We start from the raw sequence: 57,160 nt of genomic DNA on the forward strand, positions 1-57,160 counted from the left end.
ACCGGCGTCCCGTATTTGCGAAAAACAATGCAATACGCGCGGCGCGGCGTCCGTTTAACGTATTAACCTATAAACCGCCCTAACGTAATTTCAATACATGCGGGGCGGCCCAGCCCCGCCGCTCTTGTCCCTTGCATGGCGGAAGAATGCCTGCTTCAAGCCGCCTTTGCTTCTGCTTCATGGAGCGCGAAAGAGCGCCCGTCCGCGTCGAAAATATGCAGGTCTCCGGCGTCCGCCGTCAGCCGCAGTGTCGCTCCGCGCTTGATCTCGACATTGCCCGGCAGCTTGGTCACCAGCGGCAGGTCGGCGCGGCCGATGTCGACATAGACGAGCTGGACCTCGCCGAGCTGCTCGACGTAATCGACCGTCCCTTCGAACAAATAGTCGGCGCCGGTGGCAATCATCAGATCCTCCGGCCTCACCCCGAAGCTCACCGCTGCGCCTTTCGCCGACGCAGGCGTTGCGATCGGCACCGTTGCCTTGCGGCCGCCGACATGGCTGACGACCGTCGGGTTGCCGGTCTTGTCGATCGTCGCCGGCAGGATGTTCATCGCCGGCGAGCCGATGAACTGGGCGACGAAAAGATTGCCGGGCCGCTTGTAGAGCTCCATCGGCGTGCCGACCTGTTCGATATGGCCTTCCTTCAGCACGACGATGCGGTCGGCCAGCGTCATCGCCTCGACCTGGTCGTGGGTGACGTAGATCATCGTCGTGGCCGGCATCGACTCCTTGAGCTTGGCGATCTCGATGCGGGTGGCGACGCGCAGCGCCGCGTCGAGGTTGGATAGCGGCTCGTCGAACAGGAAGACCTTGGGATTGCGCACGATGGCGCGACCGATGGCGACGCGCTGGCGCTGGCCGCCCGACATCGCCTTGGGCAGGCGGTCGAGATATTTGGTCAGCTGCAGGATCTCGGCCGCCTGGCGCACCCGCTTGTCGATCTCGGCCTTGCTTTCCTTGCCGATTTTCATCGAGAACGCCATGTTGTCGTAGACGGTCATGTGCGGATAAAGCGCATAGGACTGGAACACCATGGCGATGCCGCGCTTTGACGGCGGCACGTCGTTGACGATCTCGCCGTCGATCTTGAGCTCGCCCGAGGTGATCTCCTCCAGCCCGGCGATGCAGCGCAGCAAGGTCGACTTGCCGCAACCAGAGGGGCCGACGAAGACGATGAATTCGCCCGACTTTATGTCGAGGTCGACGCCGTGCAGAATGTTGAGATTGCCATATGATTTCCTCACCTGCCTTAGCGTGACATCGGCCATGGTACCCTCCAGTTCTTCCTTGAATTCAGTCGATACGCCCGAACCAGGCGCCGTAGCCGCCGAGGCGGATAGTGCCGGCGCCAGTCTGTCCCGAAAACCCGTGTCCCGGCAAGGGCTGCAATGAGCGGCCGCCAAGATCGACTTCGGCAGGCTTTGCTCCGAGATTGAAGGCGCAGACGATCTGCTCGTTGCCTTCACGGCGGGTGAAGGCGACGGTGTCGCCCTCGCTTTCGATGAACTCGATATCACCCTTGGCCAGTGCCGGATGGGCGCGGCGGAAAGCCAGGAAGCGCCGGTAGTGCTCGAGCAGCGAGCCGTCGTCGCCTTGCTGCACATTGACGGCTTGCGCAAGGTGCTTGCTGGGCACCGGCAGCCAGGGCTTTGCCGTCGAGAAGCCGCCATTGCGGGCAGCGCCGTCCCAAACCATCGGCGTACGGCAGCCGTCGCGGCCCTTGAATTCAGGCCAGAAGCGGATGCCGTATGGGTCCTGCAGATCCTCGAAGCTGAGCTCGGCCTCGCTGAGCCCGAGCTCCTCGCCCTGATAGATACAGACCGAGCCGCGCAACGACATCAGCAGCGCCGAGATGACCTTGAGGTAGGCGGTCGGGTCGGGCTCGCCGGCTGCCCAGCGCGAGGCGGGACGCATCACGTCATGGTTGGAGAAGGCCCAGCACGACCAGCCGTCGCTGGCCACCTTGCCGAAGGTTTCCAGCACCGAGCGTACCTTTGCCGCGCTGATCTTCTCCGGCGCCAGGAAGTCGAAGGAGTAACACATATGCACGCGCTTGCCGCCGGCCGTATAGGCCGCCACCACTTCCAGCCCACGCTGCGAATCGCCGACCTCGCCAACCGCGGCCGTCGCCGGATATTCGTCGAGCAAGGCGCGGAAGCGTTCGAGGAAGCCGAGGTTTTCAGGCCGGCTCTTGTCGTAGAGATGGTCCTGGTAGTTGTAGGGGTTGACGGCCGGCGCCGTCTGGTCGTTTCGCTGCTCGGGCGGCAGCGGCGGATTGTCTTCCAGGCCTTGGCTGTGGAAATAGAAATTGATGGTATCGAGGCGGAAGCCGTCGACGCCGCGCTCCAGCCAGAAGCGGGTGACGTCGAGCAGCGCGTCCTGGACCGCGCGGCTGTGGAAATTGAGGTCGGGCTGCTCGGCCAGGAAATTATGCAGGTAATATTGCTGGCGGCTGGTGTCCCACTGCCAGGCCGAGCCGCCGAAGATCGACAGCCAGTTGTTGGGCGGCGTGCCGTCCGGCTTGGCATCCGCCCAGACATACCAGTCGGCTTTTGGATTGCTCCGGCTCGAGCGGCTCTCCTTGAACCAGGGATGGATGTCGGCGGTGTGCGAGAGCACCTCGTCGATCATCACCTTGAGGCCAAGCCGATGCGCCTCTGCGGTCAGCGCGTCGAAGTCGGCCAGCGTGCCGAACATCGGATCGACATCGCAATAATCCGACACGTCGTAGCCAAAATCCTTCATCGGCGATTTGAAGAATGGCGAGATCCAGATGGCGTCGACACCGAGCCAGGCGATGTAGGCCAGCCGGCTGATCATGCCCCTGAGGTCGCCGATGCCGTCGCCGTTCGAATCCTGATAGCTGCGCGGGTAGATCTGGTAGATCACGGCACCTCGCCACCAGTCGCGATCTATAGCGAGATCTGGCTTCGGGGTGGCCTTCAAAGCGGATTGCATGATCTCAACCTCCTTTCACCGAGCCGGCAAGCAGCCCGCGGACGAAATAGCGCTGCAGCGAGAAGAACACGATCAGCGGCACGATGATGGTGACGAAGGCCGATGTCGTCAGGATCTCCCAGTCGCCGCCGCGCGAGCCGAGCAACGCATTGAGCTTGGCGGTAAGCACGATCTGGTCGCCCTCGGTACCAAGGAAAACCATCGCCACCAGCAGATCGTTCCACACCCAGAGAAACTGGAAGATGGCGAACGAGGCCAGCACCGGGAACGACAATGGCAGCACGATCTTGACGAAGATCTCGAAATCGCTGGCGCCGTCGATGCGCGCCGACTCCATGATCTCGCGTGGTAGGCCGGCGATATAGCTCCTCAGAAGATAGATGGCGAAAGGCAGGCCGAAGCCGGTATGCGCCAGCCAGATGCCGAGATAGGTCTTCGACGGCACGCCGAAGAAGCTGCCGACGCCGTTATAGAGCTTCAACAGCGGGATCAGCGACATCTGCAGCGGCACGACCAGGAGGCCGATGATGACGGCGATGAGCAGCGCCCGGCCGGGAAAGCGCATCCAGGCCAAAGCGTAAGCGGCGAACGCGGCGATCAGGATCGGGATGACGGTCGCCGGAATGGTGACGGTCAGCGAGTTCATGAAGGAGCGGCCGATGCCTTCCGAAAACAGCACCGTGTCGTAATTGTCGGTGGTGAATTTCGGCGGCGCCGACGAGGCGTAATAGACGCGCTGGCCGCGCTCGCCTTCGAAAGCCTTCGGCGAGGTCATGACGAAACTGCCGTCGGCATTGAGCTGCAGGGTCACGCCGTCGCCGAGATCGGCTGTCGTGCCGGCGGGATATTGCGTCGGCGCTGCCGACTTGACGCCGAAGGCGCTGATGTTGCGGGCCGGACCGTCGCCGAAAATATTGCCTTGCAGGATGAACTTGCCGTCCTTCTCGACTTGCGCCGAGGCGGGCGGCAGCCGTCCGGCCTCCGTCTGGCTGGAACTGGTGAACGAGTTCCACCAGCCCGAAGCGATGATCTGGTCCTTGTCGCGCAGCGACGAGACCAGAATGCCGAGCGTCGGGATCGTCCAGATCGCAACGAAGATGAAGACGGCGATATGGACGCCGAAACGGCTGACAAAGGACTTTCCGGTCGCCACGGCCATCTCAATGCCCTTCCGTCTCTTTGTTTGCCTGGCGGATGTTCCAGACCATGATCGGAATGACCGCTATCATGATGATGATGGCGATGGTGGCGCCGCGGCCAAAATCGCCGCCGCCGCGGAACATCCAGTCGAACATCAGATTGGCCAGCACCTGGCTGTTCCACTGGCCGTTGGTCATGGTCAGCACGATGTCGAAAACCTTCAGCACCAGGATGGTGATGGTGGTCCAGACAACGGCGATGGTGCCCCAGATCTGCGGCACCATGATCTTCCAGAAGATCTGGAAAGGGTTGGCGCCGTCGATGACGGCGGCTTCCAGCGTCTCTTCCGGAATGCCGCGCAAGGCCGACGACAGGATGACCATGGCAAAGCCGGTCTGGATCCAGATCAGGATGACCATCAGGAAGAAGTTGTTCCAGAACGGCAGCGAGATCCAGACCTGCGGCTGGCCGCCGAAATACTGGATGATGGCATTGAGCAGGCCGATCTGCGTCTGGCCCTCGCCGCGATATTCGTAGATGAATTTCCAGATGACGCTGGCGCCGACGAACGAGATGGCGAGCGGCAGGAAGATCAGGCTTTTTGCGATGGTGCCCCACCAGATCTTGTCGGTGAGCACGGCGATGATCAGCCCGAGGAAGGTGCAGGCGGCCGGCACCACCGCCAGCCAGATGATGTTGTTGAGGATCGAGTTGCGGAACTCGCGGTCGCCGAACGCCCATTGATAGTTGGCCAAGCCGACGAAATGGGCGCCGCCGCGATCGAGGAACGACAGCCTCAGCGTCTCCACTACCGGGTAGATCAGGTAGATGGTGAGGATGATCATCGCCGGGCCGACGAACAGCCAGGGTCGGATCACCCCCTGCCGGCGCAGATTGTTGATCGCCGCCTTGCCGGAAACGCCACGTGCCGGAAAGATCGTATCGAGTGCCTTGTTGGCGCCCCAGAAATAGGCGACGCAGCCGCCCACGCCGATGATGATGACGAATATCGCCGAAAAAATCTGAGCCGCCATGGGTCCCTCCCCCTGCGCACGGATCCGCCAGTCGAGAATGGCTTTGGCGACGGGATCATGCGCTGATTCAGTTGTCTGGAGCGCGACCAGCCGGAAAGCAGGTCACTGGGCGCGCGTCATACCGGAATGCGTTGTGCTCACGACAATCAACGCGACGCCAAGCACCGGATAAGGTCCGGGCCGTTTGAGGCCCGGACCACATCACATTGGGAACTCAAGCCGGCCGCTTACTTGATCGCGTCCCAGCTTTTCTGGATGTCGGTGGCGACGTCCTGGGCGGACTTGCCGCCGACCAGGTCGATCATGCCGGTCCAGAACGCACCGGCGCCGATCTTGCCCGGCATCAGGTCGGACCCGTCGAAGCGGAAGGTCGAGGCGTTGGCCAGGATCTCGCCCTGCTTCTTCAGCGCGTCGCTGGCATAGGCGTCCTTGTTGACCGACTTGAACGGCGTCACGAAGCCGCCCTGCGCCATCCAGATCTCATGAGCGAGCGGCAGCTTCAGGAATTCGATGAACGCGCGGGCACTCTTGCTGTCTTTGGTGATCATGGCGAGCGTGCCGGCGCCGAGCACCGGAGTGCCGAGCTCGGGCTTGGAAGCGTAAGGCGGGAAGTAGAAGAAGTCGGCATCCTCGCCCATCTTTGTGCCTTGCGGGAAGAAGGTCGGGATGAACGATGCCTGATGGTGCAGATAACATTTTGGCGGCACCGAGAAGAGGCCCTTCGGGCTGTCACGGAAATCGGTCGCCGCAACCGCCTTGGCGCCGCCCTCGACCATCTTGTCGTCGGTGGCGATCTTGCCGAAAATGTCGATGGCGTTGACCACTGCCGGATCGTTGAACGGAATTTCGTTCTTCACCCATTTGTCGTAGGTCTCGGGCGTCTGGGTGCGCAGCATGATGTCTTCGACCCAGTCGGTCGCCGGCCAGCCGGTGGCGCCGCCCGAACCAAGCCCGATGCACCATGGCGTGCCGCCGTCGGCGATGATCTTCTTTTCGAGCTCGGCAAGCTCTTCCTGCGTCTTCGGCACCTTGTAGCCGGCTTCCTCGAAATTGTCCGGCGAGTACCAGACCAGCGACTTCACGTCGGCCTTATACGGAAAGGCGAAGAAGCCGGGCTTGCCGTCCTTGTCCTTGAACGTGCCGAGATCGACCCAGGATTGGCCGGCGCCGTAATTGTCCTTGACCCAGTTGGCGGTGTCGTCGCCGAGCGGCGTCAAAAGACCCTTCGATGCCAGATCCTGGATCAGGCCCGGCTGCGGCAGCACGGCGATGTTGGGCGGGCTGCCGGCCTGCGTGTCGATGACGATCTGCTGCTCGTAATTCTCCGACGAGGAGTACTTGATCTCGGCGCCGGTGGCTTCGGAGAAGTAATCGAGGACGGTGCGGATAAGCCCTTCGTCCTCGCCGCGCCACGGCCCGAAGATCGTCAGCGTCTCGCCCTTGAGGTCGACTTTCTTGAGCTCTTCGTAGTTCGCCCAGTTGAAACGGGGATCTTCGCCCGGCTTGAACTTCAGTTCGGCTTGCGCCGGCATGGCGAGCGCAAGCGTGGCGAACGCAGCACCCAGCAGAAGCATTTTCTTCATCGGTATTCCCTCCCAGTGGTGACAAACACCGAACGAAACCTCCATTCCGTCCGCCGGCGCTGCAGGACTGTGACTCAGTCGGAAAGGAACTGCAACCTTTCGTAGAGTCTTCCAAAGCGCTTTGGTGATTTTGATCTCGCCACTGAATTGATCCGGAGTCAAGAGAAAGCCAGACTAATCGATTTAATTTCTGCGGCCGGGTGCCGGCAAAAGTGCGCTGCAGCACAGTTTTCTGGCGGTGCAGCAGCAAATTCGGCTTCAAACCGGTCCGAACCGTGCGTATGGTCAGTGCGCTCGGCAACGCGGTTCGTAGCGGCCAGCTCGATTCAGATTAAAAGCGCTTTGAGGTTGGAGGCCTCCGGTGAACCTCAAGCAGCTCTCCCACATGCTGGCGCTTTCGCAGACTACGGTGAGCCGCGCATTGAACGGCTACCCGGAAGTCAACGAGGAAACGCGCCGGCGGGTGGTCGATGCCGCCAAGCGTCACGGCTATCGCCCCAATCCGAGCGCCCGCCGGCTGGCGACCGGCAAGACCGGCATGATCGGCTATGTGCTGCCGACGGGAATGACCGTCGACATCGACCCGCATTTCGTCGAGTTCCTGTCCGGCCTCGGCGACTATGCGCGTTCGCACGAGCTCGACCTGGTGCTGTCACCGGCCGATGCCGACGACCAGGAGACGACCTACCGCCGCATTGTCGCCAACCGGCAGGTCGACGCGGTCTATATCTCGTCGCCGAGGCCGGCCGACCGGCGGGTGGCGCTGGTCAATACGCTCGGCATTCCTTTCATCGTCCATGGCCGCAGCGAAGGCTTCGATTTCGACTATCCGTTCACCGACATCGACAATGAGGGCGTCTTCCACGAGGCGGCGCGGCTACTCGTTCAGCTCGGTCATAGGCGTCTGGCGCTGATCAACGGCGACGATCGCGAGACCTTCGCTATCCATCGCGAGCGCGGCGTGCGCCGCGCGCTTGCGGCGAACGGCCTGGTGCTTCGAGATCAGCATATCTGTTCCCTCACCATGACCGAGGAGAACGGCTACCGCGCCGCCAGGCGTCTGCTGGAACGAAGCGACGCGCCGACGGCGATCGCCTGCTCCAGCCTGATTATGGCGCTCGGCGTGGTGCGCGCGGTGCGCGATCTCGGCCTGACCATTCCGGGCGACCTGTCGCTGATCGCCCATGACGACGTCTTTCCCTGGCTGAAGCCGGAAAATTTTTCGGTGCCATTGTCGACGACGCGTTCGTCGATCCGCCTCGCCGGCGCGCGCATCGCCGAACGGCTGGCGGCGCGGATTTCCGGCCTGGAGGAGGGCGCTCGCGGCGAAGTCTGGCCGGTCGACCTGGTGGTCAGGGGATCGGTCGCCGGCGCGCCGGCCTAGAGGCAATCACTCTGAACGACCGAGGTCGACTCTTGGCGGCTGTTGGCCAGCACCAGCGGGTGCGTCCTGGTCTCAGGCCGCGGATTTGAGGTGATCGATGAAGGCGCGCAGCTTCGGCAGGACTTGGCGCTTGCCGGGATGATAAAGGAAGACACCCGGTGTCGTCGTGGCGACGCCGTCGAGCACCGACTGGAGTTTTCCTTCGGCTATCGGACCTTCGGCGAGTGGTCGCGGCGTCTGCGCCAACCCGACGCCCCGCATCGCGGCCCCGACCAATGTCGAATAGTCGTGCGCGATCAGCGGGCCTGAGACGATCGCTTCGATTGCACCGTTGCCGTCGATGAACGACCAGGGCGCGATGGCGCCATTCGAGCGACGCAAGCGTAAGCAGGCGTGGTGGCGCAAGTCGTCGACACGCTCGGGACGGCCGTAGCGCTCGAGATAGTCAGGGCTGCCGACGACTACGAACGAGAACGGCGGGGTCAACCGCACCGCCACCATGTCGGCGGCGATGAGTTGCCCGAGGCGGATGCCGGCATCGAACCCACCGGTCGCGAGATCGACCATCTGGTCGCTCACGGCGATCTCCAGTTCGATCTCAGGATAGGCTTGGCAGAACGACGCGAGCACCGGCTCCAACATCAGCGGCACGATGGCGCGAGGCACAGACAGACGTAGCAGACCGGTCGGCCGCTGGCCGATATCGCGAGCAGCCTCGCCGGCCGCAACGAGCTCCTCGAATGCCGGGCCGGCACGGTCGAGGAACCGCTGGCCAGGTTCGGTTAAGCCAACGCTCCGCGTCGTGCGGACGAACAGCGCCGTGCCCAGGCGAGCTTCCAGCGCGCGCACCGCCTGGCTCACGGCCGATGGCGTCACCCCGAGATCGGCGGCGGCCCGGCGGAAGTTACGCCGCCTGGCGACGGCTAGGAACGCCTCGAGGCCCTCCAGCGCACCATGTCGGACTGTGTAGTTCTGCTTCATAGGTTGTTGTGATTACACCGGATAGTCGAATTGCGGTAGCGGGCTTAAAGCCGCGTGAACCAACTGTTGAGAGTAGGCCAAATGTCCACGGAAATGGTGTTCCAAACCCATCTTGTTCTCGGCTATGTCGCGTGGCTGCTTTGCTTCGGCGCGTACGGTTTGCCGTTGCTCAGGTCGATGGACCGGGTCGCGGCGCAACGCGCTATCGCTATGCTGCACAGCTTCCGCTTCTTCGGGCTCGTCTTCCTGGTTCCGGGCGTCGTAAGCCCCAATCTGCCCGCTGATTTCGCCGTGTTCGCCGCCTACGGCGATTTCGCGACTGGCGTGCTGGCCATGCTGGCGCTGCTCACGGTGAGGATACGCCCGCTCTTCTGGCCGTTGGTCGTCGCCTTCAACGTCGCAGGGACGGTCGACCTCATCGTCGACTATTACCACGCCGTTCAGATCGGCCTTCCTGCACGCGCAGGCGAACTGGGCGCCACCTACGCGATCCCGATCATCTACGTACCGCTGCTGATGATAACGCATATCGCCGCATTCTATTTTCTCCTACGTCCTCAGCAAAACGCGACCTGAGCGGGCTATTCCTTCGCCGCCTCGGCCGCCTTGGTGTTCAGAAGCCCGTAGCCGAAGTCATTGTCCCGCCCCTTCGCGCCGAGATCCTTTGCCGTGGCGGCAAGTGCTTTCTCGACCCAGTCGGCGGAGCGGTCGGGCGCGGCATGCAACAGATTGGCGACGGCGCCGGTCACGATCGCCGCGGCGAAGGACGTCCCGGTCACCACGTCCGAGCCGGCGCCGCTCGGCGCCACCATCTCGACGCCGGGAGCGGAGATGAAGACGTAGGCGCCGCGATTGGCCTGCGGCATCAGCCCATCCTTGGCATCGGTGGCCGTCACCGCGATCACGGCGTCGAAGGCGGCCGGATAACCATAGGGCGCCTTCGGTCCGTTATTGCCGGCGGCCGCGACCAGCACGATGCCAAGCGCGCGCGCATTGCGGCAGGCGATGCCGAGCAGGTCGTTCTTCGGGCCGACGAAGCTCATATTGATGATGCGGACATCCTGCTCCGCCGCCCAGTCAAGCGCCGAAAGGATGACGTCCATGGTCGACTTGCCGCCCTCGAAGGCGCGGGCATGATAGATCCTGGCGCCCGGCGCCATGCCTTTGAACGCGCCGGTGCCGGCGATCAGTCCATCGACCGAAGTGCCGTGGTCGCGCGCCTTGATCGGCACGTCGGGCATGGCATCGAACTGCCCGGCGATGACGCCGGAGAGCGCCGGATTGCCGTCGTCGATGCCGGTGTCGATGACGCCGACGCGCACATTCTCGCCGCTGGCTTTGTCGGCATCGAGCGCGATGCGCTCGAACGCATAATTGGCGATGCTGGCCGCCTGCTGCAGCGAGTAGACATGGTTGGCCTCACGCCGCAAAGTGCGGCCGTCGGCGGCGAGCTGCGCCAGCACGACGCCGACCGGGCGGCCATCGGGAATGCCGAAGCGCACCAGCGTGTTGCCGAGCAGCCGCGACTGCCGCTGCGAGCGTATCTCGAGGCCGAACGAGGCCGCGATCTGCTGGACCGCGCCGGCCTCGCCATTGACGGTGACCAGCACCTCGTCGGGCACGAAATCGCCGGTCACGGCGCGCGGCGGCTCGGTTGCCACAAGATCGGTCGGCGCAACCACCGCACCGCCCGGCACCGCAGCCTGTATTGCCGGCGCGACGGCGGGTGGGGTTGCAGTATTGCCAGGAGGTATCGGCGCCTCGGTGACTACGGCAGGATTGGGGAACAGGTCGACAATCAAGCCCGGAAGAAACACCGCGCCCGTCGTTCCATGTGCCGGCGCTTTGCCGCCATCCTTCACGCCGCCGCCATCCTTGGCGCAGTCGGCGTTGGCAGCACTTCCCCGGTTCAGGCAGTCGATCTCAGCCTGGGTGAGGTTCGGGTCATTGGTCTGCGCCATTGCGGACGCGGCGAAGATTGTCATCGCCGCCGTCAATCGAATGACCGCCTCAGCCGCCATCAGCCGGTTTCCTTCCCTCCAGGGCAGCTTCGGTGAAAGGCTGGGCGGCGATAAGGCCAAGCAGCTTCTGATAGTCGGCAGCGGTCTCGGCCGGGACGCCGACGCGGAAGACGCCGTCGGCGGTCGGCCCGCCGGCGATCTTCAACTGGTTCTGGTCGAGAAAAGCGATGATGTCGGACAGCTTCGCATCCGGTTTGAACTTCACAAGGGCAAACGGCATTTTGGCCAGATCGTCCTCCGATCCGGCAATCTCGAAATCGCCATCTCTGTTGCCGGTCTGCACAAAGGATTGCGCGACGACCAGGGCCAGCAGCACCGCGGCCGCGGCCCAGGCGACGCCGGCGGGCACCGCCATGAAGCGGCTCCAGGCCTGCGCCAGCCAGGACGATGCCGCCGGCGCGCGGGACGGGCCGGCCTCGGCGTCGAGCGCCTTGGCAAAGCGGCTGAGCGCATCGGCCGGCGGGCGGATTGCCTCGTTTGCGGCAGCGGTGCCGGAGAATTCGGCCTCGGCCTCGCCTAGTGCGGCCATCGCCGCCGGATCGCTCGCCAGCCATTCCTCGATGGCTTCGAGCTCGGTGCCCTCCAGCGAGCCGTTCAGATAAAACGGCAGCAGCATTTCCATTTCGTCGCGGCGTGACATCTTTTCAGCGGCGCTCATGGCCACCCCCTGTCGTAACCGGCGGCCTTGAGGGCTTCGCCGAGTTTCTTGCGGGCGTAGAACATCCTGGTCTTGACCGTTGCGACCGGGATGCCGAGTACCACGCCGATCTCGCTCACCGATTGCCCGTGATAATAGGCAAGGTCGATCACCTGCGGTGCTCTTCCGGCATGGCATCGATAAAGCGTCGCAAGGCGGCGGCCTTGTCTTCCTTCATCGTCACGACTTCAGGCGTGTCGGCGCCGTCGGCGACCTGGGCCGCGTCATCGTCGTCGATCCAGTCTTCCTTCTTCTTGCGCAGCAGGGACAGCGCCTTGAAGCGGGCAATGCCGAGCAGCCATGTCGAGACCTCCGAGCGCCCCTCGAAGGCCGGTGCCTGCCGCCAGAGTTCGAGGAACACCTCGTTCGCGATATCGTCGGCCATCTGTTCCGATCCCGTCTGGCGTGCCACGAAGCGGTAGACCCGCGCGTGGTGGCGCATGAACAGGAGCCGCACGGCGGCACGGTCGCCTTTCGCGACCCGCTCGACAAGCGCGCGATCGGTCTCCGCGGCCGTCATCGCCGGTCGAGCCGCCTGGCTCCTGCCTGCTCTGTCGCTGATCGGCCCAAAAAGGTTCACCGCATCCGCCCGTATATATGCGGAGGCTAACTGAAGAGCGGGAGCGTTGCCAGAGGGAGAAGAGGGCGCGCGCTCAACTCAGGAACGGCTTTGCCTTCATCGTCGCCGGCACCGGCACGCCGAGGCGCGCAAGCACCGTCGGCGCGAGCTGCAACTGATCGAGCAGCGTACTGGCTTCCGGACCCTCGCCGGATCCGAAGTAGTAAAGTGCGAAATCCTGCATCTCCTCGTCGTGGCCGCCATGATGGCCGCGATCGGTCTGGCCATGATCGGCGGTGACGATCACCTCGTAGCCGGCTTCCCGCCAGCGCGGCAGGAAGCCGGCGAGCATGGCGTCCATTGCATAGACGGCATGATCCATCTCGTGGCAGTCATGGCCGAAGCGGTGGCCCATCGAGTCCAGAGTACAGCTGTGCAGGATGCCGTAGTCGATGCCGTAGCGCCTGGTCAGCATGGTCAACGTCGCGAACAGGTCGACGTCGCTCGGTGTCATCTGGTTCCTGGCATTGTAGCCGGTCATGGTGTGAAACCGGCCATGGCCGATCGGCCTGCCCGGCTGGTCGAACTCCATGTCCTCGACCAGATCGAACGGATAGGCCCGGAAGAATTCGGACCAGTAGGAGTGGGTGACCGCACCGGTCTTGCCGCCGGCCCTGCTGACTTCGGAAAAGATGTCCGGCTGTTCGACGCGAAACCGGTTCTCGTTCGACAGGATACCGTGCATTTGCGGCGGCACGCCGGTGTGGATCGAGGCATAGCAGGATGCCGAGGTCGACGGCAGCACGGAGCGCATTTTCCATACGCGGGCTTCGCCTGATTGCACCCAGCCTTCGAGATTGCCCATCAGCCGACGCCAGTTCCGGTAAGGCACGCCGTCGAGGATGATGAGCAATAGTTTTGTGTTGAGCGCCAAGGGCGCCTCCATGCGGCTTAATCGGAAAAGTCAGGGCCGGCCTGCCGTTCAATCCACGCCCGGACAGGATCGTCGGGCGCAAAGTGCGGCCCGCTAGTTCCCCGCGCTGGCCATGCGCCGTCCCTTGATCGCCTTTTCCAGCCAGCCGATCTCCATTTCGGGCACCGACGATAGCAAAAGATCGGTGTAGGCATCGAAGGGCGGCGTCAGCACCTTGCTCTTGGCCCCGTAGCGCACCACTTCGCCGCGATACATCACGGCGATCGAATCGGCGATCGACTTCACTGTTGCGAGATCATGGGTGATGAACAGATAAGCGACGTTTTCCTCTTTCTGCAGCTCGAGCAGCAGCTCCAGTATGCCGTGGGCGACCAGCGGATCGAGCGCCGATGTCACCTCGTCGCAGATGATCAGCTTCGGCTTGGCGGCGAGCGAACGGGCGATGCAGACGCGCTGCTTCTGGCCGCCCGAAAGCTCGGCCGGATAGCGGTCGACATAGCCTTTACCCATTTCGATCTTGTCGAGCAGTTCGGCGACGCGTTTGTCGCGCTCGCGCCCGCGCATCCCAAAATAGAATTCCAGCGGCCGGCCGATGATGGTGCCGACCGTCTGGCGCGGGTTCATCGCCACGTCGGCCATCTGGTAGATCATCTGCAGTTGGCGAAGATCCTCTTTCGGCCGGTCGACAAGCCGGTTGGCGAGCGGCCGTCCGTCGAAGGTGACGGTGCCTTGTTCGGGCGGCAAGAGGCCGGTGATGGCGCGCGCCAGTGTCGATTTGCCGGAGCCGGACTCGCCGACCACCGCCAGCGTCTGGCCGGCGAAAATATCGACCGAGACGTTCTTCAGCACCTTGATGTGACTGCGGCCATAGGCGGCGGTGATGTTCTTGACCGACAGGAACGGGCTCGTGCCGGGCTTCTGCTCCTGGTGTTCGATCTCATGCACCGAAACCAGCGCGTTGGTGTATTCCTGGCGCGGCTCCTTGATGATCTGGCGGGTGCCGCCCCATTCGACCAGCCGGCCGTGGCGCAGCACCATGATCTCGTCCGAGACCTGGGCGACGACGGCAAGGTCGTGAGTGATGTAGAGCGCCGCGACATGCGTGTCGCGGATGGCATCCTTGATCGCCGCCAGGACGTCGATCTGCGTGGTCACGTCGAGCGCCGTGGTCGGCTCGTCGAAGACGATCAGGTCGGGTTCCGAGCACAGCGCCATTGCCGTCATGACGCGCTGCAGCTGACCGCCCGACACCTGGTGGGGGAAGCGCTCGCCGATGCTTTCGGGATTCGGCAGGCTGAGCTTCTTGAACAGCGCCACGGCGCGCTTTTCGGCTTCGGCCCGCGTCGCCGTGCCGTGCAGGAGTGCTGCCTCGACCACCTGGTCCATCAGCCTGTGCGCCGGATTGAAGGCGGCTGCCGCCGATTGCGCGACATAGCAGACCTCGCGGCCGCGCAATTTGCGAAACCCTTCGTTGCCGCCCTTCAGGATGTCGCGGCCATTGAGGATGACCTCGCCGCCGGTGATGCGCACGCCGCCGCGGCCGTAGCCCATCGACGACAGGCCGATGGTCGATTTGCCGGCGCCGGACTCGCCGATCAATCCGAGCACCTTGCCCTTTTCGAGCGTCAGCGAGACATCGTGCACCAGCACGATGTTCTTCGGCGCCTCACCCGGCGGATATACCGTGGCCTCGATGCGCAGATTGCGGATGTCGAGCAGCACGCCGGACTTTGGTTGCCCGGGCTTCGGTTGCCCGGGCTTCGGTTGCCCGGGCTTCGGTTGCTTGTCAGCCATTACCCGCGTCCTCCCTTCAGGCTTGTCGTGCGGTTGAGCACCCAGTCGGCGACGAGATTGACGGAAATCGCCAGCGCTGCGATCGCCGCCGCCGGAATGAGGGCGGCGCCTATGCCGAAGACGATGCCATCCTTGTTTTCCTTGACCATGCCGCCCCAATCGGCGTCCGGCGGCTGCACGCCAAGCCCGAGGAAGGACAGCGTCGACAGGAACAGTACGGCATAGATGAAGCGCAGGCCGAGTTCCGAAACCAGCGGCGACAGCGCATTGGGCAGGATTTCCCGGAAGATGATCCAGCCGCTGCCTTCGCCGCGCAGCTTGGCCGCCTCGACATAATCCATGACGTTGATGTCGACGGCGACCGCCCTCGACAGGCGGTAGACGCGGGTCGAGTCGAGAATGCCCATGACCAGGATCAGTGTCACGAGATTGGATGGCAGCACCGACAGCACGACAAGGGCCATGATCAGTGTCGGGATCGACATCAGGAGATCGACGAGACGCGACAGAAGCGTGTCGAACCAGCCGCCGAAAACCGCTGCCGAAAAGCCGAGGATGGCGCCGAGCGAGAAGGACAGCGCGGTCGCCAGCACCGCGATGAACAGGGTGATGCGGGCGCCGTAGATCATGCGCGACAACAGATCGCGGCCGAGATTGTCGGTGCCCAGCCAATGCGCCGCGGACATCGGTTCCCAAGGGACGTCGCTGACGATCTCGGCATTGCCATGCGGCGCGATCCACGGCGCAAAAATTGCTGCCAGCACGAACAGCGCCGTCAGCACGATGCCGACCAATGCCGGGATAGGGATGCGTTTGATGACGAGCATACCCGCCCCCCTCATTTCGGATGTCTGAGGCGCGGATTGGCGATGATCGCCGCTATGTCCGCGATGATGTTCAGGCTGATGTAGACGGCGGCGAAGATCAGCCCGACCGCCTGCACCACCGGCACGTCACGCTTGGTGACGTGGTCGACCAGGTATTGGCCCATGCCTGGATAGACAAAGATAACTTCGACGACGACGACGCCGACGATCAGGTAAGCGAGATTGAGCATCACGACGTTGATGATCGGCGCGATGGCATTGGGGAAGGCATGCCTGCGGATGACCGCGAAGGCCGAAAGCCCCTTGAGTTCGGCGGTCTCGACATAGGCGGACTGCATCACATTGAGGATCGCAGCGCGCGTCATGCGCATCATATGCGCGAGCACCACCAGGGTCAGCGCTGCCGCCGGCAGTGCTATGGCCTGAATGCGTTCGCCGAAAGGCATCCCGTCATAGACCGTGGAAATGGCGGGAAACCATTGATGTTGCACCGCGAAGAAAAAGACGAGCACATAGCCGATGAAGAATTCCGGAAACGAGGTCGAGGCGAGCGCTAACCCGGAGATCAGCTTGTCGACCCAGCCATTGCGGTAGCGCACCGCGATCAGGCCGAGGATGATCGCCAGCGGCACCGCGACGATCGCCGCCCAGAAGGCAAGGAACAGCGTGTTCCACAGCCTTCCCTTGATAGAGGTTGCGATATCCTGACCGCTCGACATAGCCGTGCCGAGATCACCGGTCAGGATGCCGCCGAGCCAGCGAAAATAACGGATGTAAGCGGGATCATTGAGGCCGAGCTGCTCGCGCAGATTGGCGAGCGACTCCGGTGTCGCCGACTGCCCGAGAATGGCTTGCGCGACGTCGCCGGGCAGGATTTGGGTGCCGGCGAAGATCAGGACCGAAACGGCCAACAGCAGCAGAATGCCCAGCGCAATGCGCTGGGCCACCAGTTTCACGATGGGTGAGGACATATCCGCAAGGCCGGGCTCAGGCTTCGAGCCAGCACTTCGCCAGAGCATATCCGTTCATCAACTCCTGATGCGGATCATCCACCCAGCCGGCGACCTTGGCGCCCGTCGCGTCGATGAACTGATTGAACATCGGCAGGATCAAGCCGCCCTCGTCGCGCACCATCACAGCCATGTCGTGGTACATTGCCTTGCGCTTGGCCTCGTCGAGCTCGGCGCGAGCCGCCAGCACCATCTTGTCGAAATCCGGACGCTTGAAACGTGTGTCGTTCCAGTCGGCCGTCGACAGATAGGCGGTAGAGTACATCTGGTCCTGCGTCGACCGGCCGCCCCAGTAGGAGGCGCAGAAGGGCTGCTTGTTCCAGACTTCCGACCAGTAGCCGTCGCCCGGTTCGCGTTTGATCTCCAGCTTGATGCCGGCCTTGGCCGCGCTTTGCTGGAACAGCTGTGCGGCATCGACGGCACCGGGGAAGGCGACGTCCGACGTCCGGAGCAGGACGGCACCGTCATGGCCCGATTTCTTGTAGTGGAACTTGGCCTTATCGGGATCGTATTTGCGCTGCTCGATCTCGGTGAATAGCGGGTACGATGCATTGATCGGGAAGTCGTTGCCGAGCGAGCCATAGCCACGCAGCACCTTGTTCAGCATCTCCTCGCGGTCGATCGCCAGCTTCAACGCCATCCGCAAGTCGTTGTTGTCGAACGGCGCGGTGTCGCAGTGCATGATGAAGACGTAGTGGCCGGGTCCCGAATGGTTGCGGATGGTGACGCCGGGCACGCGCTTGATCAGATCGACGATCTTCGGCTCGACCCGGTTGATCATGTTGACCTGGCCGCCCTGCAGCGCCGCCGTGCGGGCCGTGGCGTCGTTGATGACGATGATCTCTATCTGGTCGGCATGGCCCATCTTGTCGCCCTGCCAGTAATTGGCGAAGCGCTCGCCGCCATGGCGCACGCCGGGCTCGTTGGTGGTGACCTTGTAAGGACCCGCCGAGATACCGGCATCGGCCTTGTCCTTGCCGCCGTTCGGCTGGATGATCAGGTGATAGTCGCTAAGCAGGTAGGGCAGGTCGGCATTCGGCTCCTTCAGCGTCAGCACCACTTCCTTGCCGCTGGCCTTTATGCTCTCGATGCCTTTCATGTAACCGAGCGCGCCGGACTTCGACTTCTCGTCCGAATGGCGTTCGAGGGTGGCGGCCACGTCCTCTGCGGTCACCTTCTTGCCGTTGTGAAACTCGACGCCATCGCGGATCTTCAGCGTCCAGGTCTTGGCGTCGTCCGACGAGCCGATCTCCTCGGCGATGCGGTTCTCGAGCTTGCCTTCGGGAGACAGTTCGACGATCAGTTCGCCCCACATCTTGCCGAAGGCGAACGGCACCTGCGTCATAAACAGCGCCGGATCGAGGCTGTTGGTGGACTCGCCACCGACCAGGCCGGCCTTGAGCGTGCCGCCCTTGACCGGACCCGCCGCGCGGGAAGCGCTGGATAGCAGCGAATTGGCGAAGGTTGCGGTGACGCCGAGCGCTGCTGCCCGGCCGAGAAAATCGCGACGGCTCAGCTTGCCGGACGCAACGCGCCGGCTCAGATATTCCAGTTCGTTCGACATGTTGAGTTCCTCACTCTGTTGGTCCGACCTTATGGTCGTTTTTCTCATTTCTATCGGGAGAATAATGACCGTAAGGGAAAGCGGTAAGCAAGACCGAATGCGACATGCCGTGGCGTAAATCGTGCGTCGCAATTGGACCAATCGCTATAAGCGCTCAAAGCAGTGCGCGCGGGATTTTCTCCTCGAAGTTGCGCTCGAAGACGAGTTTCTCGCCTTCATAGGCTTCGATTCTGGCGCTAACCACGAAGCTTTGCGCGTCGGACCGCATTTCGGCGAAGGTTTCTGTGCGCACCGACCATCCATTTCGCGACAGCGTCTGGGTCCAATGCGTCTTGCCCGAGGCTGACAGCGGATTGTCGGGATGGATCGCCCATGTCTCTCTGGCGATGCTGCCATTGGCGAGGCCATGCCCCAGGTCGCGCACCTCACCGAAATCGTCGACGATGAAAAGCGTAATCATTCCGGTCTTTTCGTCGCGATCGACATGACGCTCGGAATTGGCGGGCCGAAGCGTCTCCGTTGCCCAGGGCGCAGCACCTTCGGGAGCGGGGAAGGTGACCTCGTCGCCTGTCGCTGGCGGGCGCACCGGCAGCATCAATGTCGCGGCCGACAATTCCAGCCGGACCGGCTCCGGCGACGGCCAGATCATCGGCCAGTAGGCGTTCGAAACGGCAACGCGCAAGCGATGGCCGGCCGGCACGCGATAGGCGCATTGGTCGAGCACCACCCGGGCGCTGACGGTTTCGCCGGGCACCAGCGCTTCGGGAAATTCGTGCGAGTTGCGATGCGTCAGGTTGAGCACGCCGTACGAGATCAGCTCCGATGCCCCGTCCGGATGGACGTCGCACAGCCGAACCGCGATGTTCGCCTGGCGCCGGTCCGACGAGACCCTGACCACAACTTCGGGAGCACCGACAATGTCGATCGTTTCGGTCAGCACCGGCTGGTCGAAGCACACCGACAGCGCATCGTCGGGGCGCTGGTCACCCGGCAGTTCCGGGCCGAAGGTGAAGGGGAAATATTCGCCGCCGGCGAGGCCGCAGCTTTGCGGCGAAGCGACGATGGCGTGGTTGCCTTCAGCGATAAGCTCAACCTCTTGGGTCTTGATGTTGGGCGACGGCCATTCCGATTCAGCGACCCAGCGGCCCGGCCGCTCGGGATGCCAGCGCGCCGGACGCACGTTGTCCATGACATAGGCGCGGTAGGCGGGGTCGGCCTCGACGCCGGTGTCGATGTCCTTCAGCCAGCGGTCCCACCAGCGCAAGGCCTCCTGCAGGAAGCCGATGCGCGGTTCGGGCGCGGCGTAATGCGGGTATTTGTGGATCCACGGGCCGACGATGCCCTTGACCGGCGCCTCGATATTGACGGCGAGATGGGAAATCGTATTGCGATAGCCATCATGCCAGCCGCCGATCGACAGCACCGCGGCATGGATGGCGGAATAGTCCTCGCAGATCGAGCCGCGCTTCCAATAGGCATCGCGATGCTGGTGCTTCAGCCACAGCGGTGCCAGGAAGGGCTGGTTCTCCAGCCTGGTCAGCCACAGGTCGCGCCATCTGTTGTCGCCGGCCAGCAACGGATCCGGCGGCCTTGACGAATAGGACAGCATGGTCGAGGCCCAGCCGAAATTCTCGATCAGCAGGCAGCCGCCCTTGTAGTGGATGTCGTCGGCATAGCGGTCGACCGTCGAACAGAGACTGATGACCGCCTTCAGCGCCGGCGGCTGCTTGGCTGCTACCTGCAGGCAGTTGAAGCCGCCCCACGAAATGCCCATCATGCCGACATTGCCGTTGCACCAGGGCTGGTCCGCCGCCCAGGCGATGACGTCGCAAGCGTCCTGCAATTCCTGCTCGGAATATTCGTCGTCCATCAGCCCTTCGGAATCGCCATTGCCGCGCATGTCGACGCGGATCGAGGCGTAGCCGTGGCCGGCAAAATAGGGATGCGTCAGCTGATCACGATAGATCGTGCCGTCGCGCTTGCGATAGGGCAGGTGTTCGAGGATTGCCGGCACTGGATCGTCGGCAGCATCGGCCGGCATCCACACCCGCGCCGACAGCCGGCAGCCGTCCGGCATGATGATCCCCATATCCGGAAATTCGACGATCTTTCGTGGGAATTCAGTGACGATTTTCATGCGGGCGAACTCCAGGAGCGCCAGATGATGGAGCCCGTGAGAGCGCGTCATGGGCCAGTCAACGAATTCGGCTGGTCAATCCGCGTCAATTCAGCGGTATGTCGTTTTCGGCCTTGCTTGCTTGATAGGCGGCGGACAATTCGTCATAGCGCGCTGATATTGCGCCGATACGCGCTTCCAGCCGCTCGCGCTCGGCATCGGGCAGCGAGCGCACCAATTTGCGGATCGAAAAGCTCTTCCAATAGGCATTCTCGGCATTGTAGCCGCCGGGATCGAGGGTGAAGACCTCTTTCAGGATCTTCAAATCGTGCGGGATGTCGAAGCTGTCGCGCGAGTCTTCGTGGCTGAACAGATAGAAGAAATTGTCGAAGCCGGTCCAGGTGATCGCCGACAGGCAGAGCGAGCAGGGTTCGTGCGTGGCAAGAAAGATCGCGTCCTTGGTGTCGACGCGTTCGGCTTTAGGCATTTCGTAGAAGCGCTTCAGGCAATGCACCTCGCCGTGCCAGAGCGGGTTTTCGGTCTCGTTGTTGGTTTCGGCAAGCACCAGCGAGCGGTCGTCCTTGCGCAGAATGGCCGCGCCGAACAGCTTATTGCCGTGCGCGACGCCTTCGACGGTCTTCGGCACGATGTCGTGCTCGATGACGTCGAGCAGTCGGTCGATCAGCGAAATGTCGGTCATCATCTAATCCCGTCGGGAAGATCGATCTCGTAGGCGTGCGAGAAATGGCACTCTTCGAGATTGGAGCCGTCGCCGCCGCGGTCGACGACCACAAAATCCTGGACATCGCCGATCGGCGTCAGAACTCCGTGCCACAGATTGCGCGGATAGTTGATGCCTTGCCCGGGCGCGGTGATGAAGGCATGCGGCTCGCCCGGGCCCTCTTCGCCGTCATGGCAGACGACGACCAGGAACGGCCGTGGTGACAGCGGGATGAAGGCCTGGCTGCCAAACGGATGGCGCTCCACCATGGTAAGCTTCAACGGCAGCTCATAGGGCGTGCCACGCACCATCGAGATCAGCACGCGCGCATTCGGCCCTCGTGCTTCCGCCGTGGCGAGGTCATGGTAGCGCTCAGCCTTGCCGCCATTGATCGGATAATGGTTGTCGCCGCCCATATCGATGACGTCGCCGAATTCGGCGAAATTCTCGCGGGTCAGCGGCCGCGCGACGATGCGGGTCATGGTGTAGGTCTCACGACGCCGGCGCTGCCAAGCTTGGCGTGGCGGTTGACGTCCTTGTAGAGGAGATAGCGGAATTTGCCCGGCCCGCCGGCATAACAAGCCTGCGGGCAAAAGGCGCGCAGCCACATATAGTCGCCGGCTTCGACTTCGACCCAGTCCTGGTTGAGACGGTAGACCGCCTTGCCCTCCAGCACATAGAGCCCGTGCTCCATGACGTGCGTCTCGGCGAAGGGAATGACCGCGCCAGGCTCGAGCGTGACGATGGTGACATGCATGTCGTGGCGCATGTCGGCCGGATCGACGAAGCGCGTCGTCGCCCATCGGCCTTCGGTACCCGGCATTGGCGTCGGCGCGATTTCCTGTTCGTTGGCGAAGAACGCTTGCGGCTGGTCGATGCCGTCGACTGCGTCATAAGTCTTGCGGATCCAGTGAAAGCGGACGGCGGCACCGCTTTCATTGCGCACCGTCCACCCGCTCGCCGGGGGCAGGTAGGCAAAGCCGCCCGGCCTTAAGCTATGTTTCTTGTCGGCAAGCGAAACGCATAGCTCGCCTTCGACTACGAACAGGGCACCTTCGGCGGCGGCGTCAAGCTCGGGGCGGTCGCTGCCGCCGCCGGGCGCGAGCTCGACGATGTATTGCGAAAACGTCTCGGCAAAACCCGACAGCGGCCGCGACAGCACCCAGACGCGTGTCCCATCCCAGAACGGCAAGGCGCTGGTGACGATGTCCTGCATCACACCCTTGGGGATGACCGCATAGGCCTGTGTGAACACAGCGCGGCCGGTCAGCAATTCACTCTGGCCGGGATGTCCGCCCTGCGGCGCATAATAGGTTCGCTCGGCCATTTTCATCATATCCATAAATTCAAGCCTGTTGCGGAAGCCACGGCCCATGGCGGCAGCCGAAGCCCTATTGCGGAAGCATGTCCTTGAGACGAAGCAGCGCGATGCACTCGACCTGTCTGCAGGCGGTTTCGAATTCGACGTCGTGGCTGTTGCCGATACGCGCCTCGAACTCGGCCAGGATCTCCGCCTTGGTCTTTCCTTTCACCGCAATAATGAAGGGGAAACCGAAACTGGTGACGTAGGCGGCATTGAGTTTTGCGAACAGCTCGCGCTCCTTCTCGGTCAGCGCGTCGAGCCCTGCCGAAGCCTGTTCCCTCGACGATTCCGCCGTCAGCCGCTTGGCCTGTGCCAGTTTTCCGGCAAGATCGGGGTGGGCATTGAGCACAGCAAACCGCTCGGCCTCGCTGGCCGCGCGAAACACGCGGCAGAGCGCGTTGTGCAGGCCGCCGGCACTGTCATGGGCCGGGCCGAGCTCCAGCTCATAAGCGCGCTCGGCAACCCACGGCGAATGCTCGAAGACGCCGCCGAATGTGTGGACGAAGGCCTCGAATTCCATTTTCGACGGGCGCAGCGCCGGCAACCGGAACGGATGCGTCTCCTGCCAGTGTTTTGCAATGTCGATGCGTCGTGCCAGCCAGACCTTGTCATGCGATTTGACGTAGTCGATGAAGCGCTTCAGTGCCGCGACCCGGCCCGGCCGCCCAACCAGGCGGCAGTGCAGGCCGATATTCATCATGCGCGGCCGCCCTGCCTTGCCCTCGGCATAGAGCGTATCGAAACTATCCCTGAGATAGGCAAAAAACTGGTCGCCCGAATTGAAGCCCTGCGGCGTGGCAAAGCGCATGTCGTTGGCGTCGAGCGTGTAGGGTATGATCAGCTGCGGTTTCGCCGTGCCATCCGGCACCACGTGCTCGAACCAGTAGGGCAGCTCGTCGTCATAGGTATCCGACACATAGTCGAAGCCGCCCTCTTCCGCCGCCAGCCGCACCGTGTTGATCGAGGTGCGGCCGGTGTACCAGCCGGTCGGCCGCGCCCCTGTCACCTCATAATGCAGCCGGATCGCCGCCTCCATGTCGCGGCGCTCGTCTTCCGGGGTATGGTCGCGGTAGTCGATCCATTTCAGCCCGTGCGAAGCGATCTCCCAGCCGGCCTCCTGCATCGCCGCAACCTGGTCGGGCGAACGTGCCAGGGCCGTGGCGACGCCATAGCAGGTGATCGGCACCTGTGCCTCGCTGAACAGGCGCAGTAATCGCCAGAAGCCGGCTCGGGCGCCGTATTCGTAGATCGATTCCATGTTCCAGTGGCGCTGGCCGGGCCAGGGCGCGGCGCCGACGATCTCCGACAGGAAAGCCTCCGAAGCCTTGTCGCCGTGCAGGACGCAATTCTCGCCGCCCTCTTCGTAATTGACGACGAACTGCACCGCGACATGCGCCCCGCCGGGCCATTTCGGATCCGGCGGATTGGCTCCGTAGCCGCGCATGTCTCGTTCGTAACGCATTCTCGCTCCTGCCGGAAATTGTGATCAGGATAGTCGAAAGGAGTGCCTGCGCATTCCCCCGAAATTTTTGAAAGTGTTTTTGTCGCGCTCCGCTCGACCGGGACTTATGCATCGCCTTTAATTGGCGCACAATTCATGAATAGTGTTCGACCGTTCAGGGAATGGAGCAGCCAGTGGCGGAAACGTCGAAAGCCGAAGGCGGGCGCCTGACGACCCACGTCCTCGACACTGCGGCCGGCAAACCGGCGGCCGGTCTGTCGATCGAGCTCTATCATCTTGACGGTCAGGCCCGGACGCATCTGAAAACGGTCGTCACCAATCATGACGGCCGTTGCGATGCTCCGTTGCTTGCCGGCGCGGAATTCCGCACCGGCGAATACGAGCTGGTCTTTGCGGCCGGCGATTATCTGCGCGGGCAAGGGACAAAACTGGCGGAACCGGCCTTCCTCGACCATGTGCCGATCCGCTTCGGTATGGCCGAGCCGATGCACTATCATGTGCCGCTGCTTCTGTCGCCGTACGGCTATTCGACCTACCGGGGAAGCTGAGATGGCAGGGATCAAGACACGCAACGAAATCCGCTTCATCCTCAATGGCGAGGACGTCGCGCTCGGCACGATTGCACCCGACCAGACCCTGCTCGACTGGCTGCGGCTCGACCGCTCGCTGCGCGGCACCAAGGAAGGTTGCGCCGAGGGCGACTGTGGCGCCTGCACGGTGCTGGTCGGCAGGCTCTCCGGTGGAACACTGGTCTATGAAAGCGTCAATGCCTGCATCCGCTTCCTTGGCTCGCTAGACGGCACGCATGTCGTGACCGTCGAGCATCTGCGCGGCGACGCAGGAAAACTGCATCCCGTGCAGCAGGCCATGGTCGATTTCCACGGCTCGCAATGCGGCTTCTGCACACCGGGTTTCGTCATGTCGCTTTATGCTCTGTGGATGCGGGCGCCGGAGCCGTCGGACGCCGCCATCGAAAAGGCGCTGCAAGGCAATCTCTGCCGCTGCACCGGATACGAGGCGATCATGCGCGCGGCGCGCGCCATCTCCAGCTACCGCACGGCGGCAAAGGATCCGTTGGCGGCGGAGCGCAAGGCAGTCACGGCCAAGCTCGAAGCGATGAAGGACGGTTCGCGCATCGAGATCGGCTCCGGCAACAAGCGGCTGATCGTGCCGGCCAATGCCGACGATCTGGCCAGCGTACTCGTCAAGGAGCCGGGCGCCACTATCGTCGCGGGTTCGACCGATGTCGGCCTTTGGGTGACCAAGCACATGCGCGATATTGCGCCGGCGGTTTTCATCGGCAATCTCGATGGTCTGTGCGGGATTTCCGAGGACAAGGGCGTCATCTCGATCGGCGCCGGTGTCACCTATAGCGAAGCCTTCTCGACGCTGGCGAAACGCATCCCGGCGCTCGGCCCGCTGTTCGACCGCATCGGCGGCGATCAGGTGCGCAACATGGGCACCATCGGCGGCAATATCGCCAACGGTTCGCCGATCGGCGACACGCCGCCGCCGCTGATCGCACTCGGTGCCCGCCTGACGCTGCGCCGCGGCGACAAGCGGCGGACGATCCCGCTCGAGGAGTTTTTCATCGCCTATGGCCGACAGGACCGGCAGCCCGGCGAATTCGTCGAGGCCGTGCATGTTCCGGTGCCGGGCAGCGAGACGAAATTTGCCGTCTACAAGATCACCAAGCGCCGCGACGAAGACATCACAGCAGCGCTAGGCGCGTTTTTCCTGAAGCTCGCCGAGCATGGCACGGTGGCGGATGTGCGCATCGCCTATGGCGGCATGGCGGCAACGCCGAAGCGAGCCTTTGGCGTCGAAAAGGCATTGCTTGGCAAGCCCTGGACGGAAGCGACGGTCGAGGCGGCGATGGCCGCGTACGCCGGCGATTTCACGCCGCTGACCGACATGCGGGCAAGCGCCGAATACCGGGCGCTGGCGGCACGCAACCTGCTGCTGCGCTTCTTTGCCGAAACCACCGGCACCCGGGCGCCGATCCAGGTATCACGGCACGAGGCGGCATGATGAACAAGCACGCCACCCCCAACCTGAAGGCGCAAAAAATCGCCGGCGGCGTCGCCACCGACCAGCGCCATGATTCCGCGCACAAGCATGTCAGTGGCACGGCCGTCTATATCGACGACATGCCGGAACCGGCCGGCACGCTGCACGGCTGCCTTGGGCTTTCGACGGCGACGCATGCCACCATCACCAGCATGGACCTGTCGGCGGTGCGCGCCGCACCCGGCGTCATCGACGTGCTGACGGCGAGCGACGTGCCAGGCGAGAACGACATTTCGCCGACCGGCCGTCACGACGAGCCGGTGCTGGCCGACGGCAAGGTGCAATTCTTTGGCCAACCGATCTTCTGCGTCATTGCCGAAACCCGCGAGCAGGCGCGCCGTGCAACGAGGCTGGCCAAGGTCGAATACAAGGAATTGCCGTTCGTCGCCGATGTCGGTGAGCTCGATCCCCGGAAAGATAAGCTGGTCACGCCGCCGCTGACGCTGAGGCGCGGTGATGCAGCGGCTGCGATCAATGCGGCGCCGCGCCGGCTGAAGGGAAAAATGCGCATAGGCGGCCAGGAGCATTTCTATCTCGAAGGTCATATCGCCTTGGCCATCCCCGGCGAGGACCACGACGTCACCATCTATTCCTCGACCCAGCACCCGAGCGAAATCCAGCACATGGTCAGCCATGCGCTGGGTGTGCCGAGCCATGCGGTGACGGTGGAAATCCGCCGGATGGGCGGCGCTTTCGGCGGTAAGGAAACGCAAGGCAATCAGTTTGCGGCATTGGCCGCTATCGCCGCGAAGAAACATCATCGGGCCGTGAAAATCCGGCCTGACCGCGACGACGACATGATCGCCACCGGCAAACGCCACGATTTCCTCGTCGACTACGAGGTCGGCTTCGACGACGAAGGCAATATTCTGGGCATAGATTTCATGTTCGCGGCGCGCTGCGGCTTCTCGGCCGACCTCTCCGGCCCGGTCACTGACCGCGCGCTGTTCCATTGCGACAACACCTATTTCTGGCCGGCGGTGCACGCGCAATCGGCGCCGCTCTACACCAATACGGTATCGAACACCGCCTTTCGCGGCTTCGGCGGCCCGCAAGGCATGGTCGGCGCCGAGCGCGTCATCGACGAAGTCGCGTTTGCCGTCGGCAAGGACCCGCTCGAAATCCGCAAGAAGAATTTCTACGGCACCAGCGACCGCAACATCACTCCCTACCACCAGACGGTCGAGGACAACATCATCCACCGCATCGTCGCCGAGCTGGAGGCGAGTTCCGACTATGCGAGGCGCCGCCGCACCATCGATGCTTTCAATGCCAACAGCCGCTTCATCAAGCGCGGACTGGCGCTGACGCCGGTCAAGTTCGGCATCTCGTTCACCGCCACCCATTACAACCAGGCCGGCGCGCTGGTGCATGTCTATACCGATGGTTCGGTGCATCTGAACCACGGCGGCACCGAGATGGGGCAGGGCCTCTATGTCAAGGTGGCGCAGGTTGTGGCGGAAGAGTTCCAGATCGACCTCGATCAGGTCAAGATCACCGCGACGACGACCGGCAAGGTGCCGAATACCTCGGCCACCGCCGCGTCTTCCGGCTCCGACCTCAACGGCATGGCGGCGCAGAATGCCGCCCGCCAGATCAAGGACCGGGTGACCAATTTTGCCGTCGAGAGATACCAGGTGCCGCGCGACCAGGTGCTGTTCCTGCCCAACCGCGTGCGCATCGGCAACCAGGAGATCGCCTTCGCCGATCTCGTCAGGCAGGCTTATATGGCGCGCATCCAGCTTTCGGCGGCGGGTTTCTACAAGACGCCGAAAATCCATTGGGACCGCGACAAGGGCGAGGGCCATCCCTTCTACTATTTCGCTTACGGCGCCGCGTGCTCGGAAGTGTCTGTCGACACGCTGACCGGCGAATATATCGTCGAGCGCACCGACATCCTGCACGAAACCGGCCGCTCGCTGAACCGCGCCATCGACCTCGGCCAGATCGAGGGCGGCTTCATCCAGGGCATGGGCTGGCTGACAACGGAGGAACTGTGGTGGGACGACAAGGGGCGGCTGCGCACCCATGCGCCATCGACCTACAAGATCCCGCTCGCGTCGGACCGGCCGAAGATTTTTAATGTGACTTTGGCCGACTGGGCGCAAGCAGGCGAGCCGACGGTGTACCGCTCCAAGGCGGTCGGCGAGCCGCCCTTTCCGCTCGCAATGTCGGTGCTGCATGCGCTGTCGGACGCAGTGGCGAGCGTTGCCAGCCACAAGATCTGCCCGCGCCTCGACCCGCCGGCCACGCCGGAGCGTGTGCTGATGGCGATCGAACGGCTGAAGCGCGAAGCCAAAACCGGCACTTGAATCCCGGAAAACGTGCAATTCAGGCCGAAAAACTCTATATTTCCCGATAGGGAACGCAAATGATGAACGCGAAAGTGCAGAGCCTGAAAGCCTTTCTTGCCGGCGCCGGCCGGGTCGCCTTCGTTGAGGTGGCCCGGACAAAAGGTTCGACGCCGCGCGAGACGGGTGCCTTCATGCTCGTCTCAGGATCGGCCACTTTCGGTACGATCGGCGGCGGCCAGCTCGAATACATGGCGATCGACAAAGCGCGACAGATGCTTTTCTCCCCCCTTGAGGGGGAGATGGCCGCGGAGCGGCCAGAGGGGGTCGTCTCAGAAGGTACCGCCAGCGCGTCGAGCACTGCCGCGGCGACCCCACCCGGCGGCTTCGCCGCCACCCTCCCCTCAAGGGGGAGGGATATCCGCGCCACCCTCGACATCGCGCTCGGCCCGGACATCGGGCAGTGCTGCGGCGGCAGGGTCGAGCTGCTGATCCAGCTGGTCGACCCCGCGCTTGAAGCCAAGCTGGTTGCGGCGGCGGAAACCGAGGAAGCGCAGCGACCGCATGTCTACATCCTCGGCGGCGGCCATGTCGGCCAGGCGCTGGCCTCCGCGATGGCCTTGCTGCCGGTGCATGTCGTCGTTGTCGAGACGCGAGCCGAGGCGCTCAAAGGCATGCCGGAAGCGGTCGAAACCAAGCTGACGCCGATGCCTGAGGCGATGGTGCGCGAAGCCCCGGCTGGATCCGCCTTCGTCGTCCTTACACATGACCACGCGCTGGACTTCCTGATCGTCGCCGAGGCTCTGAAACGCCGGGATGCCGCCTATGTCGGCATGATCGGCTCCAGAACCAAGAAGGCGACGTTCCGAAACTGGTTCCTGAAATCGGCGGACGGAAGCGAGGCGGAATTTGCCCACCTCGTCTCGCCGATCGGCGGCGATGCCGTTAAGGACAAGCGCCCGCAGGTGATCGCCGCACTCGCCGTAGCCGAGATTATGACAGCGTTGGCCGGCCATGCGGCGGCACCGTCCGCTCAGTCCAAAGCCCCTCACCGCAAGGCGATGGCTGGCTGACGTTTTGGCTATTCCTTCTCCTGCGTGTGCGCCTCAAGGAACCACAGCAATTTGTCGAGCGAGCGTGAATAGGCGGTGAAGATGTCGGCGGTGTCGGCGTCGCCCGCGCCAGCCGCTTCGTCGATCGCGGCGCGTGCCCGCTTGGCGGTCGCGGCATAGCGGTCGATCAGCGCCGCCAGATGGTCTCGGGTCTTGTGGATGTCGGTCGGATAGGCCTCCAGCATAGTCGCCTTCGACACCTCCTGCGAGGTGCCGAGCGCCGTGCCGCCGAGCTGTACGGCGCGCTCGGCAATGGTGTCGACATGGCCGTCGAGCTCCTCGCGGAACGTGTCGAGCATCTCGTGGATGGCGATGAATTGCGGTCCCTTGACGTTCCAGTGCGCCTGCTTGGTGATCAAGGCCAGATCGATGGCGTCGGCGAGGCGGGCATTGAGAAGATCGATACACTCTTTCTTGGCATTGGATTGCAGGTCATTGCGGGTGGCGATGGCATCCATGATCGGCTCCTATGGCGGTTGCGTCCGCGTGGTTTGAAAAGAGGGCGAAGTTTGGGATGGTCAATCGAATATGCGCGCAGACGCCCTCATCGCCGCGGCACAGCATCCCAAAACGGCGATCTCCGACTTTCGTTCCGCTCGTCGTTTACGCCGGCGTTTTCAAGCCCAGATGGTCGCGCAGAGTGCTGCCTTCATAATCCTTCCGGAAAAGCCCGCGCCGCTGCAGCTCTGGCACGACAAGCGTGGCAAAGGCTTCGAGTTCGCCGGGAAAATAGGATGGCATGACGTTGAAACCGTCTGCCGCGCCGCCCTCGAAGCGTGCCTCGAGCTGGTCGGCGATCTGGGCCGGAGTTCCGACGACGCGCCAATGACCGCGCGCGCCGGCGAAATGACGGGCAAGCTGGCGAATGGACAGCTTGTCGCGGCGGGATTGCTCGATGACGAGCGCCTGCCGGCTCTGCATGCCTTCGCTGGCCGGCAGCTCGGGCAGCGGTCCGTCGATGGGATAGCGCGCGAGATCGGATATGCTGAGATAGCTGGAAAGCAGCGCGACACCGATATCGTCCGGTATCAGCTCCTGCAGTTCGTCATGTTTTGCCCGGGCTTCCGCTTCGCTTGCCGCAACCACCGGCGCGACGCCAGGCATGATCTTGAGGTCGTCCGGCTCGCGCCCATAGGCCGCCAGCCGTCCCCTGAGGTCGTCGTAGAAAGCCTTCCCCTCCTCGAATGTCTGCGCCGCAGTGAACACCACATCGGCGGTCCGGGCGGCGAGATCGCGGCCTTCGTCCGACGCTCCCGCCTGAACCATGACCGGCGCACCTTGGGGCGAGCGCGGCAGATCGAGCGGGTCGCGCACCGAAAAGCTTCTGCCTTCGTGTCCGCCCTGGCCTTGCCAAAGGCCAGCAACCACGGCAGCGAATTCGCGCGCGCGTTCGTAGCGGTCGGCATGCGGGCGCAGACCGGTCGAGCCGAAATTGGCGGCCTCGATCTGGCTGGCGGAAGTGACAAGGTTCCAGCCGGCACGGCCGCCGCTCAGGTGGTCGAGCGACAGGAAGGTTCGCGCCAGCCCGTAAGGCTCGTTATAGCTCGTCGACGCCGTTGAGACGAGGCCGATGCGCTCCGTCTGCACCGCGAGCGCGGCAAGCAGGCTGATCGGCTCGAAGCCGATCGAGCGTGAGGTCTGGCTGGCGATATCGACATTGGCCTCACGCACGCCGGCGGCGTCCTCGCAGAAGATCATGTCGAACTTCGCCGCTTCCGCCGTCCGCGCCAGCTGGATGTAGTGATCGATGTCGATGCCGGCCGTGACATGCGCCTGCCGATGGCGCCAGGCGGCGATGTGGTGGCCTGTCGCCCACAGGAAGGCGCCGAGCTTCATCTGCCGTAGACCGGTACTCATTGCCGATCCTCCCCGGCAAGTCCGAGATGGGAGCGAAGTGTCGCCCCGCGGTAACCAGGCCTAACGAGGCCGCGGCGGCGAAGGCCCGGCAGCACGCAATCAACGAAATTGTCGAGCGCTACCATCCGCGGCATGAGAATGTTAAAACCGTCACAAGCTGTGGAGCGAAAGCACTCTTCGAGCCGATCCGCAAACATGTCCGGGGCGGCGGCTATTTCGGCAACCGCGACAACGTTCATCAGCACTTTCAGCGCCTCCGGCCTGCGCCCGAACGCAAGCGCACGGCGCTTCAGATCGTCAACCCAGTCGATCGATCGCTGGTCCCGCAGGACAACATCGGCGGTGCGGGCGGCAATATCCATGTCGGGCTCGGACAGGCCGGACATGACCAGCACCGGCGTGTCCTGCGGCGACCGCGCCACGTTGAGCGGCCCGCGCACGGAAAAATATTCGCCCTTGTGGTCGAGAAGGTGCATCTTCTCGGGATCGAAGAAGCGGCCGCCAACTTTGTCGAACAGCAGCGCGTCTGCGTCCCAGCCTTTCCACAAGCCTTGCACGATGCCGATGAATTCCTCGGCGCGCAGGCGGAAATCATCGCCGGAAAACCCTTCCTGTCGGCTGAAATTGGCGGCCTCGCGCGGGTCGGGCATCATGCTCGCGTTCCAGCCGGCGCGGCCATGGCTGATAATATCGAGCGAAGCGAAACGGCGCGCGAGATTATAGGGCTGGTGGGCGACCGTCGACGCTGCCGCGACGAGACCGATCCTGCTTGTCACCGTCGCCAGCGCTGCCAGCAAGGTCGTTGCTTCGAAGCGCATTTGCCGGTTCGGCCCGCCTGCAACCGGTGCGGAATCGCCCAGCAACACCATGTCCAGACCGGCCGCTTCGGCTTCTTGCACGAACCGCGTCAGCAGACTGAAGTCCGAGCCGGCGTCGGGCGGATGGGAAGGGGCGGCTTCCGGAGACAGTGAAACGGCGAGACACATTGTGGCGCCGTTGGCCATCGCTTTTCCCTGTTGAGCGAGATTCCTTGAGAATTATCTCGCCGGCTGGACGGAAAGCAACCGGCCAGCCGACGATCATTTGCCGGCCAGAATATCCCTGATCAGCCGCTGGCAGCGCTCGGCCATGAAATCGAGCAGCAGCCGCACCTTCGGATCCTGCAGCTTCTTGTGCGGGTAGACGGCGGCGAACTGCACCGGCGTCGGCGGCGTGTTGCTCAGGATCACCTTCAGCCGCTGGTCGCGGATAAACGGCTCGACCTCGAAGCGCGGCTTGTTGATGATGCCGCGGCCGGACAGCGCCCAGCCGGTCAGCACGTCGCCATCATCGGTATCGTAGGGGCCGTGCACCTCGAACTTTTGCGGCCCATTCGGCGTCTGCAGCGTCCAGACATATTCGCGCGCGCCGGAATAGCGCAGCATCAGGCAATCGTGTTTCTTGCCGATCAACTCCTGCGGCTCGGTCGGCTCGCCGCGCACGTCCAGATATTGCGGAGCCGCTACCAGCACGCGCTCGCAGTCCATGATGCCGCGCATCCTGAGGCTGGAATCCTCGATGATGCCCAGCCGGAACGCAACGTCGATGCCTTCCTTCATGATATCGACATTGTGATCGGAAAGCCGGAGCCGCACCTCGATATCTGGGTATCTGTCGTGGAAATCCGGGATTCCGGATGCTACCAGCCGCCGCCCGAGGCCGAGCGGCGCTGTCACCTTTATGGTGCCGCGCGGCTGGCCGGATAGCGCGCTGACCGCCGCTTCTGCCTCGGTGACCGCCTCCAGCACCTGCTTGGCGCCGGAGTAGAACACGGTGCCGTGCTCGGTCGGCATCAATTGTCGCGTCGTGCGGTTGAACAGCCTGACGCCCAGGTGCTTCTCGAGCTCCTTGATTCGGTTGGAAGCGACCGCCGGCGAAATGCGCATGTCGCGCCCAGCCGCCGACAAATTGCCGAGCTCGACGACGCGGACGAAAACGGCGATGTTGTCGAGATAGGCCATGCGGCTTCCGTGGCTCTCGTGTGGCTGCGTATGATCAGCCTAGTATTTTCCAATTTTTTTTGAAAGTCATCGTGCAGCTCGGCCCTTTCCGTTTGCGCTCCAGTCCGTAAAGTCAGTGGATCGGCAGGGACGATTTTTTCATGATGGATTTCGCGATATTCTGGGATTGGCTGAGTTTCGCCGTGCGCTGGCTGCACGTCGTCACCGGTATCGCCTGGATTGGATCGTCCTTTTATTTCGTCGCGCTCGATCTCGGGCTGCGCCAGCGTCCGGGCATGCCTGCCGGAGCCTTCGGCGAGGAATGGCAGGTGCATGGCGGCGGCTTTTACCATGTGCAGAAATATCTGGTGGCGCCGGCTGAGATGCCCGAGCATCTGACCTGGTTCAAGTGGGAATCCTACGCCACCTGGCTGTCGGGCTTCGCCATGCTGTGCGTCGTCTACTATGCCGGGGCGGACCTGTTCCTGATCGATCCGAATGTCCTTGCCATGTCGGTGCCTACAGGCATCTTGCTGTCGCTGGCGACGATCGGCGTCGGCTGGGTGATGTACGATCTCTTGTGCCGTTCGCCGCTCGGCAACAGCGACACCGGCCTGATGCTGGTGCTGTATGGGGTGCTGGTATTCATGGCCTGGGGACTGACCCACCTGTTCACCGGCCGCGCCGCCTTCCTGCATCTCGGCGCCATTACCGCGACTATCATGTCGGCCAACGTTTTCATGGTCATCATCCCAAACCAGAAGATCGTCGTCGCCGACCTGATCGCCGGCCGTAAGCCCGATCCGAAATACGGCAAGATCGCCAAACAGCGCTCGCTGCACAACAATTACCTGACGCTGCCGGTTTTGTTCCTGATGCTGTCGAACCATTATCCGCTGGCGTTCGGCACAGAGTTCAACTGGGTCATTGCCTCGCTGGTGTTCATCATCGGCGTGCTGATCCGGCACTATTTCAATACCAGGCACGCGCGCAAAGGCAATCCGACCTGGACCTGGCTGGCCGCCGCCGTCCTGTTTGTCGTCATCATCTGGCTGTCGACGGCACCGAAGCTGCTGACCGGCGAGGTCAAAACGTCCTCGGCGGCACAGGTCTACGTCGCCTCGGCGCATTTTCCCGCCGTGCGTGATACAGTGCTTGGCCGCTGTTCGATGTGCCATGCGGCGGAGCCGTCCTACGAGGGCATTTACCACGCGCCTAAGGGCGTGATGCTCGATACCGATGCCGGCATCGCCGAGCACGCCGGCGAGATCTACCTGCAGGCCGGACGCAGCCACGCCATGCCGCCCGCCAACGTCACCCAGATCACCGACAAGGAACGGGCACTGCTGGTAGCCTGGTTCGAAGGCGCGGGGAAATAGCATGACCAGCACGCTGCTGCGCGGCCGCACGCTGTCGTTTTTGCGCTGGCCAGAAACCATCGACGACCATTCCGCCTGGCGCTACGAGCAAGATGGCGGCCTGCTGATGCGCGACGGAAGGATCGTTGCCGCTGGCGCCTATGCCGAGGTCGAGAAAAAGGCGGGCGAGGGAACAAAAAAGATCGACCACAGGCCACATCTGCTGCTGCCCGGGTTCATCGATGCGCATGCACATTTTCCGCAGATGCAGGTCATCGCTTCCTTCGGCGCCGAACTGCTCGACTGGCTGAACACCTACACTTTTCCGGAAGAGACCAAATTCCAGAACGCCCAGCATGGCCGCCGTATCGCCAGGCTGTTCCTGGATGAAGTGTTGCGCCACGGCACCACGACAGTCGCGGCCTATTGCTCGGTACACAAGGAATCTGCCGAAGCGTTCTTTGCAGAGTCGCACGACCGCAACATGCTCAACATCGCCGGCAAGGTGATGATGGACCGCAACGCGCCGGACGGCGTGCTCGACACGCCGCAATCGGGCTATGACGACAGCAAGGCGTTGATCGATGAGTGGCACGGCAAGGGGCGCCAGCACTATGCCATCACGCCGCGCTTCGCCATCACCTCGTCGCCCGAGCAATTGGAGATGGCGGGCGCGCTCTGCCGCGAATATCCTGATCTGCACATGCAGACGCATCTGTCGGAAAACCACGCCGAGATCGCCTTCACGCAGCAATTATACCCGCAGACGCGGGACTACACCGACATCTACGAACACTATGGGCTGCTCGGGCGCAGAAGCCTGTTCGGCCATTGCATCCACCTGTCGGAGCGCGAGGCGGATGCGCTTTCGGATAGCGGCTCGGTGGCGGTGTTCTGCCCGACCTCCAACCTGTTTCTCGGCTCGGGCCTGTTCGATTATCAGCGCTATAGCCGCCGCGAGAAGCCGCTTCGCATCGCCGCAGCCACCGATGTCGGCGGTGGCACCAACTATTCGATGCTGCGCACCATGGACGAGGGCTACAAGGTGATCGCGCTGAACGGCGAGAAGCTCAATCCGTTCCAGTCCTTCTGGCAGCTGACCCGCGGTAATGCCGAGGCGCTGTCGCTTGCGGAAAAGATCGGCACCCTGGAGGAAGGCAGCGACGCCGATATCATCGTGCTCGACGCCCGCGCCACGCCGGCGATGCGGCTGCGGGTGGAGACGGCGGACACGCTCGCCGAGGAATTGTTTCTGCTGCAGACACTCGGCGACGACCGCGCCGTGCGCGAGGTCTATGTCGCCGGCCGGGCGGCCAAGGCGGATATAGCGGTTTAGCCGTCGTATGCGGCCGGCTTGACCGGGCGGCAGCCATCCGCCAAAGCAACAGGCGAGATCGACAGGGGAACGACATGGCCGTTGCGGACGACATCGCTCTGATCAAGAAACAGGAAGCCACGCTTGTCTTTTCGGCCTTCGACGAAGCCGTCGCTTTCGAGATCGGCTCGGCGATCCGCGACCGGGCTCTCAAGGAAAACCTGCCAATCATCGTCGATATCAGAACTTTCGACCGGCCGCTGTTCTATGCGGCAACGCCCGGCTCGAACGCCTCCAATCCGGACTGGGCGCGGCGCAAGATCAACGTCGTGCGGCGGTTCCTGAAAAGCACCTACCGCATGGTGCTGGAGCAGCAGCGCCCCGACCGCAGCTTCAAGCCCGGCGAAGGGCTGGACATTGCCGACTATGTGCTGGCCGGTGGCGGCTTTCCCATCACTGTCAAGGGCGCTGGCGTCATCGGCGTGATCGCCGTCTCCGGTCTACCGGAGCGCGAGGACCACGGAGTGGTCGTCGATACGCTGTGTAGCTACTTGGGCGTCGATAGCCAGGAGTTGGTCCTGCCGTCGGAAGCAACATCGTGACGTTGGCGCTGCCCCTCATCCGCCCGCCGGCACCTTCTCCCCGCGTAGTGACGGGGACAAGGGAAACGCTCCAACGCTGGCGATCCCCTCTTGCCGTCTCTCTGCGGGGAGAGGGTAACGGTGAGGGGCAGCGCAAACGCCGCAGAAGCTCGCACAGCGTCCGTGGTACCTCAGTATGACCGCGCTCGATCCCAAGTCCTTTCTCATTTCGATCTTCAACGCCGCCGTTGCCGCCGCCGATCCCCAGAGGACGATCAAGGATCATTTGCCGGCAAGGCCGAAGGGCCGGACCATCGTCATCGGTGCCGGAAAAGGCTCGGCGCAGATGGCGGCGGCTTTCGAGAAAGTGTGGGACCGGCCGATCGAAGGGCTGGTCGTCACCCGCTACGGCTATGGCGCGGCCTGCCGGCGCATCGAGATCATCGAGGCGGCGCATCCGGTGCCGGATGCCGCGGGGCTAGAAGCTTCACGGCGGCTGCTCGAAAAGGTCCAGGGACTGACTGCGGACGACCTCGTCGTGGCGCTCATTTCGGGCGGCGGCTCGGCGCTGCTGCCGTCACCTGCCGAAGGTCTGACGCTGGCCGATGAGATCGCCGTCAACGAGGCGCTGCTCGCCTCCGGCGCGCCGATCGCCGCGATGAACACCATCCGTAAACATGTTTCCACGATCAAGGGCGGCAGGCTGGCGGCCGCTGCCTATCCAGCCAAGGTGGTGTCGCTGGTGGTCTCCGACATTCCGGGCGATAACCCCGCGCTGGTCGCTTCCGGCCCGACCGTTCCCGATTCCGGCAGCCGCGAAGATGCATTAGCGTCGATCGCCGCCTATGACATGAAACTACCGGCTTCAGTGATGGCGCACATCAATTCGCCCGCCGCCGATGCACCGCGCGTCGATGATCCGCGTTTTTCGCGCAACGAGGTACATCTGATCGCCTCGGCCGGCGTATCGCTGGAAGCGGCTGCGGCCGAAGCCAGGTACCAAGGTATCGAAGCGGTCATTCTCTCCGATTCCATCGAGGGCGAGGCGCGTGAGGTCGGCGGCGTCCACGCTGCAATCGCGCGCGAAGTGGCGACGCGCAACCGGCCATTCGCAAAACCGGTGCTGATCCTGTCGGGCGGCGAGACGACCGTGACCTTGCGCGCGAAAGGCAAAGGCGGCCGCAACTCGGAATTCCTGCTCGCCTTCGCCATTGGGATCAGCGGCCTGGCGGGCGTCCACGCACTGGCCGCCGACACCGACGGCATAGACGGTTCGGAAGACAATGCCGGCGCCTTCGCCGACGGCTCGACAGTGTCGCGGATGCATAAGGCGGGCATCGATGCCAAGGCCATGCTTGCCGGCAACAACGCCTGGACGGCATTCAATGCCGTAGATGACCTTTTCGTACCCGGTCCGACCGGCACAAACGTCAACGATCTCAGGGCGATATTGATCAAATAGCTCAGGCGGCCATCAGCTTTTTCACCGCTCTCATATCCTGCAGGAACCGGTCGCGTTCTGCCTGCCTGTCCGCCGGCTCGCGAATGCGCAGGATGAAGGACGGGTGGATGGTGACGAAGACACGCAAGCCATCGTCACGCTCCACGACGGCCCCGCGCATCTTCATGATCGGCACCACCTTGCCGAGCAGCGCCTGCGCCGCCGTTGCGCCGAGCGCCACCGCCAGATTGGGCTTGATCAGATCGATTTCCTTGTCGAGCCACCAGCGACAAGCCTGCACCTCGCCGGCGTTCGGCTTGGAGTGGATGCGCCGCTTGCCGCGCGGCTCGAACTTGAAATGCTTGACTGCGTTGGTGACGTAGACTTTCAGCCGATCGACGCCGGCATCGTCCAGGATCGCGTCGAACACCTTGCCCGCCGGACCGACGAAGGGCTTGCCCGCCAGGTCCTCCTGGTCGCCCGGCTGTTCGCCGACGAAGATCACCTTGGCTTTATCAGGGCCTTCACCGAACACGGTCTGCGTGGCGTCGTGCCATAGCGGACAGCGGCGGCAGATCTTGGCCGTTTCGCGCAGTTCAGGAATCGTCCTGGCGTCGATTTCTGTCGTTTCCGGAGACTTGCTTGCAGGCAAGCGTCTTGCCTGCACTTTGGCATGGTGCGGCGTCGGGGTTGTCTGCATCCTGGCGATCATGACTAAGGCGGCCTTGCTCGCTCCTGCAATCAGACACGCAATGAGCAAAGCCCGCCGAAGGTTCCGCTGAAATTATTCCGCATGGGCCTTCACCGGCGGATGGCCGACGATGTGATGCCCTACACCTCGTGCAGATAGAGGTGATAATCCAGTTCGCTGACCGTGCGCGCCACGCGCAGATATTCCGACTGCTTGATCGCCACGAACGTCCGGTGCAGGTCTTCGCCCAATGCGCCCTTGAGGAAGGTCGACGCCCTTGCCGCCTCGATCGCGGCACGCCAGTCGACCGGCATCGTCGTGCGCGTGACGGCTGATTCGTAGCCATTGCCGGTGGTTTCGGGACCGGGATCGAGGCCTTCGTCGAGGCCTTTGACGACACCGGCCAGCACCGTTGCCGCCACCAGGTAAGGAGTCGCGTCGACGCCCGATGGCCGGTGCTCGATGCGGCGGTTCCTGGCATCGCCGGCCGGCACACGCAGTGCCACCGAACGGTTGTTGACGCCCCAGGTCGGCGCCACCGGCGCATAGGATTGCGAGACGAAGCGCCGCCATGAATTGGCGTGCGGCGCGAAGACCAGCATCGATTCCGCCATCGTCTGGATCAGTCCGCCGAGGCCGCGCAGCAGCGGCAGCGACCAGCTTTCGCCGCCGGTTTCGGCAAAGACATTCTTGCCGGCATCGTCTAGCAGCGAGACGTGAAAATGCATGCCCGAGCCGGCATATTTCTCGATCGGCTTGGCCATGAAGCAAGCGGTGACACCATGACGGCGCGCCTGCGCCCGCACCAGTCGCTTGAGCATGACGAGATCGTCGGCCGCCCGCATCACATCCTTGCGGTAGTTGAGCGTCAGCTCGTACTGGCCGGGCGCATATTCCGAGATGACCGTCTCGGCCGGGATGCCTTGCACCTTGGCTGCGGCGTAGATGTCGGAAAACAGCGGCTCCATGCCGTGCAGATGGTCGACGGAATAGACCTCAGTCTTGGCCGAGCGGCGTCCGTCAAGCACCGCGTGCGCCGGCTGCACCTTGCCTTCGGCGTCGCGCTCGTTGGCGAGCAGGAAGAATTCGAGCTCGAAGGCGCCGGCCGGATGCAGGCCCTGGGCCGCGAGGATGTCTACCTGGCGGGCGAGTGCCAGCCGCGGGTCGGACGACATCGGCTGGCCATCGAGATGGTACATCACCATCAGCACCTGACCGCGCGGCGGCTGGGTGCCGAACAGCGGCACCAGTGTGCCGGGGATCGGCCACGCCCGCAGGTCGCCGTCGCCCGTCGTCCAGATCAGCCCGGTCTCGTGAACATCCTCGCCGGTGATGTCGAGGCCGAGGATCGAGATCGGCATGTGCCGGCCCCCCTCGAAGATGCTCATCAACTCATGCCGGCGCACGATCTTGCCGCGCCCGACGCCATTGGCGTCGGTCAGCACGATGTCGAACGCTTCGATCTCGGGATGAGCGTCGAGAAAGGCCAGCGCCTCGGCGGGCGTCGAGCCCGAAGGGGATGCCGTGACCAGGTTCAAACTTTGCTTGGGCGCTTGTTTCATGCCGCAAGCTTGTCTCACGCCGTAAGCTTTGCCGCAACCGCGCCGAAGGCAGTGATCAGCCGGTTCACCTGGGCGGCGCTGGTCGCAGGAGAGATCAGCATCATGTTGTGGAAGGGTGCGATCAGCACGCCGCGATTGACCAGCGCGACATGGATTGCCGCCTCGAGCTCCGGCACGTGCGCAGCCTCCGCTTCGCCGCCGTTCCTCAGCAGGCCCGGCGCGCAGATGAACTCGACACGGGCACCGACGCGAGCAACATGCCAGGGCAGACGATAGCGATCGATGACGGCGGTCAGCCCGGCGTCGAGCCGCCGCGCCAGATTGTCCATATGGCTGTAGTTCTCGTCGGTCATGACGTATTCGAGCGTGGCGCGCATCGCTGCGAATTGCAGCGGATTGGCCGACAGCGTTGTCCCCATGCCGGAGTAGCCGGGCTCTTTCCGGCTGATATAAGCGGCATAGCGGGCCGCAACGTCTTCGCTCATGCCCCAGACGCTCGCCGGTACGCCGCCGGCAATCGGCTTGCCTAGCACGAACAGGTCCGGCTCCAGCCCGTATTTGCTTGTATAGCCGCCGGGACCGGTCGAGATTGTATGCGTCTCGTCGATTAGAAGCAGCGTGCCGGTCGCACGGGTGAGACGCCGCAAGCCATCATGAAAGCCGGCTTCGGGCAGCACCATGCAGGAATTGGTCAGCACCGGCTCGGCGATGACGCAGGCGACATCGTTGCCCCGGAGTGCCGCGTCGAGCGCCGGCAGATCGTTGAACTCGACGACATCAGTCGCCCGCGTCAGGTCGCGGAACTCGCCGGCCAGTCCCGGTCGATTCACCGCTTTCCCGGCGACCAGCCGCACCATCGTCTCGTCGACCGAGCCATGATAGCAGCCGTTGAAGACCAGTATCTTCTCCCGGCCGGTAACGGCGCGGGCAACCCGCAGCGCGAAGCGGTTGGCGTCGGTCGCCGTCGTCGCGATCTGCCAGAACGGCAAGCCGAAACGCTGCTGCAGCAGCGGCCCGATGGCGAGCGCGTTCTCGGCAGGCAGCATGTAGGTCAGGCCGCGTCCGGCCTGCCTGCGGATGGCGCGTGCGACCGGCGGCGGCGAATGACCGAACATCGAACCGGTGTCGCCAAGGCAGAAATCGTCGAGCCGGTTGCCGTCGATATCTCTGATGATGGCGCCCCTGGCACTATCGACAAGGATCGGGAACGGCGTCGGCCAGTCGTTCATCCAATGCATCGGCACGCCGCCGAAGAAGCCGGGCAGGCCATTGCCGATTTTCGCCATCGATTTCGGCCGCGCCCGGCAGAAGACTTCTGCCTCGGTCGCGCGCAACTCGGCGATCCGGGCCGGGCCGATGCCGCCGATGGAAGTCTTTGCATGGTTCATGACGTTCATGGCGGCCCTCTCAGTCGCACATTAGACAATCGGCGGCCGCTACCGCAATTGGCCGGGCGGCTGCCCTGTGTTGGGTCAGCGGTCATTTGAATGAAAACAGGCGCTTGACCGCGAGCCGCCTTCGGGCGCCAATGGTACTTCGGCTGGAGGGCATAAGATGGTGCGGGCGACCGTCTGCGCAACAACGCTGCTGTCGTCGGTTGGTGCGGCTCTGGCGTCCGGCGGCATCTGGTGTTCCGCCGAGGATGCAGCCGTCAAATTTCAGATCGGTGCCGGGGTCACCAGAGGCATGGGCGGGCCGACCTTCAATTTTAGCGGTGAGCTCGAGATTCTGGGCAGGCCGGCTGCCGACAGTCTGCGCAAGACGGTGTTCGAGGATCAGAACCTCACGCAATATTGGCTCGACAACAAGGAATTGCGGCTGCTCGTCTACCACGAACGGCAGGTCGAAAACGCCTACGGCTACGTCGAACTGGCGATCCTGACCAAGGCCAGCGACGAAGGCGTCTATGACGGCCGCTATTTGCTCTCAATCTATGATGGAACGGCCGAGGCCGAAAAGGACGGCAAGCAGGCTGAATTGACCGGCAAAGTATCTTGCGGAGCCGAGTAAGTAACAGGCTACGCCGAAATATCGATGACGCCGCAGTCGCCGGCAGCGCTGCCAAAGGCGACGCGGCGCTCTTCCTTGTCCCACATCATCGAAGTGACGGCGCCCTTGCCGGGCCGGCGCAACAGCACTTCCTTGGCGTCGGCGAAGCGCACCGCCATCACCATCCCGTCATCATAGCCGATAGCAACGACGTCCTGGCTCGGGTGACAGGCGACGGAGGTGACCATCGCATTGCCGCGCGTGCCGAGTTCCAGCGGCGCCTTGCCCATCGGCCCGTCCTTGCCGGAAAACGGCCAGACGATCGCCGCCGGCGCGCCGGAACTCGCCAGCCATTTGGCCTTGGCGCTCCACGACAGGCTTTTCACCTTGCCGGGGTAGCCGGACATGCGCATGTGCTTGCCGTCGGCGAGCTTCCAGCCATGCAGCGCGTTTTCCTGCATGGTGGTGACGACGAAGCCGCCGTCCGGCGAGAAGGTGATGCCGGTGTGGGCGCCGGCCCATTCGAGCTCGACCGGCTTGCCGTCGGCAGCCGGGAAGTGCAGCGTCGCGCCATTGTAGCGGGCAACGCCGAAGCGCATGCCCTTGGGCGAGAAGGCAAGCCCCTCGACCGAGCGCGGATGCGAGAATTCCCTGGTTTTGCCGTCGGCAAAGCGCACATAGGCAATCTTGCCCGAAGCATAGGCAACAGCGCCTTGCGGCCCGGCGGCGACGCTGGTTATCCATTTTTTGCCTGCGGTCGCCAATTCCATTGTATTGCCGCCTGGGGTCACGGCAAAGATCCTGCCGTCCTCACCACCGGTGATCAGTCGGTCGTTTGCCGCATCATGGAAGGCGGCGAGCATTCCGTCATTGGCCTGCACCGTCTTGTGGCCGTGGTCGAGCCGATGGATTGTGCCGTCGGCCAGCGCAAAATGCGGCACGTCGCCGAGAAACACGGCGGCGAGGCAGTGGCCTTCGAGATCGAGCGGGGCGACTGTCGGCATGAGAGATCATTCCGTTCGAGATTTCTGCTTGTCATCTAACCCCGCCGGGCTGTCGGCGAGGCTCCGCCTTCTCCCCTTGTGGGAGAAGGTGGATTGGCGCGCAGCGCCAAGACGGATGAGGGGTGCTGGACGGAGTGCCGTCCTTGCCAAGCTGGAACACCCCTCATCCGACCGAGCTTTCGCTCGGCCACCTTCTCCCACAAGGGGAGAAGGAGAGAAGGGGCAGCGCTAGCGCTATAAAGTCCGGAAATCAAGCGGCCTGGCAGGCCTCGAAGCTTGTCTTCAGTCGCTCGGCGTCGAGTTCGCGGCCGATGAACACCAGCCGGCTCTCGTGCTTCTCGTTGTCCTTCCAGGCGCGCTGGTGGTCGCCCTCGATGATCATGTGCACACCCTGGATGACATAGCGCTCGTCATCGCCTTTCAGCGCAATGATCCCTTTCAGCCGCAGGATGTTCGGGCCTTCCATTTGGGTGACCTTCTCGATCCACGGGAAGAACTTTTTCGGGTCCATCTCGCCGCCGCGCAGCGACACCGACTGCACAGTCACGTCATGGATGTCGGAAGGGTGCGCATGATGATGCCCGTCATGATCGTGGTGATCATGGCCGTCGTGATCATGGTGATGGTGGTCATGATCATGATCATGATGGTCGTGATCGTCATGCGCCTCGAGGAAGTGCGGATCGTTCTCCAGCGCCCGGGACAGGTCGAACGCACCGCGATCGAGCACCTCGGACAGCGCCACGCTGGCGCGTGTGGTGCGGTGGATTCGTGCCGCCGGGTTGATGGCGCGGATCGTCGCCTCCACCTTGCTCAGCTCTTCGGGGGTGACAAGATCGGTCTTGTTGAGCACGACAACGTCGGCAAAGGCGATCTGGTCCTCCGCTTCGCGGGAATCCTTGAGACGCAGCGGCAGGTGCTTGGCGTCGACCAACGCCACCACTGCATCGAGTCTGGTCTTGGAACGCACGTCGTCGTCCATGAAGAAGGTCTGCGCCACCGGCACGGGGTCGGCGAGGCCGGTGGTCTCGATGACGATGGCGTCGAAGCGGCCGGGCCTGCGCATCAGGCCCTCGACGACGCGGATCAGGTCGCCGCGCACGGTGCAGCAGACGCAGCCATTGTTCATCTCGTAGATTTCCTCGTCGGATTCCACGATCAGTTCGTTGTCGATGCCGATCTCGCCGAATTCATTGACGATGACGGCGTAGCGCTTGCCATGGTTTTCCGAAAGGATGCGGTTGAGCAGTGTCGTCTTGCCGGCGCCGAGATAGCCGGTGAGGACGGTTACGGGGATCTGCGTCTGTGCGTCGCTCATATTGTGCCTCGAAAAGGATTGTCGGCTCCATATAGGATGTGTGCTCGGCTTTTGCACGAGGCAAACCGGTGGGCCAAAGAGGGGCTGGTATTGCCGAACTTTCCTCACATTGCCGAACTTTCATTAGCGCCGCCTGACAGCGGGCCCTAGACAGGCGGGGTCATTTACGGAGCTGTTCGCGTTGAAGAGGCGCCAGATGTCCGACAAGTCCTTGCCACTGAGCCGTCGGCAGGCGCTCGGTCTCGTTGCGGTTACCGCTGGCGGCATATTCCTGCCCGCCGGTGCAAGGGCCGGGAAGGTTTCGCCCTATGCCGGGCTTGCTTTGTTTGAAGCCGGTGCTGGTTTCTGCACCATCACGCCCGAGGTTACAGAAGGGCCGTTCTATTTCGACCCGAAGCTCGAACGCGCCGACATCACCGAGGGCAAGAAGGGCATCGCCCTCAATGTGCGGCTGCAAATCGTCGACGCCGCCTGCCGCCCGCTTCCCGGCGCACGCGTCGATATCTGGCATTGCGATGCCCAGGGCGCCTATTCCGGATATCCCGGACAGGGCGACGGGCAGGATATCGACACGTCCGGCCAGAGCTTTCTCCGCGGCTGGCAGAGAACCGATGAAAGCGGCATCGCTTCTTTCGCCACCATCTATCCCGGCTGGTATCGCGGCCGCACCACCCACATCCATTTCAAGATCTTCCCCGACGACCGCTCGGTGATGACCGGCCAGATGTTCTTCCCCGACAGCCTCAGCGAGCAGATATTCGCCACCGTCGCGCCCTATAAAGATCGCCCCGGCAAACGCGATACATCGAACGCGCGGGACGGCATTGCGCGGCAGGCCGGGCCGCTGTCGCAGGCAGCGCTGCGGGAAATGGCGGACGCCTATCAGGCGTTGATGATGGTCGCGGTGAAACCTGGTTGAGAACACCTCGTCACGTCCCCATCCAGCCATTGCGGAAAGTCGTTTGTCATCTAACTGAAATAAACATCTGGCATTAGCCACGGCGAACACCGCGAAGCTTGCCGGCAAAGCTATTTTCCGAGCCGGAATGTTTCGATCGTCATTGCCAATCGGCGGCCTGCTTCTATGCTGCCCGTTCCGGTTCGGCCGAGGAGGGATGAGCATGGCCAAGGCGGACAAGACTGCAACAATGAGCCGGCTGCATTCGGCGGCGCGGCTGGCGCGCACGGCGCTCGCCGCCCGGCTTCTGGCGCATGGTTTCTATGCCGGTCAGGACCAGATCATGCTGGCGCTCGACCGCGAGGACGGGCAGACGCCCGGCAACCTTGCCGGCCGCCTCGGCGTGCGTCCGCCAACCATCACCAAGACCATCAACCGGCTGCAGGCGCAGGGCTTTCTGGAGAAGCGGGCCTCGTCCGCCGATGCCCGCCAGGCGCATATTTTCCTCACCGACACCGGCCGCGAAATCATCCACGCCATCGAGAAGTCGGTGAAGAAGACCGAAAAGCAGGCATTGAAGGGTCTCGACAAGAAGGACCAAAAAGCGCTGTTCAAGCTGCTTGCCCGCGTCGAGGCGAACCTGTCGAACGGCGAACTGGTGCTCCCGGATGACGAACTGGATATCGAAGACAAGATGCTTGAATAGCTCACGCGTTCGCCGCTGACGGCCGCCGCGTCAGTGCCGACCAACGTCCCGGTGTGACGCCGAACGCCTTCTTGAAATGCCGATTGAAATGGCTTTGATCACTGAAGCCGGCTGCGATGGCGATTTGCGCCAGCGGCTCGTCGGCTTCGATCATCCGACGGGCCCGCTGAAGCCGGCGCATCACCAGGAACCGGTGCGGGCTGGTGGAGAAGGTGGCGCGGAAATGCCGCGAAAGGGCATAACGGTCCAATCCGGTTATCGCCTCCAATTCGTCTGAACGTACAATCCGCGCGACATTTTCCTCCAGATAGTCGCGCGCCAGGCTGGCGGCGCGCCACGCCGTTTTCGCTACCGGTTTCGCCGGCTGACCGGCGTGCCGGGCCAGGCTTTGCATAAGCTGCGTCATGAAATCGACGACAAACAGCTCGTCCAGTTCCTGATCCAGCGGCCCGAGCGCCGAAAGCAGCGTCGCGCGGAGATCGCGGTCTGTCACCACGGCATTCCCGACGAATGGCAGTGATCCGCCGCCGAGACAATCGAGCATCAGGGACGGCTCCAAATAGAGCATTCTGTATCGCAAGCCGTCTTCGGTGCCGGCACCGCCATCGTGCAGTTCGTCGGGATGAAGGATAATGATCTGGCCAGGCAGGCTCTGATGCATTTGGCCGCGATAGCAGAAGCGCTGCACGGCATAAAGCGTCACCCCGATCGCATAGGTGTCGTGGCGATGGAGATCGAAGGCATTGCCGTGGAATCGGGCCTCGATGCGTTCCATCCCGGCAGCACCGGGTGCCGGTACGATGCAGTTCTCGGCTGCATCCACGCACAAACGTCCAAGACCCTGAAAGGCTTCCCGGTCTAGATCGTGCGGCATCGCTTCACTCGCAGCCTCGGATTGGCCCCCTTTTCGGATTGGAAACTGTCGCATGTTCGATACAAAATTTGCAATCGTGCTCAAGGATGATCTTCCCGTCTGGCAAAAGCTCAATGTCACCGCCTTTCTGACCAGCGGCATCGTCGCGCAATTTCCCGACATTATCGGCGACCCCTACCGTGATCGCGCCGGCAATATCTACAACCCGCTGTCGGTCCAACCGGTCATCGTGCTTTCGGCGGACGGCCAGACGCTTGGCGCAATCCAGCGGCGGGCGCTGGAGCGTGGTGTGACGGTATCGCTCTATGTCGAGGAAATGTTTTCGACTGGTTATGATCTGGCCAACCGTGCCGTCTTTGCCGAATTTGCGCCGGAGGATGCCAAGGTGGTCGGCATCGCGCTTCGCTCCGAAAAGAAACTCGTCGACAAGATCACCAAGGGCGCCCGCATGCACGCCTGAGTCGTCGGCCACTAGGTCGGCCACTGGGAAACAAACTGAGCCTGTCGGCGGCCGTCGTTGTGCCAGACTGTTTTGGCTTGCCCGCAGGCGACAATTGCCGCATGGGTGAAGGACTGCCTTGCTTCCCGTCCGGCCTGAAATTGAATGCTCACCCAAGACATGACGAAAGCGCGACATCGCCGGCGGCGATCCTGTGCATGCTTTCCGTCTATGTGTTTTTCACCTTCCTCGACACCAGCAGCAAGTACCTTGTGCTGGCCGGCGTCTCGGCGCTGATCGTCGCCTGGGCCCGCTTCGCGGTCCATGTGCTGCTCGTCGGCGTCTTTCTGCGTGGATGGCGCGAGCCGCTGCGCTTTCGTCCCGCCAACCTGCCGGCGCATCTCACGCGCGGTCTGCTCCTGTTCGGATCGACGATATGCAACATTCTCGCGCTGCGGACGCTGCAGCTGGCGGAAACCACCTCGATCTACTTCTTCGGCCCGATGGTGATCACCGCGCTTGCCGGTCCGTTGCTCGGCGAATGGGCCGGCTGGCGGCGCTGGCTGGCGATCATGAGCGGCTTTGTCGGCGTCCTCATCATCACCCGGCCGGGCATCGGCGTTTTTGGCGTCGGCCATCTCTTTGCGCTCGGCTCGATGCTATCGAACAGTTTCTACGTCATCATGACGCGCCGCATGTCGGCGACGGAAACCTCGGAAAGCCTCATCCTGTTTTCGGCGTTGGCGCCGGCCGTGCTGCTGCTGCCGACACTGCCGTTTTCGCTTTCGCTGCCGCAGGATGGCTGGCACTGGTTCATATTGCTGATGCTTGGCGTCTTCGGCGCCATCGGCCATTGGCTGCTTGTGCAGGCCTATCGCCTTGCCACCACCACGGCCCTGGCCCCCTATCCCTATTCGCAGATGATCTGGATGATCATCTCCGGCCTGATCGTCTTCAACCAGTTTCCCGACCGCTGGACGCTGGCCGGTGCGACAGTCATCGTCGCCAGCGGTCTCTACATCGTCCACCGCGAGCACCGGCTTCGTGTGCGCAACCGCGCAACGCTGGGCGCGGAGGCGGAAGCGCTGGCAAAAAAACTTTGATTTGCTCGGAATCGATGGCATAAGAGCCGGCCTTTAAACAGTTTAAATTGCTTCGGGAGCGCAGGGCGCTGGCACAGAAGATCAAGCTTTCGACCATCGCGGATGCGCTCGGCGTGTCCACGGCCACGGTCTCGCTGGCCTTGCGCGACAGCCCGCTGGTCGCCGGCGGCACCCGCGATCGCATCAAGGAACATGCACGCGCCATCGGCTATATCTACAACCGCCGCGCCGCCAGCCTGCGCACCTCGCGCTCGGGCATAGTCGGCGTCGTCGTCCACGACATCATGAACCCGTTCTTTGCCGAGATATTGCGTTCGATAGAGAGCGAGCTCGACCGCAGCCGGCAAACCTTCATCCTGTCGAACCACTACGACCAGCTCGAGAAACAACGCACTTTCATAGACACGCTTCTGCAGCTTGGCGCTGACGGGGTCATCATGTCGCCGGCCATCGGCACGCCGCCCGAAGACATAATCTTGGCCGAGGAGAACGGTCTCCCGGCAGTGCTGATTGCACGCACCGTCGAAGGTGCCGACGTGCCGGTGTTTCGCGGCGACGACGCCTATGGCACCGGGCTTGCCACCAACCATCTGATCTCGCTTGGCCACAAGCGCATCGCCATGATCGGCGGTACCGACCAGACGTCGACCGGCCGCGACCGCTATCAGGGATATGTCAACGCCATGGAGGCGGCAGGGCTTGAGGTCAGGCCGTCCTGGCGCATCCCCGGCCCGCGCACCAAGCAGGCCGGCTTCGAGGCGGCCGGGCAGTTCCTGGCGCTGAAGGACAGGCCGACCGCGGCCTGCTGCTGGAACGACCTCGTCGCCATCGGCCTGATGAATGGCATTGCCCGCGCCGGGCTGGTGCCGGGCATCGACATCTCGGTTACCGGCTACGACGACCTCGAGGAAGCGGCGATCGCCACGCCGGCGCTGACTACCGTGTGGAACGGCCAGCGCGAGGTTGGCCGCCGCGCCGCCAGCGCGCTGCTCGACAAACTCAACGGACAGACGGTGCGGCCGTCGCAGGAACTGATCAAGCCGGAACTGCATGTGCGCCAGTCGACCGGCAAACCGGTGGAACGTGCATGACAAAAACCGAACAGCAAGCTGTTACTATTCTGGTGCCGGGCCAGTTCAACGACCATGCGGTCGGCCGCATCGACGGGGCGTTCAGCCGCGTCCGGATCGAACGCGCCGATCCGTCGCTGGTCACCGACGAGATGCGTCATACGGTGCGCGGCATAGCCGCCTTTGGCGGCATAAGCGCCGCGTTGATGGACGCGCTGCCAAAGCTCGAGATTATCGCCAATTTCGGCGTCGGCTATGATTCGGTCGACATCCGCCACGCCGCACGGCGCGGCATCATGGTCACCAACACACCGGATGTGCTGACCGAAGAGGTCGCCGATACGGCGCTCGGCCTGTTGATCAATGCCGTCCGCGAACTGCCGCGCGCCGAGGCCTGGCTGCGCGACGGAAGCTGGCTGAGCAACGGCAACTATCCGCTGAGCCGGCTGACTTTGCGCGGTCGCCATGTCGGCATCTTCGGCATGGGCCGCATCGGCCTCGCCATTGCCCGGCGGCTCGATGCTTTCGGACTGCCCATCGCCTATCACAACCGGCGCCGCGTCGAAGGCCTGTCCTATGACTATCACCCGACGCTGAAAGGTCTCGCCGAGGCGGTCGACACGCTGATCTCGGTGGCGCCCGGCGGGGCCTCGACGGAAAAGGCCGTCAATGCCGAAATTCTCTCGGCTCTTGGGCCGAACGGCGTCTTCGTCAATATCGGCCGGGGCAGCACGGTCGACGAACCAGCCCTTGCCGCCGCACTTGCCAGCGGCAGCATCGCCGCTGCCGGGCTAGACGTCTTTGCCGACGAGCCGAATGTGCCAGCGGCGTTGCTTGCCGCGCCCAACACCTCGCTTTTGCCGCATGTCGGCTCGGCGTCCGAGCATACGCGCCGCGCCATGGCCGACCTTTGCGTCGACAATCTGGTCTCGTGGTTTTCGCAGCGCAAGGCGCTGACGCCGGTGCCGGAGACGGCAAATGTCAAGGCAAGGCCGTAAGCGGGCTGCCATATCTATTAACTTCAGCTTAACCCTTCGGAATCATTCTGGTCCCCTCGCAGTGTATGTCCGCCTGACAGGACATGACAGCAAGATGAAGCGCGCCTCCCTGATCTCTTCGAACCGGCGCGCTTGAAATGCGCGGAGAACCAGGATGAAGACGCTTCCTGCATTGATGGCAGCCGCTGTGCTGTTCGGCAGCGCCCAGCTGTTTTACGCCGGTAGCGGTGAAAGCCGTGCGGCCAGTGAGTCACCGCTTTCATCCGGCAACTACAGGCTGGTAGCCCATGGCAACGAGGGGTCTTGTGCGGTCAGCCGCGGCGCCGAGATTTCGCAAGGCCTGTCGCTGTTGACGGTCGCAGCAAATTGCCGCCGGGTGTTGCCCGGCGTCGAGCAGGCGAAGTTCTGGCGAGAGCAGGATGACGGCACGGTCACCTTCAGCGCCAACGGCACCGATCCGATCGTCATGTTCTCAGTCGCCGACGGCGATGGTTACGAATCCTACGCGCCGGCGCTGCCGCTGCTGACGCTGGCGTCAGCCGGCAACTAGCGAGCGCGGCAGGACTATTCCGCGGCTGCGCGCACACCCGATTTCGCCGCCTGATGCAGGCGCACCGCATCGCCGAATGCGCGAAATATCTTTACCGAGATACTGTCCGATTTGACCCAGTATTCGGGATGCCACTGGACGCCGACAGCGAAAGCCCGTGCATCGCGCACCGAAACCGCCTCGACAGTGCCGTCGGCGGCGACCGCTTCGACCTGCAGCTTTGGGCCAAGCCGGTCGATGGCCTGGCGATGCACCGAATTGACCATGATATCGCCGGCGCCGAAGACCCCGGCCAGGCAGCTGCCGGGTTTTATCGCCACGCTCTGGCGGATGGCGAAGCGTTCGTCCTGATTGTCGCTTGCCGGCGCACGATGATCGAGCGAACCGGCGCGTTCCTGGATTTCGGTGGCCAACGTGCCACCCAGCGCCACATTCATCTCCTGGATGCCGCGGCAGATGGCGAGCAATGGCACCCCGCGCTCCACCGCCCGGCGGATCAGCGGCAACGTCGTCGCGTCGCGGGCGGAGTCGTAAGGACCATTGGCTTCGCTGGCGTCACCGCCATAGAGCGAGGGATGAACGTTCGATTTGGAGCCGGTGACCATGACGCCGTCGACGGCGGAAAGCAGTTCGTCGAAGTCGAGCCGGTCGCCGAAGGACGGTACCAGCAGCGGGAACACGCCTGCACCCGAAAGCGCCGCTTCGAGATATTGCTGTGGCGCGGCATGCCAGGTGTAATTGTCGAACTGGCGGACATCGGTCGATACGGCGACGAGCGGCTGGTGCATTTGGTCCGGATCCCATCGGGTGCAACGAATTATCTGCCTGCAAAATAGGCGATCCGAAGGCGCATTTCCATGGCAAGTTTCGGCGTGTCGCGTAGGCCAGTTAATCGACCTTAGACTATAGTTGCAAGATCTGCCCCAACGCCGTGAATTTCCCCGAAATGCGCCACTCAAACCGGGCTGCCGTGCTGGACTCGACTCCTTGCCTGTGTATTGTCGGCTCGAAGCCGATCCGGGCGCCGAAGTGTCCCGAATGTCGGTCAGTGGATCCAAAAGGGAGGAACTTCATGGATCGTCGTTCGTTCATCCGCAAGGCCGGCACCACCGGTTTCGGCGCTGCGGCCGCTGCCGCGACACTTGCTGCGCCGGCCATCGCCCAGTCCAATCCGAAAGTGACCTGGCGACTGGCGTCGTCCTTCCCGAAGTCGCTCGATACGATCTATGGCGGCGCCGAAGTGTTTTCCAAGATGCTGTCGGAGGCGACCGACGGCAACTTCCAGGTCCAGGTCTTCGCCTCCGGCGAACTCGTTCCCGGCCTGCAGGCCGCCGATGCCACCACAGCCGGCACGGTCGAGGCCTGCCATACCGTGGCATACTATTACTGGGGCAAGGACCCGACGTGGGCGCTGGGAGCGGCGGTTCCGTTTTCGCTCAACGCGCGCGGCATCAACGCCTGGCACTATCATGGCGGCGGCATCGATCTGTTCAACGAGTTCCTGGCGACGCAAGGTCTGTTCGGGCTGCCGGGCGGCAATACCGGCGTGCAGATGGGTGGCTGGTTCCGCAAGGAGATCAAAACGGTCGCCGACCTTTCCGGCCTCAAGATGCGTATCGGTGGTTTTGCCGGCAAAGTGGTGCAAAGGCTCGGGGTGGTTCCGCAGCAGATCGCCGGTGGCGACATTTATCCGGCGTTGGAAAAAGGCACGATCGACGCCGCCGAATGGGTCGGCCCTTACGACGACGAGAAGCTCGGCTTCTATAAGGTTGCGCCCTATTACTACTATCCCGGCTGGTGGGAAGGTGGACCGACCGTCCATCTGATGTTCAACAAGGCGAAATACGACGAACTTTCGCCGGCTTACAAGTCGCTGGTGCATACTGCCGCTCAAGCGGCCGACGCCAACATGCTGCAGAAATACGACTATCTCAATCCGGCGGCGGTTAAGCGGCTGGTTGCCGGCGGTGCCAAGTTGAGCCCGTTCAGCCAGGAGATCATGGCCGCCTGTTTCGAAAAGGCCAACGAAGTCTATGCCGAGATGGAAGCCTCGAATGCGCCGTTCAAGAAGATCTGGGATTCGATCAAGGCGTTCCGCAAGGAGCATTATCTCTGGGCGCAGGTGGCCGAGTACAACTATGACACCTTCATGATGGTCCAGCAGCGCAATGCCAAGCTCTGATCCTGTTGCTTCGCGGCGGAGTGTTCCTTTCGGAACACTGGCGCCGTAGCGCATTCATTTGCGATCAGTCGGGCACCACCACGACCTTGACCTCGCCTGGCGCCGGCGGGTTGGCAATGATCGCCACCGCCTCGTCGAGGCTGACCTGTCGTGATATCAGCCGATCTACTTCGATCGTCCCCGAGGCGATAAGATTGGCGGCCCGGCGATGGGTAAAGGGGTTGAGGAAGGAACCCAGGACCTTCAACTCACGGAACAGCAGATCGAACGGTTCGAACGCCACTTTCATGCCTTGCGGCATCACGCCGACGACGACGACGGTGCCGCCCGCTTTGGCCAGCCGCATCGCCTGCTCAACAGTGTCTTTCACGCCGGCGCATTCGAACACCACGTCGACGCCGCCCGGCATCAAACCCGACCGGCCGACGATCGCATCGATGACATCGAAGGCGCTGGGATCGAGCGTCGCCGTTGCGCCAAATTGCTCGGCAAGAGCCCGCCGCGAGGCCTGACGGGTCGACAAGATAATGGTCGTCGCACCGGCGAGCTTTGCCAGTTGAACGGTGAGCAGGCCGATCACGCCGCCGCCGAGCACCGCGACCGACGAGCCTGGTTTGATCGCGGCAAGGTCCACGCCATGCAGGCAGCAGCCGAGCGGCTCGCAGAAAGCACCATGCGTAGGCTTCAGATCGCCTGGCAAGACGAAGGCCTGTTTCTGGGGCAGGACAAGATATTCGGCAAAGCCGCCATCGCGATGGATGCCGATGGCGCGTAGATTGCCGCAGAGATTGACCCGGCCGGCCTGACAATGCTCGCATCGGCCACAGGCAATGTTGGGATCGCCGGTGACGCGGTCGCCGACGGAAAAGCCGGATACGGCAGGTCCGACCGCCTCGACGATGCCGGAGAATTCATGCCCGAGCGTCACCGGCGGCGTGCACGGGAATTCACCATGGAAAAGATGCCTGTCGGTGCCGCAGACGCCGCACGCCTCGATGCGCACCAGCAGATCGTTCGGCCCGGCGGTCGGTTTCTCGACCTCGCACACGGCGAGGCTGCCCACTCGCTCCAACCGAACCGCCTTCATGGCTGCCGGGCCTTCCTCAGTTGAAACTCGGTGGTTGCGACAGATCGATTGCCGGCGCCGCCGGTTTCGCGGGCGGCTTTTCGTCGAAGCTCGGCGGCTGCGACAAATCCGGTGGGGAAGGTGAGGCCGGGGCAGTGCCGCCGTTGGCCGGCGGCGTGCCAAGCGGCGACAAGCCGATGCCAGGCGTTTCCGGCACCTGGTAGTTGATGGTGCCAGGATCGACGACAGTGCCTTTGTAGTGCATCACCATCTGCGGGAAGGCGATGGTCAGGCCGATCATGATCACCTGGATGCAGACGAAGGGCACTGCGCCCCAATAGATCTGCCCTGTGGTGACGGGCGCGATCTGCTTGCCGGTGAGTCGGTCGAGATAGGGCACGCGCGCGGCGACCGAGCGCAGATAAAACAGCGCGAAACCGAAGGGCGGATGCATGAAGGAGGTCTGCATGTTGACGCCCAAAAGCACGCCAAACCAGATCAGGTCGATGCCGAGTTTGTCAGCCGCTGGCGCCAAAAGCGGCACGATGATGAAGGCAAGCTCGAAAAAGTCGAGGAAGAAGGCGAGCACGAAGACGAGGATGTTGACGCCAATCAGGAAACCGACTTCACCGCCCGGCAGCGACGTCAACAGGTGCTCGACCCAGATGTGGCCATTGACGCCGTAGAAGGTCAGCGAGAACACCCGCGCGCCGATCAGGATGAACAGAACGAAGGACGACAGCCTGGTCGTCGAGGCCAGCGCCTGCTTGACCACGTCGAGCGACAGCCGCCCCTTCACCGCCGCCATTGCAAGCGCGCCGACGGCGCCCATGGCGCCGCCTTCCGTCGGCGTGGCGATGCCAAGGAAGATGGTGCCCAGCACCAGGAAGATCAGCGCCAGCGGCGGGATCAGCACGATGATCACCTGCTGTGCCAGTCTGGACATCAGGTTGATCTTCAGGCGCTGGTCGACGATCGCCACGACATAGATGAAGATGACGCCAGTAGTGGCGCCGAGGATATCGGCGTTGCCGCCATGGTTCGGTGCGAGGTAGCGATACGCCGCATAGGAAACAACCACCGCCGCCAGCAGCGCCGCCAGCAGCGACAGCACGCCGTGGCCGAGCGTGCGGGCCTCAAGCGGCAGGGCCGGCATCGACTTCGGCCGAAAGATCGACATGAGCAGGATGTAGAGCATGTAGATGCCGGTCAAAATGAGCCCGGGGATCAGCGCTCCCTTATACATATCGCCGACCGAGCGGCCGAGCTGGTCGGCCAGGACGATCAGCACCAGTGATGGCGGGATGATCTGGGCGAGCGTCCCAGACGCGGCAATGACGCCGGATGCCAGCCGCCGGTCGTAGCCGTAGCGCAGCATGATCGGCAGCGAAATCAGACCCATGGCAATGACGGAGGCCGCCACCACGCCGGTCGTCGCGGCGAGCAGCGCGCCGACGAAAATCACGGCATAGGCGAGGCCACCACGGACCGGTCCGAACAACTGGCCGATCGTGTCGAGCAGGTCTTCGGCCATGCCGGATCGTTCGAGCACGATGCCCATGAAGGTGAAGAACGGGATCGCCAGCAGCGTATCGTTCGACATCACCCGGCTGCCATAGAAATTATCCGGCAACGCATGCAGCAACGGCCAGGCGAGATTGATCGAACCGCCCGAATAGGGCGACAGAAGCACGCCGATGAAGAAGAACATCAGGCCGTTGGCGGCGAGCGAGAAGGCGACGGGGTAGCCGATCAGCAGGAAGACGACCAGCGAGGCGAACATGATCGGCGCCATGTTCTGGGCGATGAACTCGATCACGAGCGCACCTCTTCGGCGAGCGCCTTGGCTTCGAGTTCGGCCTGCTCATGCACCGATATGAACGGAGTGGGATCGTCCATCTGACCGCGCATGATGGCGATTTTCTTGATGATTTCGGAAATGCCCTGCAGCGCGAGCAGAAAAAAGCCGACCAGCAGGATCGCCTTCGCGGGCCAGATGATCAGCCCGCCGGAATTGTTCGACATCTCCCCGCTGCGATACGACAGCGACACATAGGGAACGAAATAGACCACCATCAACGTCACGAACGGCATCAGGAAGAAGACGTGACCGAAAAGGTCGATCCAGTGCTGCACGCGGCGCGAGAACATGCCGTAGACGATATCGATGCGGATATGATCGTTCTGCTTCAGCGTGTAGGCGGCGGCCAGCATGAAGGCGGCGCCGAACAGATACCATTGCAATTCCAGCCAGGCGTTCGAGGACATGTCGAACACCTTGCGGATGACGGCGTTGGCGGCGCTGACCAGGATCGCCAGCAGGATCAGCCACGAAACCCATTTGCCGATGAATTCGTTCAAACGGTCAATGGTTCTGGAAAGAGCGAGAAGCCCTGCCATGCATTCCTCCCTTGTGTCAGAGCGCGGCGGTTCCCTGTCCGTCGCGTCGCTGTGGACCAACGGTATGCAGTGCGTGGTCCGGCGGGTCAACACGGGACACCCCGCATAAACACAGTTGTGAGATGACGGGCGGCAAAATGCTGCCGCGTCCTTTGCAT

The 57,160-nt window shown here is 63.2% G+C and carries 51 protein-coding genes and 1 pseudogene; 19 read left to right on the forward strand and 33 right to left on the reverse strand.

Annotation, left to right across the window (positions count from 1 at the left end):
* Positions 1-155 precede the first annotated feature (155 nt).
* From NKH33_RS09805 to NKH33_RS09825, 5 genes are all read right to left on the reverse strand, one after another.
* A complete protein-coding gene (locus tag NKH33_RS09805) occupies positions 156-1,268 on the reverse strand; it encodes an ABC transporter ATP-binding protein (protein WP_352469836.1) in 1,113 nt (370 codons plus the stop codon).
* Positions 1,269-1,293: 25 nt separating this feature from the next.
* Positions 1,294-2,958, reverse strand: coding sequence for a beta-galactosidase BglA (bglA, locus tag NKH33_RS09810; RefSeq protein ID WP_352919162.1), 1,665 nt, complete (start codon positions 2,956-2,958; stop codon positions 1,294-1,296).
* Between the two features lie 4 nt (positions 2,959-2,962).
* The gene (locus NKH33_RS09815) at positions 2,963-4,117 is read right to left on the reverse strand and encodes a carbohydrate ABC transporter permease (RefSeq protein WP_352767362.1); all 1,155 of its coding nucleotides are present in this window, start codon (positions 4,115-4,117) and stop codon (positions 2,963-2,965) included.
* 1 nt (position 4,118) lies between these two features.
* Entirely contained in the window at positions 4,119-5,132 is a 1,014-nt protein-coding gene (locus NKH33_RS09820; protein ID WP_352540346.1) for a carbohydrate ABC transporter permease, read from the reverse strand.
* A 227-nt stretch (positions 5,133-5,359) separates the two neighbouring features.
* Positions 5,360-6,715: an ABC transporter substrate-binding protein gene (locus NKH33_RS09825; RefSeq protein ID WP_352681550.1), complete on the reverse strand. Its 1,356-nt coding sequence runs from the start codon at positions 6,713-6,715 to the stop codon at positions 5,360-5,362.
* Between the two features lie 361 nt (positions 6,716-7,076).
* Here NKH33_RS09825 and NKH33_RS09830 point away from each other — a divergent pair, with 361 nt between their 5' ends.
* Positions 7,077-8,099 (forward strand): substrate-binding domain-containing protein, encoded by a 1,023-nt coding sequence (locus NKH33_RS09830; RefSeq protein WP_352919165.1) that lies wholly within the window; start codon positions 7,077-7,079, stop codon positions 8,097-8,099.
* A gap of 72 nt (positions 8,100-8,171) precedes the next feature.
* Here the strand turns inward: NKH33_RS09830 and NKH33_RS09835 are convergent, their stop codons facing one another.
* The gene (locus NKH33_RS09835) at positions 8,172-9,080 is read right to left on the reverse strand and encodes a LysR family transcriptional regulator (protein ID WP_352919168.1); all 909 of its coding nucleotides are present in this window, start codon (positions 9,078-9,080) and stop codon (positions 8,172-8,174) included.
* An 81-nt stretch (positions 9,081-9,161) separates the two neighbouring features.
* On the opposite strand from NKH33_RS09835, the gene NKH33_RS09840 reads away from it, so the two are divergent.
* The gene (locus NKH33_RS09840; protein WP_352919373.1) at positions 9,162-9,656 is read left to right on the forward strand and encodes a DUF8737 domain-containing protein; all 495 of its coding nucleotides are present in this window, start codon (positions 9,162-9,164) and stop codon (positions 9,654-9,656) included.
* Positions 9,657-9,661: 5 nt separating this feature from the next.
* On the opposite strand, the gene NKH33_RS09845 is transcribed toward NKH33_RS09840, so the two are convergent.
* The 13 genes and pseudogenes from NKH33_RS09845 to puuE form a co-directional block, all read right to left on the reverse strand.
* Positions 9,662-11,101, reverse strand: a complete 1,440-nt coding sequence (locus tag NKH33_RS09845) for a S8 family serine peptidase (RefSeq protein ID WP_352919171.1) — start codon at positions 11,099-11,101, stop codon at positions 9,662-9,664.
* Positions 11,091-11,759, reverse strand: a complete 669-nt coding sequence (locus NKH33_RS09850) for an anti-sigma factor (RefSeq protein ID WP_352830216.1) — start codon at positions 11,757-11,759, stop codon at positions 11,091-11,093. Before NKH33_RS09850 ends, NKH33_RS09845 begins: the two co-directional genes overlap by 11 nt.
* Positions 11,756-12,318, reverse strand: a pseudogene (locus NKH33_RS09855) (sigma-70 family RNA polymerase sigma factor). Before NKH33_RS09855 ends, NKH33_RS09850 begins: the two are co-directional and overlap by 4 nt.
* Before the next feature lie 133 nt (positions 12,319-12,451).
* The gene (locus tag NKH33_RS09860; protein ID WP_352919174.1) at positions 12,452-13,291 is read right to left on the reverse strand and encodes an alkaline phosphatase family protein; all 840 of its coding nucleotides are present in this window, start codon (positions 13,289-13,291) and stop codon (positions 12,452-12,454) included.
* A gap of 93 nt (positions 13,292-13,384) precedes the next feature.
* Positions 13,385-15,085 carry an ABC transporter ATP-binding protein gene (locus NKH33_RS09865; RefSeq protein ID WP_352919176.1) on the reverse strand — a complete coding sequence of 567 codons (1,701 nt, stop codon included), beginning with the start codon at positions 15,083-15,085 and terminating at the stop codon, positions 13,385-13,387.
* Positions 15,085-15,912 carry an ABC transporter permease gene (locus NKH33_RS09870; protein WP_352452240.1) on the reverse strand — a complete coding sequence of 276 codons (828 nt, stop codon included), beginning with the start codon at positions 15,910-15,912 and terminating at the stop codon, positions 15,085-15,087. Before NKH33_RS09870 ends, NKH33_RS09865 begins: the two co-directional genes overlap by 1 nt.
* 11 nt (positions 15,913-15,923) lie before the next feature.
* Positions 15,924-16,883: an ABC transporter permease gene (locus tag NKH33_RS09875; protein ID WP_352540353.1), complete on the reverse strand. Its 960-nt coding sequence runs from the start codon at positions 16,881-16,883 to the stop codon at positions 15,924-15,926.
* A 16-nt stretch (positions 16,884-16,899) separates the two neighbouring features.
* Complete coding sequence (locus NKH33_RS09880; RefSeq protein ID WP_352849757.1) at positions 16,900-18,486, reverse strand: ABC transporter substrate-binding protein; 1,587 nt, start codon at positions 18,484-18,486, stop codon at positions 16,900-16,902.
* 154 nt (positions 18,487-18,640) lie between these two features.
* Complete coding sequence (locus tag NKH33_RS09885) at positions 18,641-20,623, reverse strand: CocE/NonD family hydrolase (protein ID WP_352919179.1); 1,983 nt, start codon at positions 20,621-20,623, stop codon at positions 18,641-18,643.
* Positions 20,624-20,708: 85 nt separating this feature from the next.
* A complete protein-coding gene (locus tag NKH33_RS09890) occupies positions 20,709-21,302 on the reverse strand; it encodes a nucleoside deaminase (protein WP_352540356.1) in 594 nt (197 codons plus the stop codon).
* Complete coding sequence (locus NKH33_RS09895) at positions 21,302-21,805, reverse strand: ureidoglycolate lyase (RefSeq protein ID WP_352767343.1); 504 nt, start codon at positions 21,803-21,805, stop codon at positions 21,302-21,304. The genes NKH33_RS09890 and NKH33_RS09895 overlap by 1 nt, the downstream gene beginning before the upstream one ends.
* Complete coding sequence (locus NKH33_RS09900; RefSeq protein WP_502904281.1) at positions 21,802-22,650, reverse strand: bifunctional allantoicase/(S)-ureidoglycine aminohydrolase; 849 nt, start codon at positions 22,648-22,650, stop codon at positions 21,802-21,804. Before NKH33_RS09900 ends, NKH33_RS09895 begins: the two co-directional genes overlap by 4 nt.
* 64 nt (positions 22,651-22,714) lie before the next feature.
* Positions 22,715-24,148, reverse strand: coding sequence for an allantoinase PuuE (gene puuE, locus NKH33_RS09905; RefSeq protein WP_352919183.1), 1,434 nt, complete (start codon positions 24,146-24,148; stop codon positions 22,715-22,717).
* A gap of 173 nt (positions 24,149-24,321) precedes the next feature.
* Between puuE and uraH the strand changes: the two genes are divergently transcribed.
* The 4 genes from uraH (at position 24,322) to xdhC (ending at position 29,582) form a co-directional block, all read left to right on the forward strand.
* Positions 24,322-24,696, forward strand: coding sequence for a hydroxyisourate hydrolase (uraH, locus tag NKH33_RS09910; RefSeq protein ID WP_352469857.1), 375 nt, complete (start codon positions 24,322-24,324; stop codon positions 24,694-24,696).
* A 1-nt stretch (position 24,697) separates the two neighbouring features.
* Positions 24,698-26,179: a xanthine dehydrogenase small subunit gene (xdhA, locus tag NKH33_RS09915; RefSeq protein WP_352919186.1), complete on the forward strand. Its 1,482-nt coding sequence runs from the start codon at positions 24,698-24,700 to the stop codon at positions 26,177-26,179.
* Positions 26,179-28,530: a xanthine dehydrogenase molybdopterin binding subunit gene (gene xdhB, locus NKH33_RS09920; protein ID WP_352919376.1), complete on the forward strand. Its 2,352-nt coding sequence runs from the start codon at positions 26,179-26,181 to the stop codon at positions 28,528-28,530. Before xdhA ends, xdhB begins: the two co-directional genes overlap by 1 nt.
* 62 nt (positions 28,531-28,592) lie before the next feature.
* A complete protein-coding gene (xdhC, locus tag NKH33_RS09925; RefSeq protein WP_352470170.1) occupies positions 28,593-29,582 on the forward strand; it encodes a xanthine dehydrogenase accessory protein XdhC in 990 nt (329 codons plus the stop codon).
* A gap of 8 nt (positions 29,583-29,590) precedes the next feature.
* Here the strand turns inward: xdhC and dps are convergent, their stop codons facing one another.
* The 4 genes from dps to NKH33_RS09945 all read right to left on the reverse strand — a co-directional run bounded on the left by dps (position 29,591) and on the right by NKH33_RS09945 (position 33,478).
* Positions 29,591-30,079 (reverse strand): DNA starvation/stationary phase protection protein Dps, encoded by a 489-nt coding sequence (dps, locus tag NKH33_RS09930; RefSeq protein ID WP_352469859.1) that lies wholly within the window; start codon positions 30,077-30,079, stop codon positions 29,591-29,593.
* Positions 30,080-30,224: 145 nt separating this feature from the next.
* Positions 30,225-31,478 carry an LLM class flavin-dependent oxidoreductase gene (locus NKH33_RS09935; RefSeq protein ID WP_352919188.1) on the reverse strand — a complete coding sequence of 418 codons (1,254 nt, stop codon included), beginning with the start codon at positions 31,476-31,478 and terminating at the stop codon, positions 30,225-30,227.
* A complete protein-coding gene (locus NKH33_RS09940) occupies positions 31,475-32,482 on the reverse strand; it encodes an LLM class flavin-dependent oxidoreductase (RefSeq protein WP_352919191.1) in 1,008 nt (335 codons plus the stop codon). Before NKH33_RS09940 ends, NKH33_RS09935 begins: the two co-directional genes overlap by 4 nt.
* Before the next feature lie 75 nt (positions 32,483-32,557).
* Entirely contained in the window at positions 32,558-33,478 is a 921-nt protein-coding gene (locus NKH33_RS09945) for a LysR family transcriptional regulator (RefSeq protein WP_352452229.1), read from the reverse strand.
* 140 nt (positions 33,479-33,618) lie between these two features.
* Here NKH33_RS09945 and NKH33_RS09950 point away from each other — a divergent pair, with 140 nt between their 5' ends.
* From NKH33_RS09950 to NKH33_RS09965, 4 genes are all read left to right on the forward strand, one after another.
* The gene (locus NKH33_RS09950; RefSeq protein ID WP_352919195.1) at positions 33,619-34,836 is read left to right on the forward strand and encodes a urate hydroxylase PuuD; all 1,218 of its coding nucleotides are present in this window, start codon (positions 33,619-33,621) and stop codon (positions 34,834-34,836) included.
* Position 34,837: 1 nt separating this feature from the next.
* Positions 34,838-36,151 (forward strand): guanine deaminase, encoded by a 1,314-nt coding sequence (gene guaD / locus NKH33_RS09955; RefSeq protein ID WP_352830253.1) that lies wholly within the window; start codon positions 34,838-34,840, stop codon positions 36,149-36,151.
* 74 nt (positions 36,152-36,225) lie between these two features.
* On the forward strand, positions 36,226-36,732 hold the full coding sequence (locus NKH33_RS09960) for a heme-degrading domain-containing protein (protein WP_352919198.1): 507 nt from the start codon (positions 36,226-36,228) through the stop codon (positions 36,730-36,732).
* Positions 36,733-36,907: 175 nt separating this feature from the next.
* A complete protein-coding gene (locus tag NKH33_RS09965) occupies positions 36,908-38,173 on the forward strand; it encodes a glycerate kinase type-2 family protein (protein ID WP_352919201.1) in 1,266 nt (421 codons plus the stop codon).
* A 1-nt stretch (position 38,174) separates the two neighbouring features.
* Here NKH33_RS09965 and NKH33_RS09970 read toward each other — a convergent pair whose 3' ends face one another.
* The 3 genes from NKH33_RS09970 to NKH33_RS09980 all read right to left on the reverse strand — a co-directional run bounded on the left by NKH33_RS09970 (position 38,175) and on the right by NKH33_RS09980 (position 41,802).
* The gene (locus NKH33_RS09970) at positions 38,175-38,897 is read right to left on the reverse strand and encodes a UdgX family uracil-DNA binding protein (RefSeq protein ID WP_352470171.1); all 723 of its coding nucleotides are present in this window, start codon (positions 38,895-38,897) and stop codon (positions 38,175-38,177) included.
* Between the two features lie 86 nt (positions 38,898-38,983).
* The gene (locus NKH33_RS09975; protein ID WP_352919204.1) at positions 38,984-40,405 is read right to left on the reverse strand and encodes a glutamine synthetase family protein; all 1,422 of its coding nucleotides are present in this window, start codon (positions 40,403-40,405) and stop codon (positions 38,984-38,986) included.
* Positions 40,406-40,419: 14 nt separating this feature from the next.
* Complete coding sequence (locus NKH33_RS09980; RefSeq protein WP_352919207.1) at positions 40,420-41,802, reverse strand: aspartate aminotransferase family protein; 1,383 nt, start codon at positions 41,800-41,802, stop codon at positions 40,420-40,422.
* A 157-nt stretch (positions 41,803-41,959) separates the two neighbouring features.
* Between NKH33_RS09980 and NKH33_RS09985 the strand changes: the two genes are divergently transcribed.
* Positions 41,960-42,415 (forward strand): hypothetical protein, encoded by a 456-nt coding sequence (locus NKH33_RS09985; protein WP_352540367.1) that lies wholly within the window; start codon positions 41,960-41,962, stop codon positions 42,413-42,415.
* 8 nt (positions 42,416-42,423) lie between these two features.
* On the opposite strand, the gene NKH33_RS09990 is transcribed toward NKH33_RS09985, so the two are convergent.
* A complete protein-coding gene (locus NKH33_RS09990) occupies positions 42,424-43,398 on the reverse strand; it encodes a WD40 repeat domain-containing protein (protein WP_352919210.1) in 975 nt (324 codons plus the stop codon).
* Positions 43,399-43,648: 250 nt separating this feature from the next.
* Complete coding sequence (locus tag NKH33_RS09995; protein WP_352919213.1) at positions 43,649-44,716, reverse strand: CobW family GTP-binding protein; 1,068 nt, start codon at positions 44,714-44,716, stop codon at positions 43,649-43,651.
* A 196-nt stretch (positions 44,717-44,912) separates the two neighbouring features.
* On the opposite strand from NKH33_RS09995, the gene NKH33_RS10000 reads away from it, so the two are divergent.
* Both NKH33_RS10000 and NKH33_RS10005 read left to right on the forward strand, forming a co-directional pair.
* Positions 44,913-45,635 (forward strand): intradiol ring-cleavage dioxygenase, encoded by a 723-nt coding sequence (locus NKH33_RS10000; RefSeq protein ID WP_352919216.1) that lies wholly within the window; start codon positions 44,913-44,915, stop codon positions 45,633-45,635.
* A 202-nt stretch (positions 45,636-45,837) separates the two neighbouring features.
* Positions 45,838-46,320, forward strand: a complete 483-nt coding sequence (locus NKH33_RS10005; RefSeq protein ID WP_352919218.1) for a MarR family winged helix-turn-helix transcriptional regulator — start codon at positions 45,838-45,840, stop codon at positions 46,318-46,320.
* Position 46,321: 1 nt separating this feature from the next.
* Here NKH33_RS10005 and NKH33_RS10010 read toward each other — a convergent pair whose 3' ends face one another.
* Entirely contained in the window at positions 46,322-47,194 is an 873-nt protein-coding gene (locus NKH33_RS10010; protein WP_352919380.1) for an AraC family transcriptional regulator, read from the reverse strand.
* Positions 47,195-47,246: 52 nt separating this feature from the next.
* Here NKH33_RS10010 and NKH33_RS10015 point away from each other — a divergent pair, with 52 nt between their 5' ends.
* The 5 genes from NKH33_RS10015 to NKH33_RS10035 all read left to right on the forward strand — a co-directional run bounded on the left by NKH33_RS10015 (position 47,247) and on the right by NKH33_RS10035 (position 51,354).
* Positions 47,247-47,654 carry a DUF2000 family protein gene (locus tag NKH33_RS10015; RefSeq protein ID WP_352919221.1) on the forward strand — a complete coding sequence of 136 codons (408 nt, stop codon included), beginning with the start codon at positions 47,247-47,249 and terminating at the stop codon, positions 47,652-47,654.
* Positions 47,655-47,851: 197 nt separating this feature from the next.
* Positions 47,852-48,736, forward strand: coding sequence for a DMT family transporter (locus NKH33_RS10020; protein ID WP_352919224.1), 885 nt, complete (start codon positions 47,852-47,854; stop codon positions 48,734-48,736).
* A gap of 68 nt (positions 48,737-48,804) precedes the next feature.
* Positions 48,805-49,827: a LacI family DNA-binding transcriptional regulator gene (locus NKH33_RS10025; RefSeq protein ID WP_352540495.1), complete on the forward strand. Its 1,023-nt coding sequence runs from the start codon at positions 48,805-48,807 to the stop codon at positions 49,825-49,827.
* The gene (locus tag NKH33_RS10030; RefSeq protein ID WP_352540374.1) at positions 49,824-50,804 is read left to right on the forward strand and encodes a 2-hydroxyacid dehydrogenase; all 981 of its coding nucleotides are present in this window, start codon (positions 49,824-49,826) and stop codon (positions 50,802-50,804) included. Before NKH33_RS10025 ends, NKH33_RS10030 begins: the two co-directional genes overlap by 4 nt.
* Positions 50,805-50,958: 154 nt before the next feature.
* On the forward strand, positions 50,959-51,354 hold the full coding sequence (locus tag NKH33_RS10035) for a hypothetical protein (RefSeq protein WP_352919227.1): 396 nt from the start codon (positions 50,959-50,961) through the stop codon (positions 51,352-51,354).
* Positions 51,355-51,368: 14 nt separating this feature from the next.
* On the opposite strand, the gene NKH33_RS10040 is transcribed toward NKH33_RS10035, so the two are convergent.
* The gene (locus tag NKH33_RS10040) at positions 51,369-52,142 is read right to left on the reverse strand and encodes a gamma-glutamyl-gamma-aminobutyrate hydrolase family protein (RefSeq protein ID WP_352540375.1); all 774 of its coding nucleotides are present in this window, start codon (positions 52,140-52,142) and stop codon (positions 51,369-51,371) included.
* Between the two features lie 284 nt (positions 52,143-52,426).
* Between NKH33_RS10040 and NKH33_RS10045 the strand changes: the two genes are divergently transcribed.
* Positions 52,427-53,536 (forward strand): TRAP transporter substrate-binding protein, encoded by a 1,110-nt coding sequence (locus tag NKH33_RS10045; RefSeq protein ID WP_352540376.1) that lies wholly within the window; start codon positions 52,427-52,429, stop codon positions 53,534-53,536.
* Positions 53,537-53,600: 64 nt separating this feature from the next.
* Here NKH33_RS10045 and NKH33_RS10050 read toward each other — a convergent pair whose 3' ends face one another.
* The 3 genes from NKH33_RS10050 to NKH33_RS10060 are packed head-to-tail and all read right to left on the reverse strand — an operon-like array spanning position 53,601 to position 57,002.
* Entirely contained in the window at positions 53,601-54,623 is a 1,023-nt protein-coding gene (locus NKH33_RS10050) for a zinc-dependent alcohol dehydrogenase family protein (RefSeq protein WP_352540377.1), read from the reverse strand.
* A gap of 16 nt (positions 54,624-54,639) precedes the next feature.
* Positions 54,640-56,418 (reverse strand): TRAP transporter large permease, encoded by a 1,779-nt coding sequence (locus NKH33_RS10055; RefSeq protein ID WP_352767436.1) that lies wholly within the window; start codon positions 56,416-56,418, stop codon positions 54,640-54,642.
* Complete coding sequence (locus NKH33_RS10060) at positions 56,418-57,002, reverse strand: TRAP transporter small permease subunit (RefSeq protein ID WP_352919230.1); 585 nt, start codon at positions 57,000-57,002, stop codon at positions 56,418-56,420. Before NKH33_RS10060 ends, NKH33_RS10055 begins: the two co-directional genes overlap by 1 nt.
* Between the last annotated feature and the right edge of the window lie 158 nt (positions 57,003-57,160).

It is taken from the genome of Mesorhizobium sp. M1182 (assembly GCF_040318335.1).
In the GTDB taxonomy this organism is placed as follows: domain Bacteria; phylum Pseudomonadota; class Alphaproteobacteria; order Rhizobiales; family Rhizobiaceae; genus Mesorhizobium.

Coding starts and splice junctions, on each gene's coding strand:
- NKH33_RS09835 (WP_352919168.1), bottom strand. CDS start 9,080: ATGAAGCAGAACTACACAGTCCGACATGGTGCGCTGGAGGGCCTCGAG.
- NKH33_RS10035 (WP_352919227.1), top strand. CDS start 50,959: ATGAAGACGCTTCCTGCATTGATGGCAGCCGCTGTGCTGTTCGGCAGC.
- NKH33_RS09945 (WP_352452229.1), bottom strand. CDS start 33,478: ATGGCCTATCTCGACAACATCGCCGTTTTCGTCCGCGTCGTCGAGCTC.
- NKH33_RS09880 (WP_352849757.1), bottom strand. CDS start 18,486: ATGTCGAACGAACTGGAATATCTGAGCCGGCGCGTTGCGTCCGGCAAG.
- NKH33_RS09900 (WP_502904281.1), bottom strand. CDS start 22,650: ATGGCCGAGCGAACCTATTATGCGCCGCAGGGCGGACATCCCGGCCAG.
- NKH33_RS09845 (WP_352919171.1), bottom strand. CDS start 11,101: ATGGCGGCTGAGGCGGTCATTCGATTGACGGCGGCGATGACAATCTTC.
- NKH33_RS09890 (WP_352540356.1), bottom strand. CDS start 21,302: ATGACCGACATTTCGCTGATCGACCGACTGCTCGACGTCATCGAGCAC.
- NKH33_RS09895 (WP_352767343.1), bottom strand. CDS start 21,805: ATGACCCGCATCGTCGCGCGGCCGCTGACCCGCGAGAATTTCGCCGAA.
- NKH33_RS09885 (WP_352919179.1), bottom strand. CDS start 20,623: ATGAAAATCGTCACTGAATTCCCACGAAAGATCGTCGAATTTCCGGAT.
- NKH33_RS10010 (WP_352919380.1), bottom strand. CDS start 47,194: ATGCCGCACGATCTAGACCGGGAAGCCTTTCAGGGTCTTGGACGTTTG.
- NKH33_RS09975 (WP_352919204.1), bottom strand. CDS start 40,405: ATGAAACAAGCGCCCAAGCAAAGTTTGAACCTGGTCACGGCATCCCCT.
- bglA (WP_352919162.1), bottom strand. CDS start 2,958: ATGCAATCCGCTTTGAAGGCCACCCCGAAGCCAGATCTCGCTATAGAT.
- NKH33_RS10000 (WP_352919216.1), top strand. CDS start 44,913: ATGTCCGACAAGTCCTTGCCACTGAGCCGTCGGCAGGCGCTCGGTCTC.
- guaD (WP_352830253.1), top strand. CDS start 34,838: ATGACCAGCACGCTGCTGCGCGGCCGCACGCTGTCGTTTTTGCGCTGG.
- xdhC (WP_352470170.1), top strand. CDS start 28,593: ATGAACGCGAAAGTGCAGAGCCTGAAAGCCTTTCTTGCCGGCGCCGGC.
- NKH33_RS10060 (WP_352919230.1), bottom strand. CDS start 57,002: ATGGCAGGGCTTCTCGCTCTTTCCAGAACCATTGACCGTTTGAACGAA.
- xdhA (WP_352919186.1), top strand. CDS start 24,698: ATGGCAGGGATCAAGACACGCAACGAAATCCGCTTCATCCTCAATGGC.
- NKH33_RS09820 (WP_352540346.1), bottom strand. CDS start 5,132: ATGGCGGCTCAGATTTTTTCGGCGATATTCGTCATCATCATCGGCGTG.
- NKH33_RS09980 (WP_352919207.1), bottom strand. CDS start 41,802: ATGAACGTCATGAACCATGCAAAGACTTCCATCGGCGGCATCGGCCCG.
- NKH33_RS09965 (WP_352919201.1), top strand. CDS start 36,908: ATGACCGCGCTCGATCCCAAGTCCTTTCTCATTTCGATCTTCAACGCC.
- NKH33_RS09850 (WP_352830216.1), bottom strand. CDS start 11,759: ATGAGCGCCGCTGAAAAGATGTCACGCCGCGACGAAATGGAAATGCTG.
- NKH33_RS10040 (WP_352540375.1), bottom strand. CDS start 52,142: ATGCACCAGCCGCTCGTCGCCGTATCGACCGATGTCCGCCAGTTCGAC.
- xdhB (WP_352919376.1), top strand. CDS start 26,179: ATGAACAAGCACGCCACCCCCAACCTGAAGGCGCAAAAAATCGCCGGC.
- NKH33_RS09950 (WP_352919195.1), top strand. CDS start 33,619: ATGATGGATTTCGCGATATTCTGGGATTGGCTGAGTTTCGCCGTGCGC.
- NKH33_RS09875 (WP_352540353.1), bottom strand. CDS start 16,883: ATGTCCTCACCCATCGTGAAACTGGTGGCCCAGCGCATTGCGCTGGGC.
- NKH33_RS09940 (WP_352919191.1), bottom strand. CDS start 32,482: ATGGCCAACGGCGCCACAATGTGTCTCGCCGTTTCACTGTCTCCGGAA.
- NKH33_RS10020 (WP_352919224.1), top strand. CDS start 47,852: ATGCTTTCCGTCTATGTGTTTTTCACCTTCCTCGACACCAGCAGCAAG.
- NKH33_RS09865 (WP_352919176.1), bottom strand. CDS start 15,085: ATGGCTGACAAGCAACCGAAGCCCGGGCAACCGAAGCCCGGGCAACCG.
- dps (WP_352469859.1), bottom strand. CDS start 30,079: ATGGATGCCATCGCCACCCGCAATGACCTGCAATCCAATGCCAAGAAA.
- NKH33_RS09995 (WP_352919213.1), bottom strand. CDS start 44,716: ATGAGCGACGCACAGACGCAGATCCCCGTAACCGTCCTCACCGGCTAT.
- NKH33_RS09960 (WP_352919198.1), top strand. CDS start 36,226: ATGGCCGTTGCGGACGACATCGCTCTGATCAAGAAACAGGAAGCCACG.
- NKH33_RS09840 (WP_352919373.1), top strand. CDS start 9,162: ATGTCCACGGAAATGGTGTTCCAAACCCATCTTGTTCTCGGCTATGTC.
- NKH33_RS10015 (WP_352919221.1), top strand. CDS start 47,247: ATGTTCGATACAAAATTTGCAATCGTGCTCAAGGATGATCTTCCCGTC.
- NKH33_RS09985 (WP_352540367.1), top strand. CDS start 41,960: ATGGTGCGGGCGACCGTCTGCGCAACAACGCTGCTGTCGTCGGTTGGT.
- NKH33_RS10005 (WP_352919218.1), top strand. CDS start 45,838: ATGGCCAAGGCGGACAAGACTGCAACAATGAGCCGGCTGCATTCGGCG.
- NKH33_RS09815 (WP_352767362.1), bottom strand. CDS start 4,117: ATGGCCGTGGCGACCGGAAAGTCCTTTGTCAGCCGTTTCGGCGTCCAT.
- NKH33_RS10030 (WP_352540374.1), top strand. CDS start 49,824: ATGACAAAAACCGAACAGCAAGCTGTTACTATTCTGGTGCCGGGCCAG.
- NKH33_RS09935 (WP_352919188.1), bottom strand. CDS start 31,478: ATGAGTACCGGTCTACGGCAGATGAAGCTCGGCGCCTTCCTGTGGGCG.
- NKH33_RS09805 (WP_352469836.1), bottom strand. CDS start 1,268: ATGGCCGATGTCACGCTAAGGCAGGTGAGGAAATCATATGGCAATCTC.
- NKH33_RS09990 (WP_352919210.1), bottom strand. CDS start 43,398: ATGCCGACAGTCGCCCCGCTCGATCTCGAAGGCCACTGCCTCGCCGCC.
- NKH33_RS10050 (WP_352540377.1), bottom strand. CDS start 54,623: ATGAAGGCGGTTCGGTTGGAGCGAGTGGGCAGCCTCGCCGTGTGCGAG.
- puuE (WP_352919183.1), bottom strand. CDS start 24,148: ATGCGTTACGAACGAGACATGCGCGGCTACGGAGCCAATCCGCCGGAT.
- NKH33_RS10045 (WP_352540376.1), top strand. CDS start 52,427: ATGGATCGTCGTTCGTTCATCCGCAAGGCCGGCACCACCGGTTTCGGC.
- NKH33_RS09870 (WP_352452240.1), bottom strand. CDS start 15,912: ATGCTCGTCATCAAACGCATCCCTATCCCGGCATTGGTCGGCATCGTG.
- NKH33_RS09825 (WP_352681550.1), bottom strand. CDS start 6,715: ATGAAGAAAATGCTTCTGCTGGGTGCTGCGTTCGCCACGCTTGCGCTC.